The organism is Paraburkholderia kururiensis JCM 10599 = LMG 19447, from assembly GCF_003986935.1.
Taxonomy (GTDB): domain Bacteria; phylum Pseudomonadota; class Gammaproteobacteria; order Burkholderiales; family Burkholderiaceae; genus Paraburkholderia; species Paraburkholderia kururiensis.
Genome location: NZ_RJZE01000002.1, coordinates 287011 through 344681, shown reverse-complemented (window position 1 = coordinate 344681; position 57671 = coordinate 287011). Strand labels below are relative to the sequence as shown.

Sequence of the window (57671 nt, the reverse complement as noted above, 5' to 3'; positions counted from 1 at the left end):
AGGCGGGCCACTTCGAGCTCGGTCAGATAGCAGATCTTTTTCTTCTTCACAGCGGTTCTCCTGTTCGATCCAGAAAAGAAAAGCTTGCGGATGCGACTGGCCCGGAGCCCGACCGGCCGGCTCCATAAGCTTGAGGGAGGGCTGGTTCAGATCGGGCGCCGGGCGGTGGAGAGCGGCGCGGTGGCAAGACCGGCAAGGCACGCTCGCGCGAACGTACGGCGAGCGCGTGTGCTCGCCACGCCCGTTCGGCGGTGGCGACGCATGAGACTCGGCATTCGGGTGCGGGGCGCGGGCATGGGAGAAACAGGCGTTAGCGCAAGCGCGTGTCGCGCGAGGCATTGAGCAGATGGAACGAATTCATCATAGCACCGCGTCCGTATACCGGCTCGTGGCTGCAATCGGCATTGCGTTTGCGTCGGCACAAAAAATTTCGCTGGCGCTGTCATAAGTGGCTCACACCGCCGACCAACGTGCAATTTCCTCGATCGGAGCCGGTGATGCAGACCAGATACGGATGGATGAGCACGCGGTGCATACGGGCGTTGGCGCTCTCGCTCGTATGGGCGGTGAGCGGCGCGGCGCAGGCTGCGTCGGTCTGCACGGCGCGCAGCCCGGCGCATCGTGTCGCGCTCGTCGAGCTCTACAGCAGCGAAGGTTGCAGCAGTTGCCCGCCCGCGGACCATTGGCTGAGCCAGTGGAAAGACGGCGGCACGGCGAGCGGGGTGGTGCCGCTCGCGCTGCACGTCGATTACTGGAACAGCCTCGGGTGGACCGATCGCTTTTCGCGGCACAGTTTTACGGAACGCCAACAAGGTCTCGCCGAGCGCGCCGGCGGTCATCTCGTCTACACGCCCGAAGTGTTCGTTTCGGGACGCGAGTTGCGCAACTGGTCGCATGCCGCGAGTTTCGATGCACGCGTCGCGCAGGTGCGCTCTGAACCGGCCGCAGCCGACATCACGATTGCGCTCGAACCGGCTGGTGCTGATTCGGCTTCCTCAGTAATGGGCGTAATGGGCGCGGCAGCGTCGACGCAACCGACGCATGTCGTGGTCGATGCGCAATTCACGGCTCACGGCGCACGCGAGCGTGGTCCGCTCGAAGCCTACGTCGCCGTCTACGAGAACGCGCTCACGACGCAGGTGCGTGCCGGCGAGAACAGCGGTGCGACCCTGCATCACGATCGTGTGGTGCGCCAATGGATCGGCCCTGTCGTGCTGGATGCGGGACATGCGCACATCGAGCGCGAGATCGCCTTGCCGGCCGATGCCCAGGACGCGCTCAAAGCCTCGCGTGGGTCGTTCGGCGTCGTCGCCTTCGTCGAAAATGCGGCGAGCGGTGACGTCCTCCAGGCAGCCGACCTGCCTGCGTGCCACTGACCGGATTTTTCCTGGAGATCGATATGGCCACCCCTGAAACGAGCGCTCGCGATGTGCATCGCGACGCGCCCACCGAGAAACGAACGCATCCTTCCGGCGGCGTCATTCATCCGCTTTGGCTGCGTCTCACGCACTGGCTCAACGCGCTGGCCGCGCTCGTGATGATGTTTTCCGGCTGGCGCATCTATAACGCGTCGCCGGTGTTCGCGGGCTTCAGTTTTCCGAATGCCGTCACGCTCGGCGGCTGGTTGGGCGGTGCGCTGCTGTGGCACTTCGCGGCGATGTGGCTGCTTGTTTTCAATGGACTCGTCTATCTCGCGCTGAACCTCGCCACAGGCCGTTTCGCACGAAAGTACCTGCCGCTCACGCCGCGCGCCGTGCTGCGCGACCTGGTGGGTGCGCTCACCGGCAAGCTTTCGCACGCCGACCTGAGCTACTACAACGCCGTACAGAAGGCCGCGTATGTGTTCGTGATAGCCGATCTGATCGTGCTCGTGCTGTCCGGGCTCGCCGTCTGGAAATCGGTGCAGTTCCCGCTGCTGCGTGACTTGATGGGCGGCTACGACAATGCACGCGTCGTGCATTTCGTTGCGATGTCGTTGATGGCTGCATTCGTCGCCGTGCATCTCGTGATGGTGGCGCTCGTTCCGCGCTCGCTCGTTGCGATGCTGCGCGGACGTTAAGGAGAAACGTCATGAGCATGGAAAGCAAAAAAACGGTAGCGAGGCTCGACCGCGAGTCGATCCTCATCGACGCGCGCCGCGAACTCGCCATGCCGGCACGACGCGCGTTCGGCAAGCAGTTGATGAGCCTTGGCGGCCTCGTGATGCTGACCGGCTGCAACGTCACGGACGAAGATTCGGTGAATCGCTTTCTGCGCGCAGTCTCGCGTCTGAATGACCGCGCGCAGGCCGCGATCTTCGATCCGAACCAGCTCGCTCCCACTTACACCGAAGCGCAGATCACGCGGCCGTTTCCGTTCAACGCCTACTACGGCATCGACGAAGTGCCTCACGTCGACGCGTCCGCCTACCGTCTCACGGTGAGCGGCCTCGCTACCGGCCAGCGCGTGTGGACGCTGCCCGAACTCTACGCGCTGCCGCACGTCGAGCAGATTACGCGGCACATCTGCGTGGAGGGCTGGAGCGCGATCGGACGCTGGGGCGGCACGCCGTTTCGCGAGTTCTTGCGGCGCGCAGGCGCGGACACCACGGCGAAGTACGTCGGCTTCAAGTGCGCCGACGACTACTACGAAAGCATCGATATGCCGACGGCGCTGCATCCCCAGACTCTGCTCACGTTCGACTACGACGGCGAGCGTCTACCTGCCAAATACGGATTCCCGATGAAATTGAGAATGCCGACCAAGCTCGGCTACAAGAATCCCAAGCACATCGTGGAAATCTTTGTCACCAACACGTTCCCTGGCGGCTACTGGGTCGATCAGGGCTACAACTGGTTCGGAGGCTCCTGACGCGCGCGGGCGGCCACACCTGATCGGTCAAAGGCGGCCCCGGACGGCAGATGCTTCAGAAGACCCGGCAACGCATGGTGCGTGGCCGGATAGACACACCTCATCACAACCCATGGAGTGATCAACATGAAGACGCTGAAGAAAATGACGATGGCAGTCCTGACGATTTCGCTGATGACGGCGGGTGGTGTGGCATTCGCCCAGGAAGCGAGCGGCGCGATGTCTCACGACGCCATGTCCCACGACACCATGTCTCATGACTCGATGTCGAAAGACAACATGAAGCACGACAAGATGGCAAAGAGCGACAAGATGAAAAAGGGTGACGCGATGAAGCACGAAGCGTCGGGCGCGATGAGCAACTAACGAAGGGAAGGGGTACACCTGTCCCATTGACTGGGATAACGCGTTGTTATGCAAAAGCCGGGTTTACCCGGCTTTTTAATTTGCTCTGAAAAACCGGTAAGACATTGCCGATGCGGCAGTGGAAATGATGCGCTTCAGGTGCAATTTTTTACCGGGTTAAGGTATTTGAATAAGGTGTAATTTCTGAAATAGTGGTTTGTAATTAACTAGAAAGGTGATGTTAATGTTTTCCGCCGGAACCGTGCCAGTTAAGGCTGTAGCGGCGGCTTTCATGCACGCCACATTAATTGTGACAACGGGGCGTCCAGCCTTTCGAGGGATTACTCTAAAAACAGTATGTTCTCATCAAAAAAAGTTTGACCACCTATTTTGAAGTGACTATCTTTGCACCCCATCCAGTCCGGCGCGCAACTTTCGGTAAGGTTCTGGATCGTAGCGAGCCCTCCCGCAATCGCTGTCGGCCGCTATAGCTTCCTTCTCGCGCGTCGGGCTTCATTGCAGTCGATTAGTACCACTATCTAGTACAGAAGGTGCGGTGCTTACGGAAATGTGCGGTTCACGCAGGGAGGTGTGAAGGTGGTCTCGAAAGTCGAAGGGCAGTTTCCGGTTGCGGCGGGCCGGCTGGCAGGGCAGGGGCGCCCACGCCAGTTCGGTCGCAAGCAGCAAAGTCCCGCGCGCCGCTTCGGCGGTATCGCAGCTGTCATCCTTCTGCACGTCTTGCTTGTCTACGCGCTCCTCAACGGCCTTGCGACCAAGGTCGTGCATGTCATCCAGCATCCCATCGAAACAAAAATCATCGAGCCGGTCAAGCCGCCGCCTCCGCCGCCGCTGCCCGTCGTGCAGTTGCCGCCGCCGAAGTTCGCGCCGCCTCCGCCGCCATTCGTGCCGCCGCCCGAAGTGCCTGTGCAGGCGCCGCCTCAGCCCACCATCACCCATCAGGCCACGCCGGTGCAGTCCGCGCCGGCCGTTGCTCCGCCAGCCCCGCCCGCGCCCGTGGCGCCCGCCAAGCCGGTGAGTCATGAGATTGGCGTGGTGTGTCCGAACTCGGATCAGGTGCGTGCTTCCATGACGTACCCGAAGGAGGCGCAGGAAAACAACATCACGGGTGACGTCCTGATCGAATTCGTTGTGGACCCCGAAGGGCACATCACGAACGAGCGTGTCGCGCAGTCCGCAGATCCGGTACTCGATCGCGCTGCGTTCAACACGGTGAGGCGCTTCAACTGCATTTCTCAAGGCCAGGCTGTCCGTGTACAGGTTCCGTTCTCGTTCAACTTGAACTGAACACGCCGCACGTGCGGTACCGGTAGCGATTGATTAACGACACAGGTTGTACAGGTTCAACGGACAAAGTGGAGTAGATATGAACAAGCGTACTCTCGCCGCTCTGGCGGCAGGCATCGTGATCGCAGCAGGCGCGGTGGATACCTTCGTGGCGCCGCAGGCAGCGTGGGCTCAGGCGAGCGATGCGACGGCGACGGCAACGGCACAGGCTGCGCCTCAAACGGCGGCGCCCGCTGCCGATCAGCCGGCGCCGCCGCCCGCACCGGCCAGCACCGAAGCGCTCGAGAATCCCTATGGTCTCGGTGCACTCTGGAAAAACGGCGACTTCGTTGCGCGCTTCGTGCTCGGTCTGCTCGTGGTGATGTCGATGGGTAGCTGGTACATCATGATCACCAAATTCTTCGAACAGTTCCGCGCCAACCGCCGCGCCAAGGTGGCCGACGAGCAACTGTGGAGCGCGCCGTCGCTGGCAGAAGGCGCGAAGCAACTCGAGGAATCGTCGCCGTTCCGCTTCATCGCCGAAACCGCGATCGAAGCCGGCGAACATCACGACGAAGCGTTGCTCGAAGCAGTGGATCGCAATACATGGATCGATGCATCGGTCGAGCGCGCCATTACCAATGTGTCGAACCGCCTGCAGGACGGTCTCGCGTTTCTCGGCACGGTGGGCTCCACGGCGCCGTTTGTGGGTCTCTTCGGCACGGTGTGGGGCATCTATCACGCACTGACCGCCATCGGTATTGCCGGCCAGGCTTCTATCGACAAGGTGGCGGGCCCCGTGGGCGAAGCGCTCATCATGACGGCCATCGGTCTCGCGGTTGCCGTGCCCGCGGTGCTCGGCTACAACTTCCTCGTTCGTCGCAACAAGTCAGTGATGGAACGCGTGCGTGCCTTCGGCGCGCAACTCCATACCGTGGTGCTGGCAGGCGGCAAGCGCCAGGTGCGTGTGGCAAGCAAGGCGCAGCTCGTCGAACAGGCGGGGTAATCAACCATGGCCATGACCGTTGGAGACGCAGAGAGCGACGAAGTCATCTCCAATATCAACACCACGCCGCTCGTGGACGTGATGCTGGTACTCCTGATCATCTTTCTGATCACGATTCCGGTCGTCACGCACACGGTGCCCCTGCAATTGCCGAAGGAGCGTATCCAGCCGCTGCAAACGCAGCCGAAGAGTATCGAGATCGCGGTGAACCGCGATGGCGATTTCTTCTGGAACGAAACGCACGTGGACGCGCAGACGCTGCTGGATCGCCTGAAGACCGTGTCCGTGCAGACGCCGCAGCCCGAAGTGCACGTGCGCGGCGATCAGAGCACGCGCTACGAGTTCATCGGCCGCGTGATTACGGCGTGCGAGCGCGCGGGTATCGCGAAGGTTTCATTTATCACTGAGCCGCCTGCGCGCGGCGGCTAGGAGTCGACGATGGGGATGAACGTACCTTCGGGCGGTGGCAGCGAACCGGAAGTGATGGTCGACATCAACACCACACCGCTCATCGACGTGATGCTGGTGTTGCTGATCATGCTGATCATCACCATTCCGATCCAGATGCACGCCGTGAAGATGGATCTGCCGGTCGGCAATCCGCCGCCTCCGCCAAAGCAGCCCGAAGTCGTGCAGATCGATATCGATTTCGACGGCACGACGACGTGGAACGGCACGCTGGTGCCCGACCGCGCGGCGCTCGAAGCACGGCTCGCACAGGTGGCCGCCGAGCCGGACCAGGCCGAGATTCATCTGCGACCGAACCGGCTCGTGCCGTACAAGGACGTGGCCGCCGTGATGGCTGCGGCACAGCGCGTGGGTGCGACGAAGATCGGGTTGATCGGCAACGAGCAATACATGCAGTAGGTGTGCCGGGTCGCAACCGAAAAGCACATCTAAGCAACTCGCAATCGAAAGGAAGGCAGGGCACCGATGATTCATCAATGGTTCAGGGTGGCGCTCGTGCGCCGGGCTGTAGTCGCGGCCGTCTTCGGTGGTGTGTGCACAATCGCGGCACTGCCGTCGGCACAGGCTGCGGACACATTGCGTCCTGACGTGGCGAAGCCGCTCAATGCCGCGCAGGACCTGTACCGCGCACACAAGTACAAGGACGCGCTGGCGAAGATCGCCCAGGCAGCCGCTGTGCCGGACAAAACGCCCTACGAGAACTACATGGTCCTCGAGATGCGGGGCGCTGCGGCGATGGCCGCAGGCGACGATGCGACGGCGGCGCAGGCCTACGAGTCGCTGCTCGGCTCCGGCCGGCTCAGCGCCGAAGACGAACAGCGCACCACAGCCGCGCTCGCCGGCATCTACTTCCAGCAGAAGAACTACGCACGCGCCATCGCCACGGCGCAGCGCTACCAGAAGGCAGGTGGTGCGGACCCGCAGATGCGCACACTGCTCGTGCAATCCTGGTACCTCTCGGGCGACTGCGCAAACGTGGTCACGTCGCTCAAGTCGAGCGTCGATGCACAGACGCGCGCAGGACACACGCCTGACGAAGCCCAGCTGCAACTGCTCGGCACTTGCGCACAACGCGTGAAAGACGACACGTCGTACCGTGCCGCGCTCGAAAAGCTCGTCGCGTATTACCCGAAGCAGTCCTACTGGGACGACCTGTTTCATGCCATACGCGCGAAACCCGGCTATTCGTCGCGCCTCGATATCGACACCTACCGGCTGCGTCGCGCCACCGGTGCGCTCAACACTGCCGAAGACTACATGGAGATGACGCAGCTCGCGATCGTGGCGGGAACGACTGCCGAAGGCAAACAGGTAATCGACCAGGGTTTCACATCAGGGGTGCTGGGTCGCGGGCCGGATGCCGAACGCGAAAAACGCCTGCAGGCGCTTGCTGCGAAGCGCGCGCAAGGGCCGGCTGATAGCGCCAATCCCGTGGCACCTGTAGATGCCGGTTTCAACCTCGTGTTCGCGGGTCAGGCAAAGCAGGGCATCGACCAGATGGAAGACGCCATCAAGAAGGGTGGTCTCGATCATCCGGATCAGGCGCAGCTTCATCTGGGCGAGGCGTATTACATCGCCGGCGAGAAGGCGCGTGCGGTGCAGGCATTCCGGGCAGTGAAGGGCACGGACGGCTCCGCGGACCTCGCACGGTTGTGGCTGCTCGTGGCCGCCAGGTGATCGCAGCAAGCGGGATGCTTGCGTTGCCGTATGCAATGACGGAGGTGACTGCGGTCACTGCAGTGACCGCAGTGACGAAGGGGAGGTGAAGGCGTCGGGAATCGATTGCTGCATACGCAAGTCTGGATCGGCACGAGCCTCGATGAGGGGATTGTTCGTGGTTTTAAACGCGGCTCATGTTCGCTTTTAAAGCCTCAGCAAACCATGCATTGCGGCACGCCGATAAACGAAAGCCCTTAGCCTTCAAAACATGATTTGCTTTTATCAAACAAATTTTGACTACGGGATTGTGTCTTGCTATGGTTTCGCCACTCGATAACAAGGCACGCGCCGCAGTACATGCTGTGGCGATAGGCAGCAAGATTCGCGCGCTGCGTCACCGGCTCAGATACACGCTGGCGGAAACAGCGGAAGCGGCGGGCATTTCGAAGCCGTTTCTCTCGCAGGTCGAACGAGGGCATGCTACGCCGTCCATCACATCGCTGGTCGGCATTGCGGAAGCGCTGGGTGTGAACGTGCAGTACTTTGTCGAGACACCGAACGAAGCACGGTCGGTATGTCGCGGCGAAGAGTTGAAGTTCTTCGGGTTCGCCGATTCCGCGAATCTTTTTGGACGCCTGACGAATCTGTCGGACGACCGCAAGCTGGAGGCCATCCTGGTCAGGATGCCGGCGGGACAGCAGCCTTCCGAAGTAACCACGCATGCGGGAGAAGAGTTCCTGTATGTGATCCGCGGACAGCTCTCTCTCACGCTGGAAGGTACGACATTCGGATTGCAGGCCGGTGACAGCGCGCACTACGCGTCCACGGTGCCGCATGGGTGGACGAATACGGCAGCTGAAGAAACGGTGCTGGTCTGGGTGGGTACACCCAAATTGTTCTAGTCGTACGCAATAACCCGTCGTTCCGTACGAGTTTTATTGCACTCGTGACTTAGGATTACTGAATTGTAAGCGTTGATTGCCGTGCTCACGTCATACGTAGAGCGCGTGGCCGGGTATTACCTGTTTTCGGCTTTGGCGCATTGGGACCACGCACATGGCAATAGCGCGATGAGAGGTGATGGACCGGCTTTGAAGCGCGAAGTTCTTTGCAGTACTTGTTTTGGGATGTCTGGATGAAGACGGGTGACCGGGCCTGCGAAGCTTGAATTCGGCGAGCCAAGAGGACGGATAGACCGGTTTGGGATAACAACTTGACCTTACTGACAGGGTAAAGAAGGGGAATATGAAGCTAACTGTTCTAGGATCGGCCATCCGAAAGATACTATGGGCCGAAATGGCGTTGACGGCGGTGCTCGGCACGTCTGCCTTCGCCCAAACTCCGCCGGCCACCACGGGGTCGTCCACCGGTTCATCCACTGCGGTGCCCACCGCCGATACGCAACCCGCAGCCGCCGCGCCTGCTGCTGCATCGGGTGCAGCAACGGCTGAAGCACCGGCCGTCAAGAAGCTGCAGAAGTTCGAGGTGACAGGCTCGCTGATCCGCTCGGCGGACAAGCAAAGCAACCTCGAAGTGCAGACCATCACTGCGAAAGACATCCAGCAGAGCGGCTACACCACCGTAGCCGACTTCCTGCGTGGCACCGCGGCGAACTCGGCAAGCAGCTGGTCGCAGAGCACGATGAACAGCGCGGCGCCGGGCGGCGCGGGCATCGCGCTGCGGGGTCTCAGCGAAAAGTACACGCTGGTGCTCGTCGACGGTCAACGCGTGGCGAACTACGCGCAGGCGGTCAACTTCACCGACACGTTCTTCGACGTCAACTCGATTCCGGTCAACATCGTCGACCACATCGACGTCGTGAAAACGGGCGCGGTTTCCGTGTATGGCTCGGACGCCATCGCGGGCGTGGTCAACATCGTCACGAAGAAGAACTTCCAGGGACTGCAGATCGACGGCCAGCTCGGCAAGGCGCAGCATCCCGGCGACGGGCAGGGCAGCTTCAGCGTGTTGGGTGGCTTCGGCGACCTCAATTCCGATCGCTTCAACGTGACGGCGGCCGCAAGCTACTACCGCGATAGCGGTTCGACGCTTGCCGATCGCGACATGACGAAGAACCAGGACTTCACGCAATACCCCGGCGGTCTTGCCGCACCGCTCGGCCCCAACCAGCAGTCGTACTGGGGTCCTGCCGGTTCCACTACCGCACTTTCGCCGTGCCCCCCGGGCAGCAGCGCGGCGAATACGGGCGGCGCATCGTGTACCTACAACACGGCTGCCGGCACCTCGCTGATTCCGGCGATTACGCGCCTCAACGCGAAGGTGCGCGCCACCTTCAAGATCGACGACACAACAGAAGCCTATGCAGGCTTCTGGGCAAGCCGCGACGAAACGGTTCAATTGGCAGGCCCGGCGGCACTCTCGAGCACGTCGAACTTCTTCACGCCCTCCACGGGCAGCGTGTCGCAGCTTTCGCGCACGGTGCCGGCCTCGAACCCGTTTAATCCGTTCGGTGTGCCGACGCCGATCAACCTGACGTTCCCGAACAACGTCGGCGCAGTGGATACGGTTTCGACGTACTGGATGGCGTCCACGGGCGTGAAGGGCTCGTTCGACACGGCGAAGTTCGGCTCGTGGGACTGGTCTCTCGATTACGGCCACTCGCAGAGCACGGTCGACTCCACATACACGAACCGCCTCAATGTGGCCGGCGTCGAGAACATGCTCGCCAACGGCACGTACAACTTCTCGAATCCGGCTGCGACGCCGAACGGCCTGAACGGCGTATTCAGCGACGACAACCAGCAGGCCATTTCGAAGCTCGATAGCGTCACGGCGAAGACGTCGACCACGAACCTGTTCACGCTGCCCACCGGCAACGTCGGATTCGGCGTGGGTACGGAATTCCGTCACGAGTCGTCGCTCATCAATCCGCAGACGCTCGCCGGGCAGGGCATCACCGCGCCGGCGAACGTGCAGACCGTGGACGCTTCGCGCAACGTGGCGGCAGCGTTCTATCAGATCGACATTCCGATCCTGCACAACCTCACGTTCACGCACGCGGGCCGCTATGACCACTACAGCGACTTCGGCGGTGCGTTCTCGCCCAGCTTCGCGCTGCGCTTCCAGCCGGTGCGCATGCTGACGACCTACGCGTCGTACAGCCGCGGCTTCCGCGCACCGACGGCGGTGGAAAACTCGCAGGCCGTTTATCTGGGCCACCAGAACCTCGTGGACCCGAACGACCCGAGCGGCGTGCCCACCAAGCACTTCACGACGGAGCAGACCACCGGCAACCCGAATCTGCAGCCTGAGCACACGAAGAACTACAACATCGGCTTCGAGCTTTCGCCGGATGCGACCACCGACATCGGCGCCGCGTTCTACAAGGTGCACATCGACAGCGTGATCGGCACCGCCGATCCGAACGCCGTGCTCGACCAGAACGATCCGTCGAAGGTCATTCGCAATCCTGACGGTACGGTCCGCTACATCGTGCAGCCGTTCGTGAACCTGGGCTCGCTCGACACCGACGGCTTCGACATGAACTTCCGCAAGGCGGTTCGCACGTCGCTGGGTACCTTCACGCTGGCCGGCGACTGGGCCTACGTGTGGCACTTCAAGCTCAACACGCCGGGTGCTCCGACGCAGGACTTCGCGGGCAACAACCTGGCGCTGCTGCAGCCGTTCGGCGCGAGCAACCCACGCTGGAAGGGCAACACGAGCCTGAGCTGGGACTACCACATGTTCACCACGACGCTCACGTGGCAATACACGGGCCCGTACACGAACGCAGTGGCGGCGGAGTTCGGCGATGGCGGCACGCTTTCGGTGGCGTCGTACAGCCAGTTCAACCTGATGGCGACGTACCGCGGCATCAAGCACTGGACGATCTACGGCGGCATCACGAACCTGTTCGACCGCAAGCCGCCGTTCGACGTGGAATGGCAAGCCGTGCCGGACATCACGGGCTACGATCAGTCGCTGTACACGAACCTCGGCCGCTTCTTCCAGGTGGGCGCGACGTACCGCTTCTGATGCTCTGACGGCATCTGCCGATGGACACGCTGCTTCCCGCCCGAGGAAAAATGGGTGGGAAGCAGCGGATCGAGTGACCCATGACGAAACTCCCGATGTATCGCGTACTTCGCACGATGCTGCGCACGATGTTCCTCCGGCCAGGCGCTGTCGCACTCGGCGCGCTCCTCGTCGCACACGGGCTGCCTGCCGAAGCCAGCCCGTTCCTTGCTCAGTTTGGCAATCCGAAATACCCGCCCGACTTCACGCACTTCGACTACGCCGACCCGAACGCGCCGTCGAACGGCACGCTGAATTTCCAGAACTACAACGATCTGCAAAGCTACGACTCGCTCAATCCGTTCCTCGTCACGGGCGCGGCCGCCCCGGACATCCAGAACCTGATGTTCGACACGCTGATGCAGCGCAGCTGGGACGAACTTGCCTCCGAATACCCGCTCATTGCTGACGACGTGGAAGTGGCGGCGGACGGGCGTTCGGCCACCTTCCACATCAACCCCGCGGCACGCTTTTCGAATGGCGACCCCATCACCGCAGCGGACGTGAAGTATTCGCTCGACACCCTGAAAAGCCCGCAGGCTTCGCCGCTCTTTTCATCGCAGTTCGCTGAGATCAAACGCGCAAGCGTCGTGGACCGCCTGACCGTACGGTTCGACTTCGCCGATGCGTCGAGCGCGGCGCCGCTCATCGCGGGCGACCTGCCCATCTTCTCGCCGAAGTGGGGCATGCGTGCCGACGGCACGCGCCCCCCGTTCGATCAGATCTCGAACGTCCCGCCCATTGCGAGCGGCGCGTATCTGATCGAGCAGCGCCGCAACGACAAGCAGATCACCTACCGCCGCAACCCGCACTACTGGGCCGCGAATCTGCCCACGCGGCGCGGCATGTACCGCTTCGAGCGCATCAACTTCCGGCTCTATCTCGACCAGTACACCAAGCTCGAAGCGTTCAAGGCCGGCAACGACGACACCGACGTCGAATACAGCGCCACGCAATGGGCGCGCAAATACGTCGGCAAGAATTTCAAGTCGGGGCTGCTCGCGAAGGGCCTCTTCCCCGATGGCCCGCCGCAGATGCAAGGCTTCCTCATCAACACGCGCAAGCCGCAGTTTCAGGACGTGCGCGTGCGCGCGGCGCTCACGCTCGCGTTCGACTACGACTGGATGAACCGCCTGATGTTCTACGGCCAGTATGTGCGCACGAACAGCTTCTTCGAAGACACGCCGTTCGGTGCCACGGGCATGCCGGGGCCAAAGGAACTCGCGTTGCTCGAACCCTTCCGCAAGGACCTGCCACCCGCCGTGTTCGGGCCGATGGTGCGCCAACCCAGCACGCTGCCACCGGGTTCGCTGCGCGCCAACCTGCGCCGCGCGCGCGAACTGCTCGCCGAAGCGGGCTGGCACTACAAGGACGGCGCGCTGCGCGATGCGAACGGCACGCCGATGACGATCGAGATTATGGACAATCAGCCCGGCATGGACCGGCTCATCATTCCGTACACCCAGGCGTTGCAGACGCTCGGCATCAACGCATATCTGCACGAGATCGACGCGGCGCTTTATCAACGCCGGCTCGACAACTTCGAGTACGACATGACCACGTTCATCTATCCGCCGGTCACGATTCCGGGCGTCGAACTGCTGCGCCGTTTCGGCAGCAAGGCCGCAGGCGAGGTCGGATCGGAGAACTACCCCGGCATCCGTTCGCCCGCCGTCGACGCCCTCGTGCACGCAGCGGTCAGCGCCACGACGCTCGACGATCTGGAAACAGCCACGCGCGCGCTGGACCGCGTGCTCATCAACGAGTACTACCTCGTGCCGCAGTACTACATGCCGAACGCGCGCATCGGCTACAAGACGACGCTGGGCTTTCCTGCCGTGGTGCCGAAGTCGTATCAGTACGAGGACTGGGTGATCGACTACTGGTACTGCAAGCCGCAAGGCGCGGCCCAACCCGGCACCACGGCCGCAGCGCATTGAGGACCACCATGCTCGCCTACATCATTCGACGTCTGTTGCTTATGGTGCCCACGCTGATCGGCGTAGTGACGCTCACGTTCGTCGTGACGCAGTTCGTGCCGGGCGGCCCCGTCGAGCAGGTCGTGAACCAGTTGCGTCACGGCGCGCATCACGGTGAAGGCGGCAGCGGGGGCGGCGGCTATCACGGCAGCCAGGGCGTGAGCCCGGAGCAGATCGAACAGATCCGCAAGCAGTTCGGTTTCGACAAGCCGCCGCTCACGCGCTACCTCATGATGCTGAAGAGCTATGCGACGTTCGACCTCGGGCAGTCGTATTTCCAGCATCAAAGCGTGTGGAGCGTGATCCGCTCGAAGTTGCCCGTCTCCATCACGCTGGGGCTTTGGACCGTGATTCTGACCTACGCGGTGTCGGTGCCGCTCGGCATTGCGAAGGCCGTGCGCAACGGGTCGCGCTTCGATACCGTGACCAGTGTGCTGGTGCTGGTGGGCTACGCGATCCCGGGCTTCGTGCTGGGCGTGCTGCTGCTCATGCTGTTCGGCGGTGGTACGTTCTGGCAGGTCTTTCCCATGCGCGGCATTACTTCGGATAACTTCGAAAGCCTTTCCGCGTTCGGCAAGCTGCTCGACTATCTCTGGCATATCGTGTTGCCCGTCACCGCGGCCGTGGTGGGCAACTTCGCGATCGTCACCATTCTCACGAAGAACACGTTCCTTGAAGAGATCGGGCGACAGTACGTGCTCACGGCACGGGCGAAGGGCGCGCCCGAACGCGACGTGCTCTGGAAGCACGTGCTGCGCAACGCCGCCATTCCGCTGCTCACGGGCCTGCCCGCCGCGTTCGTGGGCGCCTTCCTGAACGGCAACCTGCTGATCGAGACGCTCTTTTCGCTCGACGGCATGGGCCAGCTTTCGTACGACTCCGTGATTCGCCGCGACTACCCGGTGGTGCTGGGCTCGCTCTTTCTCTTCACGCTGATCGGTCTCATCACCAAACTCATTGCTGACGCCTGCTATGTCATCGTCGACCCCCGCATCCAGTTCGAACGGATGGACCGCTGAGGCGGACGCGGCCTTGCCGGCCGCGTCGCTTTCGCCGCCTCCGCACATGCCGCAGTCACCCTCGCCGTGGCGGCGCACGTGGCTGCGCTTCCGTAGCCAGCGGCTCGGCTACTGGAGCCTCGTGATCTTCGTCACGCTGTTCGCCATCAGCCTCGTGGGCGAGTTGATCGCCAACGACCGGCCGCTCGTGGTGCGCTACGAAGGGCACTACTACTTTCCGATCGTGAAGGATTACCCGGAAACGCAGTTCGGCGGCGACTTTCCCGCGCGCGCGAACTACCTCGACCCGTACATCCGCTCGCGCATTACGTCGAACGGCAATTTCGCGATTTATCCGCCCAACCACAACCACTACGACACGATCGACTACTTCGCAGTGCGCCCGTTTCCGGCGCCGCCGTCGTCATCGAACTGGCTCGGCACCGACCAGTTCGGCCGCGACGTGCTCTCGCGCCTGCTATACGGCTTTCGCGTCTCGGTACTGATGGCGCTCGCGCTCACTGCGTCGGGCATCTTCTTCGGCGTACTGACGGGCGCGCTTCAGGGCTTCTACGGCGGTCGCACCGATCTGATCGGTCAGCGCCTGATCGAGATCTGGAGTTCCATGCCCGACCTCTATCTGCTCATCATCTTCGCGTCCATCTTCCAGCCCACGCTGTGGCTGCTTTTCATCCTGCTTTCGCTGTTCGGCTGGCTCGTGCTTTCCGACTACGTGCGCGCCGAATTCCTGCGCAACCGCTCGCTCGATTACGTGAAGGCCGCGCGCACCATGGGCCTCTCGAACCGCGAGATCATCTGGCGTCACATCCTGCCCAACAGCCTCACGCCCGTCATCACGTTCCTGCCGTTTCGCATGAGCGCCGCCATTCTCTCGCTCACGAGCCTCGATTTTCTGGGCCTGGGCGTGCCGCCGCCCACACCGAGCCTGGGCGAGCTGCTTCAGGAGGGCAAGAACAACCTCGACGCATGGTGGATTTCCATTTCGGCATTTGCGGCGCTCGTCGTCACGCTGCTGCTGCTCACCTTCATGGGCGACGCGCTGCGTAATGCACTGGACACCCGCGCGCGCGGCTCGGCATTCGGAGGCGCAAAGTGACGCAGATGCCAACCTTGCCCCGCCAGCTGCTCGAAATCGAAAACCTCTCCGTCGCTTTCGGCGAGCGCACCGTGGTGCGCGACCTCAACCTTTCCATTGCGCGCGGCGAACGCGTGGCGCTGGTGGGCGAATCGGGGTCGGGCAAGAGCGTGACGGCGCTTTCCATCCTGCGGCTCGTGCAGCATGCGATGTACACCGGGCGCATTCTGCTCGATGGCGAAGACCTGCTGCGCAAGACGGAACAGCAGATGCGCGGCCTGCGCGGCGCCGACGTCGCGATGGTCTTCCAGGAGCCGATGACGGCGCTCAATCCGCTCTTCACCATCGGCAAGCAGATTGCCGAGAGCTTGCGGCTGCACGAAGGTCTGCGCCCGAACGCGGCGCGCGCGCGCGGCATCGAGTTGCTTCGGCGCACAGGTATTCCAGAGCCCGAACGACGCATCGACAGCTTTCCGCATCAGCTTTCCGGCGGCCAGCGCCAGCGCGCGATGATCGCGATGGCGCTGGCGTGCCGTCCGCGTCTGCTGCTCGCCGACGAGCCCACCACGGCGCTCGACGTCACCGTGCGCCAGCAGATCGTCGATCTCCTGATCGGCCTGCAGGAACAGGAAGCAGCCGAACGCGGCATGGCCGTGCTGCTCATCACGCACGACCTCAATCTCGTGCGCCGCTTCGCGCAGCGCGTGGCGGTGATGGAGAAGGGCGTGCTCGTGGAAACCAACACCACCGATGCGCTGTTCGCGAATCCGCAGCATCCCTACACGAAGCGGCTGCTCGACAGCGAACCGCGCCGGCAGGTCGGGGCGGTGCCTCACGACGCAGCGGCCGTGCTCGACGTGAAGCAACTGGCGGTGGACTACCGCACGCACGCGAAGGGCTGGCGTTCGCTCTTCGGCAGCGCGTCGTTTCGTGCGCTGCACGAGGTGGATCTGACCCTGCGCCGCGGCGAGACGCTGGGCGTGGTGGGCGAATCGGGTTCCGGTAAATCGACGCTTGCGTCCACCGTGCTCGGTTTGCAGCGCGCGGCGTCGGGCCAGATTCTGATCGACGGCAAACCGTGGTCGAGCCTGCGCACGCCGCAGGCGCGCCGTGCGCTCAGTGCGCAGATGCAGGTCGTGTTTCAGGACCCGTTCGGTTCGCTCTCGCCGCGCATGACGGTCGAGCAGATCGTGGGCGAGGGCTTGCGCGTGCATCGTCGGGAAATTGCACCGCAGGATCGCCGCGCGCGCGTGACCGCATTGCTCGAAGAAGTCGGGTTGCCCGCCGACGCGCTGCTGCGTTATCCGCACGAATTCTCGGGCGGCCAGCGCCAGCGCATCGCGATTGCCCGCGCGCTCGCGGTCGAGCCCGAACTGCTCGTGCTCGACGAACCCACCAGCGCGCTCGACGTATCGGTGCAGCAGCAGGTATTGAATCTGCTCACGCGCCTGCAAAAGAAATACGGGCTCAGCTATCTCTTCATCACGCACGATCTCGCGGTCATGCGCGCGATGGCGCATCGCGTCATCGTGATGAAGGCTGGACGAATCGTGGAAGCGGGCGATACGCTTGAGGTCCTGCGCGCTCCCGCGCATCCCTACACCCGGTCGCTGCTCGCCGCCTCCATGCAGGCGCCGCCGGCAGATATTCGCGAGGAACTGGCATGACGGAAGAAAGCTGGACGCACGCGGCGAAGTCGCTTTCGAGCAAGGCGGACTTCTGGTCGTTGCGCGTGGTGGACGAGCGCACGGAAACCCACGCGGTGCGCAACGATGTCGTGCAACCGCTGCGCATGTCGCGCGACCGCGGCGCGATGCTCACGGCGTGGTCCGGCGCGGGCGCGGGCTACGCGGCCACGGCGGACCTCTCGGCGGCGGGCTTGCAGGCCGCGCTCGATAGCGCGCTCGCCCGCGCACGCGCGGCACAGGCCTTCGCGCTTGTCGATCAACGCAGCGTGCCCCGGCCCTCGGCGAGCGGCAGCTACGCGTCGCCGAACGTTCAGGCACCGCTGCCGGGCCGCCGCGAATGGATCGAGCGGCTGGCGCGCGAGTGCGCCGCCGCGCAGATCGACAGCCGCATCGTGGAGCGCACCGCGAGCGTCGAAATCACGCAGACCGAGCAGGTCTATCTGACGAGCGACGGCGTGCGCATCGAACAGCACTTTCGCTTCGTCATGCCGCACTTGAGCGTAGCGGCACATGCGAACGGTGACACGCAGATGCGTTCGCTCGGTGGTCACCACAGCGGGCTCGCGCAGGGCGGCCTGGAGGTACTGGCGCGGCGCGGTTTCGACGGCGCGGGCGTGCGCGTGGCCGACGAAGCGCTGCAACTGCTCGCCGCGCCGAACTGCCCGTCGGGCACGCGCGACCTGCTGCTCATGCCCGACCAGATGATGCTGCAGATTCACGAGTCGATCGGCCATCCGCTGGAGCTGGACCGCATTCTGGGCGACGAGCGCAATTTCGCGGGCTGGAGCTTCGTGAAGCCGGAGATGTTCGGTACCTATCAATACGGCTCGGAACTGCTCAACGTCACGTTCGACCCGCAGCCGCCAGAAGAAGCCGCGTCCTACGCATTCGACGACGACGGCAGCGAGGCGAGCCGCCAGTATCTGATCCGCAACGGCGTGCTGGAGCGGCCGCTGGGCGGTGCACTTTCGCAGCAGCGCGCCCATCTGCCGGGTGTGGCGAACTCGCGGGCGTCGAGCTGGAACCGGCCGCCTATCGATCGCATGGCGAACCTCAACATCGAGCCCGGCACGAGTTCGCTTGCCGAGATGATTGCGGGTATCGAGCACGGCATTCTGATGTCGTCGAACACGTCCTGGTCCATCGACGATCATCGCAACAAGTTCCAGTTCGGCTGCGAGTTCGGGCAACTGATCGAAAACGGCCGGCTCACGCAGGTCGTGAAGCAGCCGAATTACCGCGGTATTTCCGCGAGCTTCTGGCGCAGCCTCGTGGCCGTGGGCGACGAATCGACGTGGGAGGTCTACGGCACGCCGTATTGCGGCAAGGGCGAACCGGCGCAGATCATTCGCGTGGGGCACGCGTCGCCCGCATGCGTGTTCCGCAACGTCGACGTATTCGGAGGCGTCTGATGGCCGAGACTTATTTCTCTAGCGACGTTGCGGCGCTCGGCTGGCAGCGGCACTTCGCGTTGCTCGCGGACGAGATCGGCCGCATGCGCCGCACCGGCGAAACCACGCTCGTCTGGTTCTCGGGTGAACACTCCGAATTCATCCGCTTCAATGCGGGCAAGGTGCGGCAGATCGGCAGCGTGTCGCAGGGCACGCTGACGCTGCGGCTGATCGACGGCATGCGCCAGGCCTATGCGAGCTTCACGGCGAGCGGCGACGCCGCCGCGGACTTGCGCGAAGCCGCGGCCACCGTCGCGATGTTGCGCGAGAGCCTGCGCGATGCCTCCGACGACCCGCACGTGCTCTTCGACACCACGCCATGGACCCAGGAGACGAAGCGCAGCGGCTCGCTGCCCGAACCCGACGCACTCGTGCGTCTCGTGGAGCAGTGCGCACGTCAACTCGATTTCGTCGGCTTCTACGCGGGTGGTACCGTGGCGCGCGGCTTTGCGTCGTCGGCGGGCAGCCGCGGCTGGTACGAGGTGGAGAACTTCGACTTCAGCTGGTCGCTGTACGGCCCGGGCGGCCGCGCGATCAAGACCGTCTACTCGGGCGAGTCGTGGGACGACGCCGTGTTCGCACGCAAGATGGAAGAGGCGGCGCAACGGCTGCCCGTGCTCGCCGAGGCGCCGCGCGTGCTCGCGCCGGGGCGCTATCGCGCCTACCTTGCGCCCGCGGCGTTGGGCGAACTGCTCGGCACCACGGGGTGGAACGGCTTTTCGGCGCGTCAGCAGCAGACGGCGCAAAGCGCGCTGTATCGGTTGCATCGCGGCGAAGTCGCGTTCGATGCACGCGTCACGATGACCGAAGACCTGAGCCTCGGCATCACGCCCGCCTTCAACGCGGACGGCTATTTGCGCGAGAGCGTGCCGCTCGTCACCGGTGGCCGCAGCGTAGGGCAGTTGACGAACGCGCGCAGCGCCCGCGAATACGGGCTCGTGCCGAACGGGGCGCACGAGGGCGAGGTGCCCACCTCGCTTTCGATGCAAGGCGGCGACCTGGCGGCGGCCGACGTACTCACGGCGCTCGATACGGGCCTCTACATCGGCAACCTCTGGTACGTGAATTTCTCGGACCGCCTGAACGGCCGGCTCACGGGCATGACGCGCTTCGCGACGTTCTGGGTGGAAGGCGGGCGCATCGTGGCGCCGGTGGAGGCGATGCGCTTCGACGACAGCCTGTACCGGCTGCTGGGCAGCGAACTGGAGCGGCTCGACGCCGAGCCGCAACTGCTGCTCTCGGACCACACCTACGGCGAACGCGAGACGGGCGGCATGAAGCTGCCGGGCGTGCTGGCGAAGTCGTTCGAGCTGACGCTTTGAATGGAAGATGGATCGCACGTTGCCTCGGGCAGGCGAACGGGGCACGTATGAAAAAAGGACGGAGACGACAGGTGCACACAACACGTGAGCCTCGCACATGAAGACCACGACGCGCGCGTTGCCCGAAGGGCTCACGCTGCGGCCGTTGAGCGAGGCGGATGCGCCGCAATTCCACGCGCTGCATGCCAACCCCACTGTGTTTCATCACGGCAGCATTCGCCTTGCCGTCGACACGGTGGAATCCACGCGAGAGTGGATCGCGACCTTCACGCCGCCCTCGGTCGCGATCGTCGCCGTGGTGGGCGATACGCTCGTGGGCTGCGCCGAACTGTATGCCGGCCGGCTGCGCCGCGCGCACTCGGCGTCCCTCGGCATCAGCGTTCATCCTGCCTGGCACCGGCGCGGCATCGGCTCGCGTCTCATGGCCGAACTGCTCGACGTCGCCGACAACTGGCTGGGCCTGCGGCGCGTCGAACTCCAGCTTTACGCCGACAACGCGCCGGCGCTCGGCCTCTATCGGGCACATGGTTTCGAGATCGAGGCGCGCTATCGCGGCCATGTGCTGCGCGACGGCGTGCTCGTCGATACGCTCCTCATGGCGCGGCTGCGCGACGCCATGCCTTTCATGGACGCCGCCCCGCGCGCGGCGGAAATCGGATGAGCCAGCCGATGGAAGAACGCGAGGAAGAACGCGATACGCTCATGCCGGACACCCTGGACAGCGCGCACGTGCCGCGAGGCCGCATCGTCGTGCGCGCCACGCAGTCCACCGACCTCGACGCCCTCGCGGCGCTCTTCAATCTGCCCGGCGTGCGTCGCGGCACGCTGGCCATGCCCTTTCTCGCCACCCGAACGCTTGTCGAGCGCGAAGCGAAGCGCACGCGCGGGAGCGTTCAGGCGGTGAGCTTCTGCGCCACGCTCGACTCGCGCGTGATCGGCACGGTGGACGTCATTCCGCAGCCGCCCAGGCGCGCGCATTGCGCCGAAATCGGCATCGCCGTGCACGACGCGCACGCGGGCTGCGGCGTGGGCACCGCGCTGCTGGCGGCGGCTATTACTTGCGCCGACCAGTCGCTCGGGCTGCGCCGCCTCGAACTCAGGGTGTTCGTGGACAACGCCGCAGCCATCGCGCTGTACCGCAAGTTCGGCTTCGTGGAGGAAGGGCGCTCGCGCGGCTATGCGATGCGCGACGGCGTGCTGGCCGATGCGCTGCACATGGCGCGCTATGCCGAAGCGCCGCCGTTCGCTTCGCCCGTCGCTTCGCCTGTCGCTTCGCCCCCACTGAACTGAGCCAGGAGCCATCGCCTTTGCCATCGTTCTTTATCGATCGTCCCGTCTTCGCCTGGATCGTCGCGCTCGCGTTCATCGTGGCGGGCGTGCTCGTGGTGCCGCTGCTGCCGGTCGCGCAGTATCCGCGGCTCGCACCGCCGCGCATCGTGATCGGCGCGACGTATCCGGGCGCGTCGGCGGAAGTGATCGACAGCAACGTGGCGAGCGTGATCGAAGAAGGGCTGGACGGCATCGACGGCCTGCTGCACTACGAGACCACGAGCGACGCGCTCGGCAATCTCGAAATCGACGTCACGTTCGCGCCCGGGTCGAACCCCGACATCGCGATGGTCAACGTGCAGAACCGGCTCAAGCAGGTGGAGCCGCGTCTGCCGCAGCAGGTCGTGCAGCAGGGCATCGTGGTGGACAAGGCGGCCAACACGTTCCTCATGCTCGTCACGCTCACGTCGACAGACGGCACCCGCAATTCGGCCGAGCTCGGCAACTACATGAGCCGCTACGTGCTGCGCGAACTGAAGCGCGCGCCCGGCGTGGGCTCGGCCGAACTATGGGATTCCGACGAGGCCATGCGCATCTGGCTCGACCCCATGAAGCTGCGCGAGTACGACCTCTCGCCCGCCGACGTGACCGCGGCCATTCGCGCGCAGAACGCGGCGGTAACGGCAGGTGCGATCGGCGATGCGCCTGCGGTGACCGGACAGACGCTGACGGCATCGGTCTCGGTAAAGGGCCAGTTGCAGACGCCCGCGGACTTCGCGGCCATCGTGCTCAAGGCGCTGCCGGGCGGCGCGACGGTGCGCCTTGGCGACGTGGCGCGCGTCGAGATGGGGCGCGACAGCTACACGTTCTGGTCGCGTCTCGATGGACACGCCGCGGCCACGGTCGGCATCCAGCTTGCGCCCACGGGCAATGCGCTCGAAACGTCGAATGCGATTCGCGCGAAGCTCGAGCAGATTTCGAAGACGCTGCCGCCGGGCGTGGCCGTGGCCATTCCCTTCGATACGGCGCACTTCGTGAAGATCGCCATCAGCGAGGTGATCATCACGCTGACCGAAGCCGTGGTGCTCGTGTTCTGCGTGATGTGGCTCTTCCTGCGCGACCTGCGCTACACGCTCGTGCCCACCGTGGTGATTCCGGTCGCGCTGATGGGCGCGTTCCTCGCCATGTACGCGTTCGGCCTCTCGATCAACGTCTTCACGCTGTTCGGGCTGGTGCTCGCGATCGGCATTCTGGTGGACGACGCGATCGTGGTGGTGGAGAACATCGACCGCATCATGCACGAGGAAGGGTTGCCGCCACGCGAGGCCACGCGGCGCGCGATGGCGCAGATCGGCGGCGCGATCGTGGGCGTGACGGCCGTGCTCACGGCCGTGTTTGTGCCGATGGCGTTCTTCCCGGGCAGCGTGGGCGGCATCTATCGGCAGTTCGCGATTGCGATGATCGCGGCTATTCTCGTGTCGGCGTTTATGGCGCTGTCGCTCACGCCCGCGCTGTGCGCGAATCTGCTGAAGGCGCCCGAGCCGCGCAAGGCCGGCGCGCGTGAAACCGGCATCACGGCACGCTTTGCCGCGGGCGTGGAGCGCGCCTCGGACCGCTATCGCAGGCTCGTCGTGCGCCTGCTGCGGCGTGCGGGGCCGGTCTTCGCGGTGCAGGTGGCGCTCGCCGTGGTGTGCGCGCTGCTTTATACGCGCATGCCGGGCGGCTTCCTGCCCACCGAAGACAGCGGCCAGCTTCAGGTCATGGTGCAGATGCCTGAAGGCGCGACCCAGGCGCGCACGCTCGCCACGCTCGAACGCGTGGAGGCGGTGCTGCGCCGCGAGCGCGCCGTGGGACACGTGACGAGCGTGGTGGGCTGGAGCTTCCAGGGCAGCGGCCAGAACGTGGGCATGGCGTTCGTGGAACTCACGGACTGGGCGAAGCGCAGCGTGGACGCGCAGACGCTGCGCGACACGCTCAACGCGCAGTTTGCGACGTTCCCCGAGGGCAGCGTGGTGGCGCAGTTGCCGCCTTCGGTGCCGGGGCTCGGTCATGCCGAGGGCTTCTCGTTCCATCTGGAAGACCGCGGCGGCGTGGGCATGGACGCGCTCGAAGCGGGCCGCGAGCGGCTGCTCGAGATGGCGCGCCACAGCCCGGTGCTCGCCGACGTCCACTCCGACACGCTGCCCGACGCCTCGCGCATCGTGCTCGAAATCGACCGTGCGAAGGCCTACGCGATGGGCGTGCCGTTCGACGCCATTGCGGACGTGCTGGGCAACACGTTCGGCATGACCTATATCGACGACTTTCCCGCCAACGGCCGCATGCAGCGCGTGATGGTGGGCGCGCAGGCGTCGGCGCGCATGCGCGATCAGGACCTGTTGAGCCTTTCGGTGCGCAATGCGTCGGGGCAGATGGTGCCGTTCTCGGCGTTCGCCGCGCTTCACTGGACGCGCGGCCCCACCATGCTCACGCGCTACAACGGCTACCCCGAACTCGACGTGTCGGGCCATGCGGCGCCGGGCTACAGCTCGGGCGCGGCGATGGCCGAGATGGAACGCCTCGCGGCTACGCTGCCCACCGGCATTGCCTGGGACTGGGCCGAAGCGGCGCAGGCCGAAACCGAGGCCGCGCGGCAGACGCCGCTCCTGATCGGCCTTTCGCTCGTCGCGGTGTTCATGGCGCTCGCGGCGCTCTACGAAAGCTGGACCGTGCCGCTCGCGGTGCTGATGGTCGTGCCGCTGGGCGTAACGGGCGCGATCTGCGCGATGCTCGTGCGCGGGCTGCCCGACGACGTCTACTTCAAGATCGGCATGGTCACGGTGATCGGACTCTCGGGCAAGAACGCGATCCTGATCGTGCAGTTCGCGCGCGAACTCTGCGCGCGCGGCGTGCCGCTGGGCCGCGCCATCGTCGATGCCTGCGCGATGCGTTTCCGGCCCATCCTGATGACCTCGGCGGCGTTCCTGCTCGGCGTGGTGCCGCTCGTCATTTCGAGCGGCGCGGGCGCGGAGAGCCGGCATTCCATCGGCACGGGCGTGTTCGGCGGGATCATCGGCGCCACGTTGCTCGGGCTCGTGTTCACGCCGGTGGCGTTCTGCGTGGTGATGCAGATGACGCGGATGAGACGTGCACGCCGCGCAGGGCGTGCGGGCCGTTCAGATCGTGCGGCTGCGTCCACCGAAAGGGCAGCGGGCCTTGCTCGGTATGCGGAGACCGCAACGCAGCCGCATGCGGAGTCGTACGATGCGCCAAGAGGCAGACCGAGGGACGACCTCAGAGACGACCCGAGAGACGCTCTTCGAGACGAACTCAGAGGCGACCTCGGAGACGGCGAGGCCGAGCCTTCGTAAATGACCCCGCGATAGCCAGGCGGGCCCGAATTCGCGCGCTTGCACGTTACATTTCAATAACGGCCGTGCGCCGCGCTTATTGCATAATGCGCGAGTGCGCGGCGGCCCGCGCTTGCGCGGCTGCTGCGTAGCCTGGGTGCTTCGCCTGGGTGCATCGCTTGGGTGCATCACCTGGTTCGTAGCGCGCCAGCGGGTCCGTTTCCTTGCGCACCCGGCGCCGCGCCGGTTTCCTTCCACACGTCCGACAAGCACTTCCCGTTCTACCGCCATGCCGTTCAGCCCAGCCTGCCGTGCGCCATTCGCCGCCGCGCGTGTTCATTGCGCGATCTTTTCAGTGCAGGCGTTGGCGCCGCTGCGCCGGCTGGCTCGACCGGCCCGGCTGACGCAAGCCGCCCCGGTCCTGCGGGCGAATTGACCATGTCCTTTCGCCTGCCCACGCGCCTGCCCACCGGTTTTTCCTCGCGCTTCGCGCTTCGTCTGCCCGCCACGCGCGGCGGACGCGTCGCGCTCGCGCTGATGGTCGTCTATATCGTCTGGGGTTCGACCTACCTTGCCGTGCACGTCGCGCTCGGTTCGTTTCCGCCGTTGCTGATGTCGGGCTTGCGCAATCTGTTCGCGGGCATCGGACTCTTCGTGTTCGCGATGCGGCGCAACCCCGCGCTGCCCGATCTCGTCGAGGTCCGCAACGCCGGGATGGTCGGCACCATGCTCGTGGGGTTTTCGAGCGGCCTGCTGGCCTTCGGCATGCGCACCGTGGGCACCGGCACCGCGGCCGTGATGGTGGCGACCGTGCCGCTCTTCGCCACGGTGATCGCGGCCATCGCGGGGCGGGCCATCGCGAAGGGCGAATGGATTGCCGTGGGGCTCGGGCTCGTGGGCATTGCGATTCTGAGCAGCGGCAGCGAGACCTCGGGCACCGCGGGCGGCAGCCTCGCCATTCTGTGCGGCGCGCTCTTCTGGGCCGGCGGCGCGCATCTGGCAAGCCGCCTCAAGCTACCCTCGGATCTCTTTCTCTCCACCGCCTTGCAGATCGGCCTGGGCGGCGCGATGTCCACCATCGTCGCGCTCGTGACGGGCGAGCGGATGCTTGAGATCCACTTTCTTCCGATCCTCGCGTTCGTCTATCTCATGCTGGTGGGCACGATGACCGCTTATGTCGCGTACGGTTACCTGATCCGGCACACGAGCCCCATCGTGGCGAGCAGCTGCATGTACGTGAATCCCATCGTGGCGGTGGCGCTGGGCGCCGTGCTGCTGGGCGAACCGGTCACGCGGTCCACCATCGTCGCGACGGTGGTGATTCTCGTGAGCGTCGGGATGTCGTTCGTGTTCGACCGCAAGCGCGCGCAGCAGTAGGGCGCTTCGAAGGCGGCCCTCCAGGGGCAAGCCCCCGAGATAAACCTCCGAGGCAAACCTCCGAGGCAAACCTCCGAGGCAAACCTCAAAGCCGCGCCGCAAGCTCCGCGCCTTCGCGAATTGCGCGCTTCGCATCGAGTTCCGCGGCGAGCGCAGCGCCGCCGATCAGGTGATAGCGCGTGCCGTCCTGAGCGGCCGTAGCGGGGTAGAGTTCGCGCAGCGACTCCTGGCCCGCGCAGATCACCACCGTGTCCACCTCGAGCCACTGCTCCTCGCCGCCGCGCGCAATCTTGAGTCCTTGCGCACCGATCTCGAGATACGCGACCCCGCCCAGCATCTGCACGCCGTTGCGCGCGAGCACCGCGCGGTGCACCCAGCCCGACGTTTTGCCGAGACCCGCGCCGGGCTTGCCCGTCTTGCGCTGAAGCAGCCACAGTTCGCGCGGCGGGTCGGCGCGGCGCGGCGGCTTGAGCCCGCCGCGTTCGCGTACCTCGGCGTCCACGCCCCATTCGTCGAACCAGTCGTCGCGCGGCTGCGGCAGCGGCTCGCCCGCGCGATGCAGCAGGAACGCGGCCACGTCGAAGCCGATGCCGCCCGCGCCGATCAACGCGGCACGGCGCCCCACCGGCGCGCCGTTCAACACGTCCAGGTAGGAGAGCACGTGGGGCGCGTCGATGCCCGGAATCTGCGGACGGCGCGGCACGATGCCGGTCGCGACAATCACGTCGTCGAAGCCGGCCGCCGCGAGCGCCGGCGCATTCACGCGCGTGCCGAGCCGCACCTCGACGCCGTGCCGCGCAAGCTGGTTTTCGAAATAGCGGATCGTTTCCCTGAACTCTTCCTTGCCCGGAATGCGCATGGCCAGATTGAACTGTCCGCCGATCATGGGCTGTGCCTCGAACAGCGTCACGCGATGGCCGCGCGACGCCGCCACCGTGGCCGCCGACAGACCGGCCGGCCCGGCGCCCACCACGGCAACTGCACGCGCGCGCTCGCCCGAGCCAAGCGGCCGATAAACGAGTTCGGTCTCGCGGCCCGCGCGTGGATTCACGAGGCAGGTGGCGCGTTCGTTACGGAACGTGTGATCGAGGCAGGCCTGATTGCAGGCGATGCAGGTGTTGATCTCGGCGGCGCGGTCGGCCGCGGCTTTGGCGACGAACTCGGGGTCGGCGAGCAGCGGACGCGCGAGCGAGACGAGATCGCCCGTGCCCTCGGCGATCAGGCGTTCGGCAAGCTCGGGCGTGTTGATGCGGTTCGACACCACCACGGGCACGGAGACGGCCGCCTTGAGCTTCGCCGCGAGCGGCGCGAACGCCGCGCGCGGCACCGAGGTCACGATGGTCGGCACACGCGCCTCGTGCCAGCCGATGCCGGTGTTGAAGAGCGTGACGCCCGCCGCTTCCAGCGCTTTCGCCACGCGTACCGTTTCGTCCCAGGTGTTGCCGCCGTCCACGAGATCGAGCACGGAAAGCCGGTACATCACGATGAAGCGCGGCCCGCACGCGGCGCGCACGGCGGCCACGATCTCGCAGGCAAGACGCATGCGGTTTTCGATGCTGCCGCCGTAATGGTCGGTGCGTCGGTTCGTACGCGGACAGAGAAACTGGTTCAGCAGATAGCCCTCGCTGCCCATGATCTCCACGCCGTCGTAGCCCGCGCGCTGCGCGAGCCGGGCGCAGCGCGCGTAGGCGCGCACCGTGCGCGCGATGCCGGCAACGCTCAGCGCGCGCGGCTTGAACGGCGAAATGGGCGACTTCACCGCCGAGGCCGACACGACGAGCGGTTGATATCCATAGCGTCCCGCGTGAAGAATCTGCAGCGCGATCTTGCCGCCTTCCTCATGGACGGCGCGCGTGAGCTGGCGGTGGTTGTGCAGGTCGAGCGAGGAATTGAGCGTGCCGCCGAACGGCAGCAGCCAGCCTTCGCGATTGGGCGAGATGCCGCCCGTCACGATGAGCCCTACGCCGCCGCGCGCACGTTCGCGAAAGTAGGCGGCGAGTTTCGGGTAATGCCAGAAGCGGTCTTCCATGCCGGTATGCATGGAGCCCATCACGACGCGATTTCTGAGCGTGGTGAAGCCGAGGTCGAGTTCGCTGAGCAGATGCGGGTAGGGCGAGGGCATGCGGGTCACGCGCAAAGGGGAGGACGCGCATGACGATACACGCCGCTGGCGGGGGCGCCGTCGAAGGAAGGTTCTAACGGGAGGTGCGGGGACTCGTCAGGCCGGGGACGGCAGCCGGCCGCAAGCCGGCCGCCTCGATTGGCCATGAGCTTCGACGAAGCGCTGAAATGCAGCGCTTCGGGCCCGCGAGCGGAGCAACGAGCGGGTAAGCGAGCAGACCCAGCGAGCAGACCCACGAGCGGGTAATACGCCGACCGCAAACGGCGCAGCAAGGCCGCCGCAAGCGGGCCGCCACGCAAGCATGCCAGCGCGGCGAGGCCTGCTGCGGCCCGCGGCCGTGCTGCTACTCGTGCTGTTCCGCTGAATTGGTAATGGCGTGCCCGCCCTTGGAGATGTCCTGTCCGGCGCCCGCCACGGTGTTGCAGGCGGCGAGTGCCGTCGAGCAGGCGAGCACGAGCCAGGCGATGAGTCGAGTCGTCATACCGGTTTTCTCCCTTTCTGTTTGAAACCTTCAGCGCAGCCGCAAACGGTATGCCCGCGTGCACGCCGCAGCGCAGCAGCGTGCCGGGAACGCTGGTTGCTGCGGTGGCTTCGGTGTTCGCGACGCCGCGCCTGCTTGCGCTTTCGCTCGGCGCAAACGCAGGCGCGCAAAGACCGGACACCGGAAAGAGAAACGGCCGAAGAGAACTTCAACGCGACATCACTGCGCGCATGGGCGCATGGACGTTGTGGCCCGCGGCACCGCGCGACGAGGCAACGAGGCAACGAGGCAACGACACGCGGACCCGCCCGCCCCAGCAAGCCGCCGACGCGCGCAGCCAACCGGAGGAAAAGGTCATGCTTCATTACGCCATCGTGTTCTTCGTGATCGCCATCATCGCCGCCGTGTTCGGCTTTACCGGCATCGCGGCCGGCGCAGCGGAGATCGCGAAGATACTTTTTTACATCTTCCTTGTCGTCTTTGTCGTCACGCTGCTGCTGGGCGTGGTCAGGCATTGACGCGGCAAAACCCACTCAACCCTAACCGTAACGAGGAGCGGCCAGAATGTCGAAATCCACAGACCCGTTCGTGCTCGACCTGAAGAAGATCCGCGAGCAGGCGCGCCAGCACATGGACGAGGGGCCCGTCACATCGAGCTACACCGCGAATCGCGAAGTCGTGCTGAAGCTGCTCAACGACGCGCTCGCCACCGAGCTTGTCTGCACGCTGCGCTACAAGCGTCACTACTTCATGGCGAAGGGCATTCATTCCGAAGCGGTGGCAGAGGAATTCGCGCAGCACGCGTCGGAAGAGCAGGAGCACGCGGACCGGCTTGCGGAGCGCATCGTGCAGCTAGGCGGCGCGCCCGACTTCGCACCGGACGGGCTCGCCACGCGCGCGCATTCGGAGTACAAGCCGGGCACGGACCTCACGGACATGATTCGCGAGAACCTGGTGGCCGAGCGCATCGCGATCGACACCTATCGCGAGATCATTCGCTATCTGGGCGACAGCGATACGACGACGCGGCGCATCTTCGAGGAGATTCTCGCGGTGGAAGAAGAGCACGCCGACGACATGGCCGACCTGCTCGACCAGCGCGGTTGAGGGTTCGCGGCGGCGGTCGGCAGCGGCGCGGTGGCAACGGCGGTCGGCAGTGGCGGATGGCGGCGCGGTGGTCGGTGGTCGGTGGTCGGCACGAGGCCAGGGCCACGCGCGCCGCCGCGTTTGCGTACGCGCTACGGCATGGCGTGCGCGCATGCGTGGCTCGCTACGCCGAGCGCGCCTGCGAGCCTATGCATGCTGCTGCGCATACGGCAGCCCTACCGTCACGACGCCGCAAGCGCCTTCTCATGGCGCGCCGCATGCGCCCACGCAGCGAGCCCCGCAAACACGAGGCCGGCGATGCATACGCCGGTCCAGCCCGAGAGGCGCCACGCGGTCGTGCCCACCACCGAGCCGATGGCGCCGCCAATGAAGTACGTCACCATGTAGACCGTGTTCACGCGGCTGCGCGCCTCGGGCTTGAGCGCATAGATGCGCGACTGGTTCGAGATCTGCGCGGCCTGCACACCGACGTCGAGCACGATCACGCCCACCACGAGCCCCGCGATGCTCGCGCCCGAAAACGCGAAGATCACGAACGACAGCGCAACGAGCCCAATGGCGAGCGTGATGATGGCGCGCGGCCCGCGCTTGTCCGCGAACTTGCCCGCGCGGGGCGCCGCGAGCGCGCCCGCCGCCCCCACGATGCCGAAGAGGCCCGCGGCCTGCGGCCCGAGATGAAACGGCGGCCCCGCAAGCAGCAGCGTGAGTACGGGCCAGAACAGGCTGAACGCCGCGAACAGCGCCGCGCCCGTGAGCGAAGCCTGTCGCAGGCCCGGCAGCTCGACTGCGAGATGCCACATCGAGGCGAGCAGCTTGCCGTAGCCGAGCGTGGAGGTGGGTTGGCTGCGCGGCAGCCGCATCATGATGACGGCGGCAAGCACGACGAGCGCGACGATCGATGCGCCGAACACCGCGCGCCAGCCGAAGTATTCGGCGATGAAGCCGGCCGCCGTGCGCGCAAGCAGAATGCCGAGCAAAAGCCCGCTCATCACCGTGCCCACGGCATGGCCGCGTGCGGCGGGAGGCGCGATCTCCGCGGCGAACGGCACCGCCTGCTGCGCGATGGTGGCGAGTATGCCGATGGCGAGGCTTGCGCCCGCCAGCACGGCGAGCGTCGAGGCCGTAGCCGCCACGAGCAGCGCGACGCAGATGCCGGCGATCTGCAGCAGGATCAGCCGCCTGCGGTCGAACCGGTCGCCTAGCGGCGCGAGCAGCAGCATGCCCGCCGCGTAGCCCAGTTGCGTGGCCGACGGTACCGCGCCGATCCACGAGGCGTCCTGCGGGAACGACTGGCGGAAGTCGTCGAGCAACGGCTGGTTGAAATAGATGTTCGCGACCGCCACGCCGGCAATGGTGGCCAGCAGGAACAGCAGCGCGGGAAGCGAACGCCCGGCGGCGGGCGAATCGGTAGCGGGTGTGGACATGGCAGCGAAGGGTGGAGCGAGCGGGGTGGCGAGCGTGATGGCTACGCGCGACAGCAAAGCGTCGCGACGAGCCGGTCCGGCGCCCGCGTTCGGTCAACGGCCATCCTTTCGGGTGGCAGCGGCGTATCGGGTAGAACGAGGGGCCTGAACTACGGGGATGAACCCCGGGCCTGAACCACGCGCCCGACGGCACGACGTTGAACGCACTGCAGCAAACGGACAACGTCGAGCGGCCGATCATACCGGAGCACCGCCGATCGTGCAGGCGCGCCCGCACCCCGTGCCGGCCGCGTTTTCGGGGCGTTTCTTCCAGCCCGCTTTTTTCCGGCGCGTTCGGGCGCGTTCCGGGGCACCCCGGGGCGCGCATTGCGCCCCATCGGCTTGTCGCGTGGCGGCCGAACCCCTCAGTCGATCAACTTCCCCGACGGCTCGAAGAACGGATACGGCCCTTCGGCTTCGTCCACGTACGCGTGATGCGTGACGAGGCCCGCCGCCGCGTCGTAGCGGTGCAGCGCGTAGGCGGGTGGCTCGAGCACGAAGGCCGAGGGCGCGTCGTCGCGCAGATCGAGCGCAACCTGATGCGCGGGCGACGGCACGGCGCACGCAATCGTGCCGCCGAAGCGCACGAACATGGGCCGATGCACGTGGCCGCACAGCACGCGCTCCACGTTCGGGTAGCGGGCGAGCAGGGCGGCGAGCCGCGCCGACGCGTCGGGCGCGAGGCGCAGGCGGTCCATATGGCTCACGCCGCAGGCGAACGGCGGGTGATGGAGCGCAACCACCACGGGCTTTGCCGCGGCTGCGGCGAGTTCGCGTTCCAGCCACGCGAGCCGCGCGTCGCAGAGCGTGCCGGGGCTCTGGCCGGGCAGCATCGAATCGAGCGCGATCACGCGCAGCGGGCCGACGTCCACGGTGTACTGCACGAATTCGCCGCCTGTTGCGAGTTCGGGCCGATCCGCGAACACCTCGCGCAGCGCCGCGCGGTCGTCGTGGTTGCCGACAAGCAGATACCACGGCAGTTCGAGCGTATCGAGCAGCGAGCGCAGATGCCGGTATTCCTCGGTCGTGCCGAGATCGACAAGGTCGCCGGTCACGAGCACCGCGTCGGGCCGCGGCACGAGCGCATTGAGGCGGGCAATGCAGCGCGCGAGGCTCGCGGCGGTATCCACGCGGCGATACGCGAGCGCGCCGGGCCGCTTGATGTGCAGGTCGCTGATCTGGGCGAGCAGCATGGTGATTTCTCCCGGTGGGTGCAGCGGTTGATCGGGTGGTATTGGAGCCTTCGAGCGAGCGCTTTGAGGTAACCGCGCAGGTGGCCGTTCTCAGGCGAGCGCGATCAGCGCATGGTCCGCCAGCGAAAGACCGACCGGCGTGCCGCGCGCCAGTTCGATGCGGCCGGCCACGTCCACCACGAGCGCGTCGGGCGCGGCGCCCGCTACCGTGAGGCGCGTGCGCTCGCCCAGAAACGCTGCGTGCTCGATGGTGCCGCGCAGATGCGCGTGGGCCGGGTCGGCGAGGTACGCGTCTTCGGGCCGGAAGAACAGCTCGCCTGTCTGGGCCGACGGCGCACCGCCGCCTGCAACGTGCGCCGCGAGTGCGCCGGGCACCGGCACGGCGCCGCCGCTCGTCGCGAACTGGCCGTCGCGCCATACGCCGGCAAGGCGGTTGAGCGTGCCGACGAACTGCGCGACCGTGCGGTTCGCGGGCCGATAGTAGATGTCGCGCGGCGTGCCGATCTGCTCGATGCGCCCCGCGCTCATCACGACGATGCGGTCGCCCAGTTCCATTGCTTCGGCCTGGTCGTGCGTCACGTAGACGGTCGTGATGCCGAGGCGGCGCAGCAGCGCGTTCATCTCGCTGCGCAAGGCGTCGCGCAGGCGGGCGTCGAGCGCGGTGAGCGGTTCGTCGAGCAGCAGCACGCGCGGCTGCATGGCGAGCGCGCGGGCCAGTGCCACGCGCTGACGCTGGCCGCCCGAAAGCTGGCTGATGGGCTTCTCGGCGTGCGCTTCGAGCCGCATCATCGCGAGCAGTTCGTCCACGCGTTCGCGCGTCGCTGCCGCCGGCACGCGCTGAATGCGCAGCCCGTAGCCGATGTTGCCGCGCACCGTGAGGTTGGGAAACAGCGCGTAGCTCTGGAACACCATGCCCACCTTGCGCTTTTCGATGGGCAGCGCCGTGACGTCCTCGTCGCCGAATGCGACGGTGCCGCCCGCGTCCGGCGTTTCGAGACCGGCAATCATGCGCAGCGTCGTGGTTTTGCCGCAGCCCGACGGGCCGAGCAGTACGAGCGTTTCGCCTGCGCCGATGGCGAGGTCGAGCGGCTCGAGCACGCGCGTGCCGCGAAAGGTCTTCGCGCAGCGCGTGAGCGTGATCGGGATGGAGTCCAGTTTCATTGCGGGGTTCCTTGGGCAACGGGTGCGGCTGGTGCGGCTTGTGCGGGTTCAGCGGTGTCGTCGTCGGCGTCGCCCGGTGTGGCTGCGTTGCGCTTGCTGGTCCGAACGTTGCGCACGTGCCGCATGCCGGTTGCGTCCACACCGAGCCACTGCATCGCGACGAGCAGCGGCATGGTCATGATGAAAAAGAGAATCGTGTAGGCGCTGCCCACCTCGATACGCAGCGACGCGTAAGTGTCCGCAAGACCCACGGGCAGCGTTTTCGTCTCTGGCGTGTGCAGCATCCACGTGAGATTGAATTCGCCGATGGAGAGCGTGAGCACGGCAAGCGCGCCCGCCACGATGCCCGGCCGCGCGTTGGGCAGCACGATCGTGAAGAAGCGCTGGAAGAAGCTGGCGCCAAGGCTCGCCGCGCCTTCTTCGAGCGTGCGCAGGTCCGACGCGGCGCACACGGCGGCAACGGCGCGCACCATGAACGGCAGCGTGAACACCACGTGCCCCACCACGATGAAAGCCACGCTCATGCGAAACATCGTGAAGCCGCCATACACGACGAGCAACGCGAGCGCGGACGCGAGCCCCGGCAGCGCGATGGGCAGCACGAGCAGTTCCTCGACCACGCGCGAGAACCGCGTGCGGCTGCGCGCGAGCGCGTAGCCGGCGGGCACGCCCGTGACGAGCGTGACGGCGAGCGTGGCCGCGGCCACTTCGAGCGAGAGAAACACGGACGCGTGATATTGCGTCCACACCTCGACGAGCCAGCGCAGCGTGAGACCGCTCGCCACGCCCTGAAAGTAGTTCACGGTGAGGCCCGCAAGAACGGACATCACGATGGGCACGATCAGGAAGGCGCAGAGCAGCAGCGTGACGGCCCACTGTCCGCAGACGAGCCACGCGCGCGACGACGGCAGGCGTGCGGCGCGGCGGCGCGTGGAAGGCGGCGTCGTGGGCGCGGGCGGTGTGGCTGGCGAGGTCGGTCTGGCGGGCGAATGTGCCGAAGCCGTCGAAAGAGAAGAAGGCATGGAGGACATGGCGGAAGCGAGCGGGTTCGTCGGCATGGCGGCGAGGCCTTGGGGCAACTCTGAGGCGCTCATGCGGTGGCCGCCACGGCGGAGCCCGTCGCGCTGCGCGCGCAGGCCAGCACCGCCCACGTGACGAGGCCGAGCACGATGGAAAGCCCCGCAGCCGTCACCATGTTCGCGTTGAGCGTGAACTCGGTATAGATAGTCATGGGCAGTACGTCGATGTCGGTGGCGAGCGTGAACGCCGTGCCGAATGCGCCCATCGCGGTCGCGAAGCACACAGCGCCTGCTGCGATTAAACCCGGCGAAAGCGCGGGCAGCACGACGTCACGCATGATCTGCCACGGTGAGGCGCCGAGCGATCGCGCGGCTTCTTCGAGCGAAGCGTCGAGCTTGGTTGCCGAGGCCATCACGGTCACGATCACGCGCGGAATCGAGAAATACAGGTAGCCGACGAAGAGCCCGGCCATCGAATAGGCGAACACCCAGCGCTCGCCCGTGAGCTTGAGCGCGAGTGCGCCGATCAGCCCCTGACGGCCCGCCAGCATGATCACCATGAAGCCCACGACGACGCCGGGAAACGCGAGCGGGAACGTGAGCAGCGCGACGAGCGTGCGCTTGCCTGCGAATTCGCGGCGCGCGAGCAGCAGCCCGGCAATGACGGAGAGTACGAGCGTCGCTGCTGTTACCGCGGCCGAGAGCACGATCGTCGCTGCGAGGCTCTTCATGTAGCGCGCGTTCGTGAGCAGCGCTGCGTACGTCGAAAAGAAGTGATGGTCCGCGCTGACCTGCACGAGCGCCACCATCGGCAGCAGCCAGAACGCGATGAACACCGCGAGCGCGGGGGCAATGAGCGCGATGCGCCAGCGTAGCGGGAACGTAATGTCGTGCATGCGGTTGCCGTTGAATGCGTGTGTTGAACTTGATGTGACGTGGTGTGACCTGGGGTGACTTCGGCGGCTTCGGGTAGCGACCGGCCCCGCAGCGTCTCGCGCATCGCGTGATGCGCGTGCCGTTGTGAGGCCGGTCGAGACCGGGGCGAGACCGGGTTGCGACCGGACCACGACCAGGCGGCGATCAATGCATGATCTGCAGATAGCGTTCGCCGAAGCTCTGCTGCTTCTCGGCCATCTTCGCGAAGTCGACGGGCTTCGCGCGGGCATAGTCGCTTGCGGGCAGGAACTTCGCGGCCGTTTCCGCCGACATTGCGCTCGCGCGCACAGGACGCAGATACGCGTTGGCCCAGAGCTTCTGGCCTTCGTCGGAGAGCACGAAATCCAGCACCTTCCTGCCGTTCGCCTCATGCGGCGCACCCTTCACGAGACTCATCACATAGGGCACGGCGATCGTGCCTTCGCGCGGAATCACGAACTCCACGTTGGCGTGGTCCTTGTATTTCGCGCGATACGCGTCGAAGTCGTAGTCGAGCAGAATCGGAATCTCGCCCGAGAGCACGCGCGCGTAAGCGGTCTGCTTCGGCACGATGGGCGCATTGGCCTTGAGCTTGCGGAACCAGTCGAGGCCGGGCTCGAAGTTGTCGAGCGTGCCGCCCAACGCCTGGTTCACGGCCACCGCGCCTGCGTAGCCCACGAACGCGCTCGACGGATCGAGGTAGCCGATCATGCCTTTGTATTCAGGCTTGAGCAGGTCGGCCCACGAGCGCGGCACGGGCTTGCCTTCCAGTGCGTCCTTGTTGACGAAGAAGCCGAGCGTGCCCGAGTGGATGGCGAACCAGTAGCCCTGCGGGTCTTTGAGGCCGGTGGGAATGTCGTCCCAATGCGCGGGACGGTACGGCTGGATCACGCCCTTGTCCTTCGCCTGGAAAGCCGAGGAGACGCCGAGATAGACCACGTCCGCGACGGGGCTCTTCTGCTCGGCCATCAATTGCGCGATGGCCTGGCCGGAGTTCTTGTTGTCGAACGGCACGCGAATGCCGGTCTTTTCCTGAATGGCCTTGATCTGGCTGGCCCAGTCGGCCCACTCGGGCGGGCAGTTGTAGCAGATCGCGGTTTCTTCGGCATGCGCCGCTTGCGGCGCGACGAGCGCGAAGGCCGAGGCGAACGTGGCCGCGGCGGCGAAGAGCAGGGCCGCGCCTTTTCGGGCGGCGCGGCCAAGCGGATGAGCGGAAGCGAAACGACGGGTCACTGCGGGTCTCCTTCGAAACGTGGTGCGAGAGGACGAGGGTGAAGCGATTAATCGATTGTTTAGGGATACGTCGAAGTTGTTGCGCGCTTGCTCGCGGGCTTCGCAGTACGCATGCTCCGTGAGCGGCGCGCCGGTTCGGCGACGTGTCGCGCGGTGCGTTGCGTGATGTTTCGCGGTGCGCTCTGTCGCGTGGGCAGCGCCATCGTCGGCGGCGCATCCAGCGTCGTGCGCGCCGCGCCGAATGCCGTCAGTTCAGCGCTTGCGCAGGCCGTTTGCGCGGTTCGGCGTCGCTGCTTGCAATGGCCGCGATCGTCGCGCCTTCGCGCAAGGTGTGCGGCAGCGTCAGCGTGAGCGACGCGTCGGTATAGGTGTCGTCGAGGCGCGCAATCAGGCGCTGCCATGCGGCGCAGCCAATCTCGCGGTTCGGCGTGCAGATGCTCGCGAGCGGCGGCGAGAGCAGTTCGCCCATTGCGAGGCCGTCGAAGCCCAGAATCGACATATCGTCCGGCACCTCGAAACGCGCGCGGCGCAGGCCGCGCATCACCACCATCGCGAGCAGGTCGTTGCTGCAGAAGAGGGCAGTGGGGCGCGCCGCGCCGTTGGCCGGGCTCGTCAGATGCGCGAGCACCGAGGGCGCGAGTTCATCGGCGTTGAAATCGATTTCTAGCGCGGGCGTCGGCGTGAGTCCCGCTTGCTCCATGGCTTGCGCGTAGCCCGTGTAGCGCAGCCGTGCGCGGTCCGAAGCCGCGAGCGTGCCGGCCAACATCAGGATGCGGCGGTGCCCGTGCGCGATCAGCATGCGCACGCCGTCGTACGCGGCGAGACGGTTGTCCACCGAGACCGAGGGCCGGCGCACCGTGTCGTTATGCATGAGCACGTAGCGCGGACCGTTGCGGTCGAGTTCGTCGAGCAGCGGGTGCGTGTCCGCGTCGGCTACTGTGAGGATGAGGCCGTCTACGCGCTGCGCGCGCAGGGTCTCGATGGCGTGACGCTCGCGGTCCGCGTCGTATTGCGTGGTCATGAGCATGAGCCGGTAGCCTTGTGCAGAGGCCAGTTCGTCGATGCCTTGCAGGCATTCGGCGAATACCGGGTTCGCGAGCGTGGGCAGCACGACGCCCACGAGCCGCGTGCGCTCGCCGCGCAACTGGCGCCCGAGCGGGCTGGGCCGGAAGTTGAGCGCCGCAATCGCCTCGCGCACCTTTTCGAGCGTGACGGGGTTCACCGTGTGCGGCGCGTTGATGGCGCGCGAGACGGTAGCGATGGAAAAGCCCGCGTGCGCGGCGACGTCCTTGATGGTGGGGTTCATGCTGTTCGCCGATGGATGTAAACGTTTTCGACGAGCGCATTATCAGCAGCGTGTGTGACGGCGCGATGACGGTTTTGGGCCGTCGTTCGAGCCAATGGTAGAATCGCGTCCGCCCTGCCGGGGTGATGAAATTGGTAAACATAGCGGACTTAAAAAATTGAGTGCCCGGCCGGAAACGGCCGGTGTAGAACCCCTCAAATTCGGCGAACCCCCTGGCGCGAACGTACGCACATCGCATGCAACATCGCGTGTGCGCCGCCGAGGCAACGCCGAGCCAAGCCCGCCCGCGTAGCAACAACGCGAGGTGTGGAAGGTGTAGAGACTAGACGGGGGGCGCCTAAGGCCGTGCGCCGGTCAGCCCTTGCGGGCGACGGCGCGCGAGCGATGGCGAAGGCATAGTCCAGCGCACGAACGTTGGCGGAAAGCGCGAAGCTTTTCGCCGACGGCGTCGAAAGGCGTGGTGTGAAGAAAATCCGCCGCTTAACGGCTTGCCGGTTCGAGTCCGGTCCCCGGCACCAGAATATCTTCCGACAAGTTCCGCACAAGTCCACGGACTCGCTGCGGCACAAGGCCTTCCGGCCTTTTCTGTTTCGACACGTTGCGGGTTGGTGGATGTGTGTGCGTTGGCAATGGGCGGTGTTTTGGGTGGTATCAACCTGGATCTCTGTCATCTCGATCGGGAGATACCACCATGCCGCTCACTGACTGAACGCGCGCAAGACCCACGTGCCAATTGGTCAGCACGATAAGACTTCGGCACGGTTCAATCGTGGCGGCGGCGCAAGTCCTTTCTATCAGGACGGTGACTGCTGAGAGATCTGCAACCACGACATCCAGAGTTCGGCTGGCCGACAACTCAGGCCGGTGTTCCGGTTGCAGTGTCGGGCGCGGCTTGTGGCACTGCAGCGTCAATGGACTTGGCAGACTTCACGGTTCTTGCCACGCGAGCTTTTCGAACGACCGGTGATTTAGCGCTCGCGCTCTTCTTCGAAGCCGTTTTGCGCGCCGGCGCTGTCGCCTTCCTCGTAGCAACCTTCCTGGCCGGTGCTTTCTTCGCTGCCGTCTTCTTCGTTACCGTTCTGCTGGCGGGCGTGGCCTTTTCGGCTTTCGCTTTTCGCGGGGTCGCGGGCGCTTCGACCTTTTCGATCAAAAACTTCGTGCGGTCCCTGGCGTTCGCCATCCACGCCGGCGCACGACCACGTCCGCTCCAGGTGGCTCCGGTCTTCGGGTCTTGATACATCGCGGGCTGGGGGCCGCGTACATAGTTTCCGGCTTTCGCTACTTTCTTCGTCGTAGGCGCCGCCCCTGTGGGAGTGCCTGAAATCAAGAATTTGTTGCGGTCTTTCGCAGCGGCAATCCAGGCCGGTGCCCGCCCGTGACCGGTCCACGTTGCACCGGTTTTGGGGTCGCGGTACTTCGGCGCGCCTGCGGCGTGCTTCGAAATGTTTGCCTGTTTCGTTGCCTGTTTTCCAGGCTTGTGACCGCGCCGCTTGCCGACATGTGCCTCGATCTCGGCAGTGGTTATGCCGTGCTTCGTCATGAGTTCACGGATTTTGTCGAGAACGACCGTAGATTGCTTTGCAACCAGTTCCTGTGCTTGTGCCTGCAATTGCGCGATTCGTGCCTGGATGCTTTCGAGCGTGGCCATTAGACCTCCTTATCCATGTTCAAGTATGGGACTATGCCATATTGCGTGGCATTCCCACCAGAACGACCACTTTGGTTTTGGTGCGCATTATCGTTTTGGCAGTGTTCTGGCAATGTTGCCCTATACGAATACAGCCCATACGGTTAGTGATGTGAAGATCAATGTGTACAAAGCCGGTGCGCGGTGGGGGTGAGCGGTGCGACTCAGTGCCACTTGTCGAAACAGACGTATCTGTATGGCCAGGCGATTTATCGGCGCATTGTTTATCCTCGCGGGCGCGATCATGGGCCTACGCGCCTCAATGAACTCATTCCCGGTTGGAGCGAACGGGGCGGACCGCTGAAGGGGCCCGTCATATCCTCCTTTCTGAAACTGACTCGTGGGCCGTGCCGAAGCGAATGAGGCGGCGAAGCGCGTGAAACTGGCCTCCGGTGTGCTCGGACTCGACATGTCGACAATCCTGCCGGTCATCGACACAGCCCGTGCGCCACTACGGCAGTGAATGTAGAGGTTGCGCACTTTATCGGCGGGCCATTCGTCCGACCGGCACCGTGGGTGGACCGACAAGAGACAAGGCGCCGGACTTTCGTTCTCTGCGTGCCGTGTCCGTCTTGTTCCACCATTTCTTGGGACAGATCTCCGACGTGTCGCAGGCATCGCCCTGAATTCAGGATGGCTGATCAAGTCCTTCGTCCGGATAGGTCTCTTCCTGATCCCGCATAAATGCCTGGAATTTTTGGCCGTTAGTGAGGCAACGAGCCGCGCATGCCTACCCAGAGCTTTGGCGCGCTCAACTTCTTCGTCCTCCTGCTCAACGCCTCCGTCATCATGATCAAGAACATAAGTATTCGCGTACGTCTCGCGCTGGCAATGAGTTTTCTCGGTGCATTGCTCGTTGTCGGTGGCCTCATGGGTGTTGTCGGTGTGTCCATGAGCAACAACGATATGAGCGATCTGTATTCCAGCCGGCTCGCCTCTTCGGAGGCGCTGGGGCAGGCCAACGTAGCGCTTTCGAGAACCCGTCTCTGGCTGTATCGCATTGCGCTCGATCCCACGGGGCCGGACGTGGCCCAGCAAACGCAGATGTCCCGCGATCTGCTCGCGGCATCGAAGAAAGCGTGGGACGTGTATCGCGCGCTGCCGCCTTCCAGCGCTGACGAAGCGCAGCGCGCGGCCGATGCGAACACGAAGTTCGATGCTCTCGTCGAGAACGGCCTTGAGCCGATGTTCAGCGCGATTGCCACGGGCGATCCCGCGAAGATCGTCGACGTCTGGCGCCAGATGCCGCCGTCGCTCTTCATCGATGTGTCAGACAGCATGGATGCGCTCGATCGCATCCAGGTGAATGCGGCGCGAGCCACGTTTGATGCCGCGCAGGCGCGCTTTCACGGGTTCGTCGAAGTCGCCGTTGCAGGCATTCTGATCGCGCTCGCCGCGGCGGCGCTCGCATGGTGGTCGCTGCAGAGGTCGATCAGCACGCCGCTTGCGCAGGCACTCGGTCATTTCAGCGCGATTGCGAACGGCGATCTGACGACGCACGTGGAGGTCCATTCACGCGACGAGATGGGGCAGTTGATGAGCGGCCTGCAGGCGATGCAGGCGAAGCTCGTTCAAACGATCGGCGTGGTGCGCAACGGTGTACGGTCCATCGGCACCGCCACGCATGAGATCTCGGCCGGCAACGTGGATCTGTCGCGACGGACTGAAGATCAAGCCGCGTCGCTGGAAGAAACCGCTGCGTCAATGGAGGAACTCACTTCGACGGTTCGCCAGAACGCGGACAACGCGAAGCAGGCCAATCAGGTGGTATGCAGTACGGCCTTGCTGACGGAGCGGGGCAACGAGGCGACGCTCGAAGCGGTGCAAACGATGCGCGGCCTGTCCGAGTCGTCCGGCAAGATGTCCGAAATCATCGGCGTGATAGAAGGCATCGCGTTTCAGACCAACATCCTGTCGCTGAACGCCGCGGTGGAAGCGGCACGCGCAGGCGAACAGGGACGCGGGTTTGCGGTGGTGGCGAGCGAAGTGCGCTCGCTGGCTCAACGCAGCGCGGCCGCCTCGAGAGAGATCAAGGACCTGATTACGGATTCGCTCGATCGCGTGGAAACCGGCGCGAGGCAGGTCCATCGCGCAACGGAAACGATGACGGAGATTCTGGCTTCGGTTCGAAGCGTGAGCGACCTGATGGGCGAGATTGCGGCGGCGTCGCACGAGCAGTCGAAGGGTATCGAACAGGTCAATCAGGCGGTGGCGCAAATGGACCGGGCCACCCAGCAGAACGCGGCGCTTGTTGAAGAGGCGTCAGCGGCGGCGCGGTCGCTGGAAGAGCAGGCGGGGCAGTTGGACGCCGCCATCGCGGTATTTCGTGTCGATCGTGCGTAGACGCTCGAAGCAAGCGTAGCGGCCGGATTCTGGTCTACGATGGCGATTGATCTGCACTGCGAGGCGACGGGAGGTCATGGTGAGCGAACCGAACCTGAGCGATATCTATCGCGATTACCTCGATTGCCTGAATCGTCGGGATTGGGCATCGCTTGGCCGGTTCGTGGCCGACGACGTCATTCACAACGGTCGGCGCATCGGCTTGTCCGGCTATCGCGACATGCTGGAACGGGATGTGCATGAGATCCCGGACCTTCGTTTTGTCGTCGAACTCCTGGTGACGCAGCCGCCTGTCGTCGCGAGTCGTCTGGCGTTCGACTGCAGACCCCGGCATCGTTTCCTCGGGTTACCCATCGACGGCAGGCGCATCTCTTTCGCAGAGAACGTGTTTTATACGTTCCGTGACGGGAAGATCGCGCAGGTATGGTCGGTGATCGACAAGACGGCCATCGAGACGCAACTGTAATTGCGGGCGCGGTGGGCGGCATTTCCCCAAACCTTTCAGACAGCCTGCGAGCGCAGCGGCGGCATAACCTCCTCCCGAAAATCCCGTAAGACTCGCGGGCAACAATTTCTCGTACCATACCTGGATCGAAACGGTGTAACGCTCCAGCAAGGTACGACTATGTCCAATTGCCCCAACACCCCTCATGAGTTCGAGGACGGCGTGGCGGTCAGCGTTGCCATCGTCGGGCGGGACGAGCGCGGCGAGCTTGTTGTCACGGCATGCAATGACCCTTTCTTGCAGATGATTGGCGCAGCGCTGCCGGACACGCAGACATTTCCTGTGCCATTCGATTCGCTGAGTACCGACGGCAAGTGGCAAGCGTTGCGCGAGACGCTGGAAACCTGCCTGAGGTCCGACGCAGCGCCGCAAAAGCAGGCGTGCGAGTTTCACGACGTCCACGACGGCGCCCTGCGTTGGCGCCTCTCGTTCAAACCATTTGCACATTCTCATGGCGGCGCAGCGGCGCGCGAAATACTCGTCACGGGCGTGAGGGCCGCGCCGACCTCGCCGCTCGCACGCGAAATGGAGGCCAGCGCTTCGCGTTACCGGGCAGTAGTCGATTCGGCTTACGACGCGATTGTCGCGATCGACCAGCAGCACAGCATCACGCTCTTCAATCGCGCGGCAGAGAACCTGTTCGGCTATACGGCGGCCGAGGTGCTCGGGCAACCCATCGAAATGCTGTTGCCCGAAAGGTTTCGCGCGGGCCACTCGCAACGCGTACGGCAGTTTGCGAACACCGTGCAGATGAGCGAGCGGCAGGTCACGCCCCCGCGCATGGACGGCAGCAACAGTGTGTACGGACGGCATCGGAATGGCTCCGTCATTCCGGTCGAAATCGCGATCTCCAAGATCGATGTGAACGGCGTAACCGAGTTCACGGCAGTCGTGCGCGACATCACGGATCGTGCCCAACTCATGGAACAACTGAAGAAGCAGGCGGGTACCGATGCATTGACGGGCCTGCCGAACCGCCGCGAGTTTCTGGATTTCGTCGATAAGGCGCTCGGCGCCGACGACGTTCTGTCAGCGTTCATTCTCGACATCGACTTCTTCAAGAAGATCAACGACAGCTATGGTCACGATGCCGGCGACGAGGTCCTGCGCGTGCTCGCGAAAGTGGGGCTTTCGGTGATGCAGGATTCCAATGTATTCGCGCGCTGGGGCGGCGAGGAATTCGTCGCGGCGCTGCCGGGCGCGGATGCGAACGTCGCGCATAAGGTGGCGGAACAACTGCGTCTGCGTATCGAGCAGCACGATTTCGAGCATGCGTGGCGTCTCGAGGCGATTCCGTTTACCGTGAGCATCGGCGTCGTCACGCGCGAAGCAGGCGAGCGCGACGTCGATGCGCTGATGAAACGCGCGGACCGGGCACTCTACCGCGCCAAGCAATTGGGCCGTAATCGCGTCGAGGTGGGTTAGGCGTACTTCCCGGGCCCGGTGGCGGCATGCGCCTGTGTTCGCGAGAGGCCAACATTGAAAGGAGACATGCGATGTCGATTCAAAAGATCACGCCGTTTCTCTGGTACTCATCCGAAGCCGAAGAGGCCGCCGCTTTCTACGCGGGTATTTTTCCGGACTCGCGCGTGAATCGCGTCACGTCGGTGCAGGGCACCGCGTCCACCAAGGTGGTCGAGTTCGTTCTCTTCGGGCAGCCCTTCATCGCCATGAGCCACGAACGGCGCGAGGCTTTCAATCACGCGATATCGTTGATGATCAGTTGCGGCGATCAAGCGGAGCTGGACCGCTACTGGGGCGCGCTTATGGACGGCGGCACGGCCGACGGCTGCGGCTGGCTGAGGGACCGCTTCGGCGTATCGTGGCAGATCGTTCCGGACGACCTTATCGCGATGATCGCGGATCCGGATCCGGTCAAGGCGGGGCGGGTCGCCGCAACCATGATGCAGATGACGAAGTTCGACGTCGCGGCGCTGAAGGCGGCGTATGCGGGGACGCAGTCATAGAAGGCTCGCGCCCGGCATCTGTGCGCAACCCGCGTGCGGCGCCGCGGATTCATCAGCAGGAAACGGGCCGACGCCGGCAGGGCAGCGCGAAAGAAATAGCATTTGCGTACCAGAAGCGACCGGGCGTGCGCAACACAAGATAAGCACACGGGTATTATGGTCGGCACAAACGCCACGTCGACGCACACTTCCACTCTCGGAAAACGCCGAGAGGCTTTCCATGATTCCGATGCCGACCGTCCGCATTGATTGCTGGGCAGACTATGTGTGCCCTTTCTGTTATTTGCAGATGAGTGTGCTCGACCGGTTCATCGAAGAGTCGCGCGTGCCGTTCGTGCTCGAATGGCACGCGTTCGAACTGCGCCCCGAGCCCATTGCGCTGATCGAACCCGACGGCGAGTACATCACCAACATCTGGCTCAATGCGGTTTATCCGCTCGCGGCCGAACGTAACGTGAAAGTTCAGTTGCCGCCCGTTGCGCCGCGCAGCCGTCTTGCGTTCGAAACGGCTTTCTTCAGTCGCACGGTGGGACGCTTCAACGCCGTGCATCGTGCGCTGTTCAAGGCCTATTTCGAGCATGGCCGCGATATCGGCCGTGCGGACGTGCTGCTCGATATTGCCGCCGAATGTGGTGTCGATCGCGCGGCGCTGGCTGCATCGCTCGCCGCGCAGCGCTTCAAGACGGCGATCGAGGACGACGAAGCCAGGGCGGGCCGCCTCGGCGTAACCGGACTGCCGTTCGTGATGCTTTCGCACACCAGCGACGAGGCACGAACACGGCCACCGGTCGTGGTGCGCGGCGTCGCGCCCGTGGAACACCTGACCGCCGCGCTGGACCGGCTGCTTGCCGACATGCCGTCGGCAGACCTTCGGTTGTTGGCGAGAAAGAAGAGGGCTGCGTCATGATGGGGCGATCCGCTGCGGTCTTCGTCGCGCCATCGTTCGTCACGGTTCAGGTGCGTGCGGTCCAGGTGAGTGCCGGCGGCGACGGACCCGACGACAGAGGACAGAACGCCGCGTCTGCGCTCTTCTTCGACCTCGCTACGCGCACCGTTCGTGCCTACGTGCTCGACGACTGCGGCCACACGCACCCGACAGGCGCCCTGCGACGCGTTCGCGGCGGCCTGTCCCCTGCGCATCTACAGCTTGCCAAGACCATGCTGTCGGTGCGCGATCACGACAGCGTCACGCTCGCGGCGCTCGGCGAAGCGTGCGGGCTCTCGCCTAGTCACTTTGCGCGGGAGTTCAAGCAGTCGACAGGCTTGCCGCCGCATCGGTGGGCGCTCAAAAACAAGGTCGCGCTCGCAAAGGACCTGCTGCGGCAAGGCGGCCTTGCGTTGCCGGCCATTGCGCTCGCATGCGGCTTTGTGGACCAGTCCCATCTGGGGCGATGGTTCAAGCGCTTGACGGGCATCAGTCCGCGGGCCTGGCAGCGCCTCCATCTCGATAGCGTCGCGACACCGGCGCGCGCGGTCGCGCCTGGCGGGCAAGTGCTCTGAAGGTGGACAGGTCGGTTGCCATTCGGGCGTGAAGCCGTCTGCCGAAAACTCCGGCTTAGAGGCCGGAAACGCGGGTCGCACAAGGTGAAAGCCCGCGCGCGCCGGCCACAGGAAATAGCATCATTCCCGTACCAAACCGCGCCGAAACCCGCTTCTGCACCGACCTCGCAACCGCTAGCATAGTGACCAGCCCATCCGGGTTTCGAGTCAGTCGTACAGCCTGCGTTGTGTAGCCTGTTATCCAGCCGCGTATCCAGCTTGGCATCCAGCCTGGTTTGGCACGCCGCCCGCGCCGCGCGCCGGCGTCACGCGTCCATCCTGCTTCCTGAAAAATCCGCTTTGCGAGGTCACTGTGAACGTTCGTGCCTTTTCGACGATGAGCCCCGAGGACCTACGGGACATTCGCGCGCTGTTCCTGCGACAGGCGGCGGCTGAAACGGCCCACGACATCGAGGTCATGGACTCGATCCTCGCGCGCCCGCCTGCCGGCCAGTCCGACCCCGTGAACTTCGTCGCGCGCGCCTACACCTTCTGGGGGCGCGAGGCTGTTCTTGATCACTTCCGCGCGGTTTTCGCCGGCACGTGGCAATTCGAACCGGACGAGGAGGCCATGCGCGTGATTCCGCTCGGGCCGGACACAGCCCACCTCTACGCCCCCACGCGCATCACGGCCGGCGCCTCAGGCCAACCAGCGGCCACGTTCCAGTTTCTCGTCAACGAAATCGCGATCCGCACAGCAGACGGCTGGCGCATCTCGGCGATTGTTCCCGTGCCGACGAAGTAGCTGGAACCCGTCGTTTCTCTTGCCGTCGCCGCGCACCATGCGGCGACGTGGTCTTTCCCGAACGAGGCTGCTGACCCGCTGCTGCATCGGGTCAGCGGCTCGTTTCACCCGATGAAGCAAGGAGGCGTGACCGTGGTCCAACGTCTAAACGTGGAATTCGAAGCAGAAGGCGGCATCACGCTGCGGGCGTGGCTGTTCGTGCCCGCGGGCAATGGCACGCGCTTGCCTGCCATCTCCATGGCCCACGGGTATGCGGGCACGCGAGAGCACGGCATAGAGCGCTTTGCGCGTGCGTTCGCGCAAGCGGGTTTCATCGTGCTGCTTCACGACCATCGCGGCTTTGGCGCGAGCGAAGGCGAGCCGCGGCAAGACATCGACCCGTGGCGGCAGATTGGCGACTGGCGTCGCGCGCTGTCGTTTCTGGAATCGTACGAGGGCGTGGATGCGGCGCGCATCGGTCTGTGGGGCACGAGTTACGCCGGCGGCCATGCCATCGTGTTGGGCGCGACGGATCGGCGCTTACGCTGCGTGGTGGCGCAGGTGCCCACCATCAGCGGCTACGAGCAGGGGCTGCGGCGCGTGGCACCGGAATTCGTTGCGTCGATGGAGGAGACCTTTGCGAACGACGAGCGCGGCGAGGCCCGCGGCGAGGCGCCCATGCGCCAGGCCGTCGTGAGCGACGATCCGGCCGTGCCCGCGGCGTACCGCACGCAGGACGCGCTCGCGTTCTACCAGCAGCCCGTTCCCGACGGCACCTGGGACAATTCCGTAACCGTGCGCTCCACGCGTGCCGCTCGCATGTACGAGCCGGGCGTGTGGGTTTCGCGCGTCTCGCCGACGCCGCTGCTGATGGTCGTCGCCTCGCACGACACCATCACCGCCACCGATCTGGCGCTCGCCGCGTACGAGAAAGCATTGCAGCCCAAGCGGCTTGCGATGATTCCGGGCGGACACTTCGACGCGTACCAGCAGTATTTCCCCGAAGCGAGCCGTGCGGCTGTCGAATGGTTCCGCGAGCATCTCTCATCACCACAGGGTTGAACATGGCTCATCTCTTGCTCGACATCTCGAACCAGGTCGCGACGATCCGCCTCGACAATCCGCCGCAGAACCGTCTTGCCGAGCAGATGATCGGCGAACTGGACGATGCGTTGACGACCATCGGCCAGAGCGACGCGCGTGCCGTGCTGCTTCGCGCAGCAGGCCCCGACTTCAGCTTCGGTGGCGACATTCTTCCGTGGGAGGGCATGTCCCGCGCCGCGTTGCGCTCGCTCTTCGAGCGCTACATGAACGCGTTCAATCGCTTCGAGCGACTGCCGTTGCCTGTCGTCGCCGCCGTGCAGGGGCTCTGCTTCGGCGGCGGTCTGGAACTCGCGTTACGCGCGGATGTGGTCTTCGCCGCGGAGTCCGCACGCCTGGGTCATCCCGAACAGACCTTGGGCATCGCCACGATGCTGGGCGGCATCTATCGCGTTGCGGAGCGAGCGGGGCGCTTTCGCGCCGCGCAATGGGCGTTCACGTCGGAGCCGGTACCGGCTGCCACGATGGAGCGCTTCGGGGTGGTGAATTGCGTGGTGCCCGATGCGCAACTGCTGGAGCAAGCCGAGGCTTTCGCGTTGAAGATGGCTCGAGGCCCGACACGCGCGCACGCTGCCCACAAGGCGTTGCTTCGTACGTGGGCCGTGGGCGGTATCGATGCCGCAGATGAGGCGCTCTTCGATATCGCGATGCCGCTCTTCGACACGGAGGACGCGACGGCAGGGCTCGCATCCGCGATCAAGGCCGCGCGCGCCGGCCAACCCCGGCCCGCCATGGAATACAAAGGCCGCTAGTTCGTTATTGCACACACCGCAACCCACCAGGAAGGAAGACGCACGATGACGATGAACAGACGTAGCTTCTCGGCGGCACTCATTGCAGGCGCCGCCGCCTCGCTCATATCCTCGCGCGGCATGGCCGCCATGCCGGCTCCTGCGAAGGCGCGCAATGTCGTGCTCGTGCATGGGCTCTTTGCTGACGGGTCGTGCTGGTCGGACGTGATCCCGCGATTGCAGGCCGCGGGTCTCAATGTCACCTCCGTTCAAAACCCGCTGACCACGCTGCCCGAAGCCGTTGCCTCGGCCCAGCGCGTGCTGGACCGGCAGGATGGTCCCACGGTGCTGGTCGGGCATTCGTTCTCGGGCATGATCGTGACGCAAGCCGGCGTGCATCCCAACGTCTCGGCGCTTGTCTACGTGGCCGCGCGTGCGCCGGATGCGGGCGAGGACTACACGGCGCTGGCCCGGACCTATCCGACGCCGCCGGCCTCCGCTGGAATCGTCTTCGACGGCGACGAAGGGCGCCTGACCGAGGCAGCCTTCCTGCGCGACTTCGCGGGCGACCTGCCTGAAGCGAAGGCCAAGCTGCTCTTTGCAGTGCAGGAGCCGTTCCACAAGGCATTGCTCACCGGCAAGACGACGCAGGCGGCGTGGCGGTCGAAACCGAGCTTCTACGCGGTTTCCACGGAAGACCGCACGATCAATCCCGACCTCGAACGCTTCATGGCCAAGCGCATGGGCGCTAAAACCATCGAATTGAAGTCGAGCCATCTCTCGCTGATCTCCCATCCTGAGGAGATCTCGCAGCTCATTCTCGAAGCGGCGGGGCAGCGCGGTTGAGATGGTTCTGCGCGAAGCGGTGGGCCCATTGTTGGGGGCCACCGCTTCGGTCAGCCTTTTTTCAAGGCCGCGCGAACGAACGACACGAACTGCGAGGTCACGGGGTTGTGCGCTCCGCTGGCCCATACCAGCCCCACGCGCCACGTTGCATGCTTGCCGCGCAGCGGCACAACGGTGGCGTCCCGCAACAGGTGCTCGGCCCGCGACGGAATGAACGCGACACCCACGCCCGCAGCGACCGACGCGAGAACGGACTGCACATCGTCGGCCTGCTGCGTGACGTTCGGCACGAACCGATGTTCGCGACACCAGTTTTCGATTTGCGCTGCGAGCCCGGGGCCGCGTGTGCGCCGCAAGGCCACGAAGCCCATTTCGTTCAGCTTCCCGAAGTCGGACGGAAGACGCACGCGCGCAAGGCTGGGCGGCAACGCCAGCGCGAGCCGCTCGTCGACGACGTTCAGGGAAGAAAGGCCCTCGGTACGGGAGAGGCGCATGAAGCCCACGTCCAGCTTGCCCGCCTGAATGCGGCCGATTTGCTCGTCGGAGGACAGGTCGCTCAGCGCGACCGCGATACCCGGACGCCGCTGGCGAAAGTCCGCGATGATCTGCGGCGCAAGCGTCAGCACGGACAGGCAGATGCCCACCCGCAAGTGTCCGCGCGTGCCGCTGCTGGCTTCGCGCGCACGCCCGAGTATTTCATCGGCGTCGTAGACGAGTGCCTTCGCGTCGGGCAGGAAGCCCTCGCCGAAGCGCGTCAACGCAGCGCCGTGCCGCCCGCGTTCGAAGAGCTTTCCGCCCACGCTCGCTTCCAGCGCGTTCACCTGCTTGCTCAAGGCAGGCTGGCTCATATGCAGGGCGTCGGCCGCGCGTCCGAAATGCCGTAGCTCGGCGACCGTCAAAAACGCTCTCAGTAGCTTGAGTTCCATTCCGGCACGTTATCGTATCGATCGAATCATTCATTTTACTGATCGATGCGTGGCGTGTTCAATACGGACATGCCCTTTTACGAGCGACGCCTCATGGCTTCCAAAGAGATCTGCGACTGCCTGCACGAGGCAGCGCGAACCGACGCAGCCGGCAACGACTCGGCGTCTCAGGCCGAACCGTTGCCGGGCGCTTCTTCCAGTCGCAACGCGCGCGTGCGTCGGCCACGCTTCGACATGACGCCCCCGGAAGACGCGACGTCCGGGCAGGGTGGGGCGATAGCAGTAAGTTTCGCCGTTGTCTCGCGCAAACGCTGGCCGCTATGACGGCGAAGCACCCTCACGCGGCCATGCGTGCCTCGGCGATACGCTGCGGCGCTTCCGGACGCGCATACAGACGTTCCAGGTAGGCCTGCAACTGCGGGAACGTATCGATCAGATGCAGTTCGTTGGCCCAGTCGATCAGATACGCGGTCACGCAGTCGGCCACCGAGAGCGCGTTGCCGACGATGAATTGGCGCCCATCGAGATGCCTGTCGAGAATCGCGGCCATCGTCTTGAAGTCTTCGCGCGCGAGTTCGATATCGGCGGGGGAACGTTTCTCGGGCGGATAAAGCAAGGTGTGACGCGTGATTCGCCAGAGCGGCTGCTCGAGTTCGGTCACTGCAAACAGCGTCCAGCGATACGCCTGTGCGCGCTCGCGCAGGTCGTCGGGCATCAGCCCTTTCTCGGGATACTTGTCCGCGAGATACAGAACGATTGCTGCGGATTCCGGAATGATCTGGTCGCCGTCGATCAGAACCGGTACCTTTCCCGCAGGATTGATGCGCAGGAATTCGGGCCGCTTGTGCTCGCCTTCGCGCAGATTCACCGACACGAATTCAAAGTCGGCATCGACTTCCTTGAGGCCCCAAAGCGCGCGCTGCGAGCGCGTTCCAGCAAATCCGTAAAGTCTCATCATCTTCCTCCAAAAAACCGCCGTCGCTCGTGAACAAGCGGCTGTATCGATGTTTTTACATACCGCGAGACAGCGCCTTTCACATGTGAGGGATAGGTAGAACGGGCATCACGTCGATCGACTCACCCGGGAAAACGGTGAAATGCGGATGGCCCTCGAACATTCTGGCCGCCTCGTCATGCGAAGTACTCCGTACGACTGTAAACGCGGCGAGCGCGTTGGTCACATCCTTGATGCCCTGTTCGCTCACGTTCTTTGTTTTGCCAAGTGGACCACCCATCTCGACAATGGCTGCCTTGTGCTTGTCGACCCACGCGCCCCATGCGGCGATGCCTTCCCGTTCCCTGGCGCGCCGTTCTTCTTCGGAAAGCGCCAGCCATGTCTTCATGCGCGGATTGTCCTTGCTGCCGAGGAAAACGGCGAGAAACAACGTTTGATCGCTCATGCCTCCTCCTTCTGTTGACGGGCGCAACGGGATGTTGCGGCCCGGCGTTGACAATATAGGTTGATATCAACATAATTGCAACATGGCACACGCGAAAAAGCTTCCGAAGTCTCTTCCTTTCGAAACCACGCTGATGGTGCGCGACTGCTGCCTGTGTCTGCACATGCAGCGGGCAGCACGCAATCTTGCGCGCCTGTTCGACGAGGCGTTGCGCCCGTTCGATCTCACGAACGGGCAGTTCTCGCTTCTGATGTCGCTCAATCGGCCTCAGCCGCCGGCAATGAAAGACGTGGCGTCGCTGCTGGCAATGGATCGCACTACGCTAACGGCTGCGCTCAAGCCGCTGGAGCGGCGCGAACTGGTCGTCATCGAGCAGGACGCGCAGGACAGGCGCAGCCGTCGGCTTCGCTTGACGCCGGCGGGCGAGCAATTGCTCGCCCGCGCGTTCCCGGTGTGGCAGCAGACGCACACCGAAATCGAGAAGCCGTTCGCGCAAGGCGAGGTGGACAGGCTGCGCAATCACCTGCGGTCGCTTTCGTAACGGCAAGCGACGAAGAGGACGTTCACTGCGCCGCGAGCGCCGTTGCGATGGCATCGGCTCCGGCGGGCAGGCGCATCGGCGCGGCGGGATCGGTCACGGCGGTCCACACGGCTGCGGCGACGTCCTCGGCATACGTGACCGGCGTGCTCGTGTCGCGTATCGAGGCGAAGACGCCTTGCGTGAACGCGGCGTACGGCTCGGGCACATCTTCGCTCATCAGGCGGCGGGCGTTGTTGCCGAAGCTCGTGCTGGGCGAGCGTCCGGGCAGCACGAGCCGCACGCGCACATCGAAGGGCGCCAGCTCCAGCGCGAGCGATTCGGTGAACGCATTCACGGCCGCCTTGCTGCCCGTGTAGACCGAGAGCAGCGGCAACGGCTTCAGCGTCACGGTCGACGTCACGTTCACCACCACACCCGCACGCCGCTGCCGGAACTGTGGCAGCACGGCCTGCGTCATCGCAATGGTGCCGAGCGTGTTGGTCTCGTAGACGGTGCGGGCGTGGTTCAGATCGATTCCTTCCAGCGGTCCCGCCATGCCGACGCCGGCGTTGTTGACGAGCGCGTCGATCGGCCCGGCCGCTTCGATGCAACGCCGGATGCTCTCGATATCGGTTACGTCGAGCGGCAGCACGCGAAGCCGCTCCGACGCCGGCAGCAAGTCCTCTCGCGGCGTGCGCATCGTTGCGATAACGCGCCAGCCCTTGTCGAGGAAAAGCCGCGCGGTCTCAAGTCCGAAACCGGACGAGCAGCCGGTGATAAGAACGGTGGAAACAGGGGACATCGGGAACTCCATCGGTTGGCAATGCCTGTACGATAGCGGCCCGATTTCGGACGAACTATACTTCGAGATCCATTTCTTTGTTGAGATCGTCCAGAATGGTCGACCCCCTCGCCGAAGTCGTGTCGTTGTTGCAGCCAGGCGCGCCGTTCTCGAAACTCGTCGTGGCCTCCGCCACGTGGGCTGTGCGCCGCAGCGAGACCGGTCGTCCGTTTTATCTCGCCGTGCTCGAAGGCGGCTGCCGTCTGACCATAGACGGAGCGACAGGCAGCGAAACGATCACGCTCAACGAAGGCGACTTCGCCTTGCTTCCCGCCGCGCGCCGCTTCGCGACATCCAGCCTTAATGGGCCGCCGCCTGACGAAGGTGACGCCGTTGCTTCGCCCATCACGCCGATTCCCGGCGGCGCGCGCGTGGGCAATCCCGATGAGCCCGTCAACGTGCGCATGCTCGTGGGCCACTGCGTGTTCGGCTCGCCGGACTCTGCGCTGCTGGTTTCGCTTCTGCCGCAATGGGTGCACGTGCGCGGGGCGTCGCGCCTTTCCACGCTGGTTCAACTGGTGGGTGACGAATCGCGCGCAGACCGCCCGGCGCGCGAAATCGTGATGGCCCGGTTGCTCGAAGTGCTGCTGATCGAGGCGCTGCGCTCGACCGCGAGCACGGCGGCGTCACCTGGCCTCGTGCGCGGACTTGCCGATGCAAAGCTCGCGCTCGCGCTACGGCGCATGCACGAAGATCCCGCGCAGCCTTGGACCATCGCTCAACTGGCGCGCGAGGCCGCGATGTCGCGCTCGGCGTTCTTCGAACGCTTCAGCCGCGCGGTGGGTGTGGCGCCCATGGAATACCTGCTCACGTGGCGCATGGCGCTCGCGAAGCGGCTGCTGCGGCAACGGGACCGGTCGATTGCGGAGATCGCCGCCCATGTGGGCTATGGATCGGTGAGTGCCTTCGGCGTGGCGTTCACGCGGCACGTCGGCATGCCGCCCGGCCGCTATGCGCGAAGCGAGGTGGACGACGTGCCGGCCTGAGGCGGGCGCACGCGACGGTTATCGGGACGACCACGCCAGCAGCCGGATGCCGGCCACTCCGAACACGACCGCGAGGCATCCTTCCAGCACGCGGCGCGTCCTCACGTAAGCCGCTCTGGCCGTCGCGGTGGAAAACACGAGCGCATACGTGCTGAACACCACCATGCCGATCACCGCGCAGCCCGGCACCACGGCGTCGTGGGCAGGCCCCACGTGATTCGACGAGAGCGCGACGATCGACACCCAGACGAGAATCGCCTTCGGGTTCGTGAGATGCAGCAGCGCGCCTTTCGTGTAGAGCCGCTTCAGCGGCTCGGCCTGCGCGTCGCGCGGCGTGGCAGCGGGCTGTGCGGCGAGCGCAGTGCGCGCCGACTTGAAGGCGAGCCAGAGCAGATACACGCCGCCGAAAACCTTCACTGCGACGATGAATTGCGACCACGCAATCAGCGCGGCCGAGATGCCGGCTGTGGCCACCGTCGCCCAGAACATCGATCCGGAAATCACGCCCAGTGCGAAGGCGAGGGCGGCTTTGCGGCCATGATGCGCGGCAATGGACATGATCGCGAGATTGCTGGGCCCGGGGCTCGCGACGCCGACGAAATACGCCGTATAGGCGAGCAGCAGGTTGGCCGAAAAGAGCGTGTTGCCTGACATGGGGATCGGATCTCTTCGAATGAACAGCGTGATGCGACGTGGCCTGATATCGACGACGAACTACGCGATGCCCGCGCGCGGCGTCATCGGGATTTCCCGGCCGCCACTGCCAGCATGGCCTCGCCCAACTCTGTGTGGCCGCCTGCCTTGAGCGCCTCGCCCGCACCACGGACATCTTCCGCTTCCTTGTTCTGGCCGATCTTGCTCTTGCCCACGAGGCGCGTGATATCGATCTGCAGCCCGACAATCGACTTCAGCATGGTGTCGATATAGTCCGCCGGCGCATCGCCCATCTTCCAGGGCGCCGGTTGCGCCGCCTCGTGCGTGCGCGTGAGCCGGCCGACGAGTCCGCGCAGGAACCGTTCGTCGTCGAGCACCGTTATGCGTCCGTACGCGTGGACGACCCTGTAGTTCCACGTCGGCACCTGCTTGTGATGCACCTGCTTGCTCGGGTACCAGTTGGGCGAGATGTAGGCGTCGCCCGCGTGGAACATGACGAGCACCTCGTCGCCGTTCGCCACGTCCTGCCAGACCGGATTCGCTCTCGCCACGTGTGCGCGCAGCACGCCGAGCGGACCTTCGGCGGCAGCCAGCTCGAAGGGCAGGTGATTGGCGTCCAGCCCGCCTTTGCCGTGCGTAACGAGCGTGCCGAACGGATGTTGCGCGATGCGCGCATGCAGAACCTCGGTGCGAGGTTCGTCGAAATGGGCGGGTACGTACATGGCTCTTCCACGGATTGGGCTGCGGGATCGCAGGCGGCAATCCCGAGGCAATTCCGATTGTGGCGGCAAACCGGTTCGTCTCACAGAGCCAGTTTTGCCCGTTTCGACAGGGCCAGCCGCGCGCCTGCCCGCGGCACGTCCCTTGCTGCTTCGCGGCGCTTGCGGCGTATTCACTTTCAAACCTTTTACTTTCCGATTCATTGACTACAATCGTCGGACAGCCATAACAACGGGCATTGCCACCGATGCTGAGAAGAACCGCTGTTGCCATCCTGCTGTGCGTTTTCCCTTGGGGCTTCGTCTTCGGGCAGGGGACGTCTGCCGAGCGTGCGCCCGACACCCTGCAGGCGCGCGTGCTCGCGTGTGCGGCCTGTCATGGCAAAGAGGGCGAGGGTACCGATAACGATTACTTCCCGCGGCTTGCCGGCAAGCCGGCCGGCTATCTCTACAATCAGCTGACAGCGTTTCGCGATGGCCGCCGGCAATATCCGCCGATGAACTATCTGCTGGCGTATCTGCCCGACGCATATCTCAAAACCATCGCCGATTACTTCGCGCGCCAGCGTCCGCCATACCCGCCTGCTTCGACGCCGGCCGTGAGCCCGCAGCTACTGCGGCGCGGCCAGCAACTCGTGAAAGAGGGCGACCGCACGCGCAACATTCCGGCCTGCGCCGCCTGTCACGGCGCCGCGCTCACGGGCATGGACCCGGCCATTCCCGGCCTGCTCGGTCTGCATGCGCAATACATCAGCGCCCAGCTTGGCGCATGGCGCTACGGCACACGTAGCTCGATTGCGCCGGACTGCATGCACGACGTCGCCTCGCGTCTCGGCAACGACGACATCACGGCGGTTGCTGCCTGGCTCGCCGCATCGCCCGGGCCGGCGAATCCGGCGCCCGCGCCTGCGCGAAGCCTGAAGCTGCCCATCGCCTGCGGAAGCGAACCCCAATGACGGAGCCCACGGTGCGCATCCTGTTCTTTCCGTCCCCCCGGGTCTTGGGGTCCTTCCGGTCCTTTCCGGTTCGCCGCGTGGCGAAGACGCTGGCCGTTCGCCTCGGCGCCGCGCTCGCGCTGGGTGTCTGCGTGGGTTTCGGTGTGATAGCCAGCACGCCGCTCGCATTGGCGCAGGGCGGCTCCAGCCAGGCCGATGTCATCAAGCGCGGCGAATATCTGGCCCGTGCGGGCGACTGCATCGCCTGCCATACGAAGCCGAGCGACAAGCTCTTCGCGGGCGGCCGCGCCATGCCCACGCCGTTCGGCACGCTCTATTCGCCGAACATCACGCCCGACGACGAAACCGGCATCGGCCAATGGAGCGCCGACGAGTTCTATTCGATGATGCACACCGGCCGTTCGCGCGACGGCTCGCTGCTCTATCCCGCGATGCCCTACGCGGCCTATACGAAGGTCACGCGCGAAGACAGCGACGCGATCTTCGCGTATCTCAAGTCCGTGCCGCCCGTGAAGCAGCCGAACCGTCCGCACGAGATGCGCTTTCCCTACAACAACCGGCAATTGCTGCTCGGCTGGCGCACGCTGTATTTCCGCGAGGGCGAGTACAAGGCCGATCCTGCGAAGTCGGTGGAATGGAATCGAGGCGCGTATCTCGTGCAGGGCCTCGGGCACTGTTCCATGTGCCATACGGCGATCAACGCGCTGGGCGGCAGTTCGGAGTCGAAGGCCTTCGAAGGCGGGCTGATTCCCATGCAGGACTGGTACGCGCCGTCGCTCACGTCGAACCGCGAAGCGGGCCTCGGCGAATGGAGCATCGACGAGATCGCGGACCTGCTGCAAAAGGGCGTGTCGCGGCGCGGCGCTGTGTACGGTCCGATGGCCGAAGTGGTGTACGACAGCCTGCAATACCTTTCCGACGACGACGTGCGCGCCATGGCTGTCTATCTGAAGTCGCTGCCGCAGCACGGCGGCGAGGGCGCGGCTGCGGCAACTTCGGCGATGTCGCGCGACGAGCGCGATCTGCTCTTCAAGCTCGGCAGCAAGATCTACGACGCGCAGTGCGCCACC

General features: G+C 65.1%; 54 protein-coding genes (2 of these 54 only partly in view). 37 read left to right on the top strand and 17 right to left on the bottom strand.

The window, feature by feature from the left end; translation table 11 throughout:
* On the bottom strand, positions 1–50 hold the 5' end (the start) of the coding sequence (locus tag PKKP23_RS03665; RefSeq protein ID WP_126875818.1) for a GreA/GreB family elongation factor. The gene continues 361 nt to the left of window position 1, outside the view; 50 of the gene's 411 nt are visible here — the first part of the coding sequence; the start codon lies at positions 48–50; its stop codon lies off the left edge, out of view.
* A gap of 447 nt (positions 51–497) precedes the next feature.
* Between PKKP23_RS03665 and PKKP23_RS03660 the strand changes: the two genes are divergently transcribed.
* The 21 genes from PKKP23_RS03660 to PKKP23_RS03560 all read left to right on the top strand — a co-directional run bounded on the left by PKKP23_RS03660 (position 498) and on the right by PKKP23_RS03560 (position 26156).
* Complete coding sequence (locus tag PKKP23_RS03660) at positions 498–1376, top strand: DUF1223 domain-containing protein (RefSeq protein ID WP_126875817.1); 879 nt, start codon at positions 498–500, stop codon at positions 1374–1376.
* 23 nt (positions 1377–1399) lie between these two features.
* Entirely contained in the window at positions 1400–2059 is a 660-nt protein-coding gene (locus PKKP23_RS03655; protein ID WP_240658714.1) for a cytochrome b/b6 domain-containing protein, read from the top strand.
* 11 nt (positions 2060–2070) lie between these two features.
* On the top strand, positions 2071–2850 hold the full coding sequence (locus tag PKKP23_RS03650; RefSeq protein WP_126875816.1) for a molybdopterin-dependent oxidoreductase: 780 nt from the start codon (positions 2071–2073) through the stop codon (positions 2848–2850).
* Between the two features lie 144 nt (positions 2851–2994).
* Positions 2995–3216: a pentapeptide MXKDX repeat protein gene (locus PKKP23_RS03645; protein WP_126875882.1), complete on the top strand. Its 222-nt coding sequence runs from the start codon at positions 2995–2997 to the stop codon at positions 3214–3216.
* Between the two features lie 576 nt (positions 3217–3792).
* Positions 3793–4500 carry an energy transducer TonB gene (locus tag PKKP23_RS03640; protein WP_026122060.1) on the top strand — a complete coding sequence of 236 codons (708 nt, stop codon included), beginning with the start codon at positions 3793–3795 and terminating at the stop codon, positions 4498–4500.
* A gap of 79 nt (positions 4501–4579) precedes the next feature.
* Positions 4580–5485: a MotA/TolQ/ExbB proton channel family protein gene (locus PKKP23_RS03635; RefSeq protein WP_126875815.1), complete on the top strand. Its 906-nt coding sequence runs from the start codon at positions 4580–4582 to the stop codon at positions 5483–5485.
* Positions 5486–5491: 6 nt separating this feature from the next.
* On the top strand, positions 5492–5914 hold the full coding sequence (locus PKKP23_RS03630) for an ExbD/TolR family protein (RefSeq protein WP_017777874.1): 423 nt from the start codon (positions 5492–5494) through the stop codon (positions 5912–5914).
* Positions 5915–5923: 9 nt separating this feature from the next.
* Complete coding sequence (locus tag PKKP23_RS03625) at positions 5924–6352, top strand: ExbD/TolR family protein (protein ID WP_026122061.1); 429 nt, start codon at positions 5924–5926, stop codon at positions 6350–6352.
* 66 nt (positions 6353–6418) lie between these two features.
* Positions 6419–7630, top strand: a complete 1212-nt coding sequence (locus PKKP23_RS03620) for a tetratricopeptide repeat protein (RefSeq protein ID WP_017777876.1) — start codon at positions 6419–6421, stop codon at positions 7628–7630.
* A gap of 299 nt (positions 7631–7929) precedes the next feature.
* Positions 7930–8514, top strand: coding sequence for a helix-turn-helix domain-containing protein (locus PKKP23_RS03615; protein ID WP_033351945.1), 585 nt, complete (start codon positions 7930–7932; stop codon positions 8512–8514).
* A gap of 343 nt (positions 8515–8857) precedes the next feature.
* Positions 8858–11608: a TonB-dependent receptor plug domain-containing protein gene (locus PKKP23_RS03610; protein ID WP_126875814.1), complete on the top strand. Its 2751-nt coding sequence runs from the start codon at positions 8858–8860 to the stop codon at positions 11606–11608.
* Between the two features lie 80 nt (positions 11609–11688).
* Positions 11689–13587 carry an extracellular solute-binding protein gene (locus PKKP23_RS03605; RefSeq protein WP_126875813.1) on the top strand — a complete coding sequence of 633 codons (1899 nt, stop codon included), beginning with the start codon at positions 11689–11691 and terminating at the stop codon, positions 13585–13587.
* 8 nt (positions 13588–13595) lie between these two features.
* Positions 13596–14645: a microcin C ABC transporter permease YejB gene (locus PKKP23_RS03600; RefSeq protein ID WP_017777880.1), complete on the top strand. Its 1050-nt coding sequence runs from the start codon at positions 13596–13598 to the stop codon at positions 14643–14645.
* Complete coding sequence (locus PKKP23_RS03595) at positions 14599–15741, top strand: ABC transporter permease (protein WP_126875812.1); 1143 nt, start codon at positions 14599–14601, stop codon at positions 15739–15741. Before PKKP23_RS03600 ends, PKKP23_RS03595 begins: the two co-directional genes overlap by 47 nt.
* A 5-nt stretch (positions 15742–15746) precedes the next feature.
* On the top strand, positions 15747–17387 hold the full coding sequence (locus PKKP23_RS03590; protein ID WP_126875811.1) for an ABC transporter ATP-binding protein: 1641 nt from the start codon (positions 15747–15749) through the stop codon (positions 17385–17387).
* Positions 17384–18820, top strand: a complete 1437-nt coding sequence (locus PKKP23_RS03585; RefSeq protein WP_126875810.1) for a TldD/PmbA family protein — start codon at positions 17384–17386, stop codon at positions 18818–18820. Before PKKP23_RS03590 ends, PKKP23_RS03585 begins: the two co-directional genes overlap by 4 nt.
* Positions 18820–20181, top strand: a complete 1362-nt coding sequence (locus PKKP23_RS03580; RefSeq protein ID WP_126875809.1) for a TldD/PmbA family protein — start codon at positions 18820–18822, stop codon at positions 20179–20181. The genes PKKP23_RS03585 and PKKP23_RS03580 overlap by 1 nt, the downstream gene beginning before the upstream one ends.
* Before the next feature lie 97 nt (positions 20182–20278).
* The gene (locus tag PKKP23_RS03575) at positions 20279–20842 is read left to right on the top strand and encodes a GNAT family N-acetyltransferase (RefSeq protein WP_126875808.1); all 564 of its coding nucleotides are present in this window, start codon (positions 20279–20281) and stop codon (positions 20840–20842) included.
* Entirely contained in the window at positions 20839–21471 is a 633-nt protein-coding gene (locus PKKP23_RS03570; protein WP_420873183.1) for a GNAT family N-acetyltransferase, read from the top strand. Before PKKP23_RS03575 ends, PKKP23_RS03570 begins: the two co-directional genes overlap by 4 nt.
* Before the next feature lie 17 nt (positions 21472–21488).
* Positions 21489–24800 (top strand): multidrug efflux RND transporter permease subunit, encoded by a 3312-nt coding sequence (locus PKKP23_RS03565; RefSeq protein ID WP_126875807.1) that lies wholly within the window; start codon positions 21489–21491, stop codon positions 24798–24800.
* A 417-nt stretch (positions 24801–25217) separates the two neighbouring features.
* Positions 25218–26156 (top strand): EamA family transporter, encoded by a 939-nt coding sequence (locus tag PKKP23_RS03560; RefSeq protein ID WP_126875806.1) that lies wholly within the window; start codon positions 25218–25220, stop codon positions 26154–26156.
* Positions 26157–26241: 85 nt separating this feature from the next.
* Here PKKP23_RS03560 and PKKP23_RS03555 read toward each other — a convergent pair whose 3' ends face one another.
* Positions 26242–28278, bottom strand: coding sequence for an NADPH-dependent 2,4-dienoyl-CoA reductase (locus PKKP23_RS03555; protein ID WP_126875805.1), 2037 nt, complete (start codon positions 28276–28278; stop codon positions 26242–26244).
* Positions 28279–28621: 343 nt separating this feature from the next.
* Positions 28622–28759, bottom strand: a complete 138-nt coding sequence (locus PKKP23_RS03550; protein ID WP_017777893.1) for an entericidin A/B family lipoprotein — start codon at positions 28757–28759, stop codon at positions 28622–28624.
* A gap of 356 nt (positions 28760–29115) precedes the next feature.
* On the opposite strand from PKKP23_RS03550, the gene PKKP23_RS03545 reads away from it, so the two are divergent.
* Both PKKP23_RS03545 and PKKP23_RS03540 read left to right on the top strand, forming a co-directional pair.
* Complete coding sequence (locus PKKP23_RS03545) at positions 29116–29277, top strand: DUF1328 domain-containing protein (RefSeq protein ID WP_017777894.1); 162 nt, start codon at positions 29116–29118, stop codon at positions 29275–29277.
* A 46-nt stretch (positions 29278–29323) separates the two neighbouring features.
* Entirely contained in the window at positions 29324–29866 is a 543-nt protein-coding gene (locus tag PKKP23_RS03540; RefSeq protein WP_126875804.1) for a ferritin-like domain-containing protein, read from the top strand.
* Positions 29867–30087: 221 nt separating this feature from the next.
* On the opposite strand, the gene PKKP23_RS03535 is transcribed toward PKKP23_RS03540, so the two are convergent.
* The 8 genes from PKKP23_RS03535 to PKKP23_RS03495 form a co-directional block, all read right to left on the bottom strand.
* Complete coding sequence (locus PKKP23_RS03535) at positions 30088–31290, bottom strand: MFS transporter (RefSeq protein WP_033352091.1); 1203 nt, start codon at positions 31288–31290, stop codon at positions 30088–30090.
* 404 nt (positions 31291–31694) lie between these two features.
* Positions 31695–32522 (bottom strand): phosphodiesterase, encoded by an 828-nt coding sequence (locus tag PKKP23_RS03530; protein WP_017777897.1) that lies wholly within the window; start codon positions 32520–32522, stop codon positions 31695–31697.
* 90 nt (positions 32523–32612) lie between these two features.
* Complete coding sequence (locus tag PKKP23_RS03525; RefSeq protein WP_126875803.1) at positions 32613–33683, bottom strand: ABC transporter ATP-binding protein; 1071 nt, start codon at positions 33681–33683, stop codon at positions 32613–32615.
* A complete protein-coding gene (locus PKKP23_RS03520; protein WP_459994361.1) occupies positions 33680–34714 on the bottom strand; it encodes an ABC transporter permease in 1035 nt (344 codons plus the stop codon). The genes PKKP23_RS03525 and PKKP23_RS03520 overlap by 4 nt, the downstream gene beginning before the upstream one ends.
* 59 nt (positions 34715–34773) lie before the next feature.
* Positions 34774–35598, bottom strand: a complete 825-nt coding sequence (locus PKKP23_RS03515) for an ABC transporter permease (RefSeq protein WP_017777900.1) — start codon at positions 35596–35598, stop codon at positions 34774–34776.
* Between the two features lie 184 nt (positions 35599–35782).
* A complete protein-coding gene (locus PKKP23_RS03510) occupies positions 35783–36790 on the bottom strand; it encodes an ABC transporter substrate-binding protein (RefSeq protein WP_240658725.1) in 1008 nt (335 codons plus the stop codon).
* A gap of 307 nt (positions 36791–37097) precedes the next feature.
* Complete coding sequence (locus PKKP23_RS03505; RefSeq protein ID WP_126875800.1) at positions 37098–38156, bottom strand: LacI family DNA-binding transcriptional regulator; 1059 nt, start codon at positions 38154–38156, stop codon at positions 37098–37100.
* 856 nt (positions 38157–39012) lie between these two features.
* The gene (locus tag PKKP23_RS03495) at positions 39013–39804 is read right to left on the bottom strand and encodes an H-NS family nucleoid-associated regulatory protein (protein WP_126875798.1); all 792 of its coding nucleotides are present in this window, start codon (positions 39802–39804) and stop codon (positions 39013–39015) included.
* 765 nt (positions 39805–40569) lie between these two features.
* Between PKKP23_RS03495 and PKKP23_RS03490 the strand changes: the two genes are divergently transcribed.
* From PKKP23_RS03490 to PKKP23_RS03445, 10 genes are all read left to right on the top strand, one after another.
* Complete coding sequence (locus PKKP23_RS03490) at positions 40570–42186, top strand: methyl-accepting chemotaxis protein (RefSeq protein ID WP_126875797.1); 1617 nt, start codon at positions 40570–40572, stop codon at positions 42184–42186.
* A 76-nt stretch (positions 42187–42262) separates the two neighbouring features.
* The gene (locus tag PKKP23_RS03485; RefSeq protein ID WP_420873181.1) at positions 42263–42652 is read left to right on the top strand and encodes an ester cyclase; all 390 of its coding nucleotides are present in this window, start codon (positions 42263–42265) and stop codon (positions 42650–42652) included.
* A 159-nt stretch (positions 42653–42811) separates the two neighbouring features.
* On the top strand, positions 42812–44116 hold the full coding sequence (locus PKKP23_RS03480) for a sensor domain-containing diguanylate cyclase (protein WP_126875796.1): 1305 nt from the start codon (positions 42812–42814) through the stop codon (positions 44114–44116).
* Positions 44117–44187: 71 nt separating this feature from the next.
* A complete protein-coding gene (locus PKKP23_RS03475) occupies positions 44188–44658 on the top strand; it encodes a VOC family protein (protein ID WP_126875879.1) in 471 nt (156 codons plus the stop codon).
* A gap of 220 nt (positions 44659–44878) precedes the next feature.
* Positions 44879–45565 (top strand): DsbA family oxidoreductase, encoded by a 687-nt coding sequence (locus PKKP23_RS03470; RefSeq protein WP_126875878.1) that lies wholly within the window; start codon positions 44879–44881, stop codon positions 45563–45565.
* A complete protein-coding gene (locus tag PKKP23_RS03465; RefSeq protein ID WP_126875795.1) occupies positions 45562–46158 on the top strand; it encodes a helix-turn-helix domain-containing protein in 597 nt (198 codons plus the stop codon). The genes PKKP23_RS03470 and PKKP23_RS03465 overlap by 4 nt, the downstream gene beginning before the upstream one ends.
* A gap of 352 nt (positions 46159–46510) precedes the next feature.
* Positions 46511–46942: a YybH family protein gene (locus tag PKKP23_RS03460; protein WP_126875794.1), complete on the top strand. Its 432-nt coding sequence runs from the start codon at positions 46511–46513 to the stop codon at positions 46940–46942.
* Positions 46943–47074: 132 nt separating this feature from the next.
* The gene (locus tag PKKP23_RS03455; protein ID WP_026122069.1) at positions 47075–47983 is read left to right on the top strand and encodes an alpha/beta hydrolase; all 909 of its coding nucleotides are present in this window, start codon (positions 47075–47077) and stop codon (positions 47981–47983) included.
* Between the two features lie 2 nt (positions 47984–47985).
* Entirely contained in the window at positions 47986–48774 is a 789-nt protein-coding gene (locus PKKP23_RS03450) for an enoyl-CoA hydratase/isomerase family protein (RefSeq protein ID WP_126875793.1), read from the top strand.
* A 45-nt stretch (positions 48775–48819) separates the two neighbouring features.
* Positions 48820–49599, top strand: a complete 780-nt coding sequence (locus PKKP23_RS03445) for an alpha/beta fold hydrolase (RefSeq protein WP_126875792.1) — start codon at positions 48820–48822, stop codon at positions 49597–49599.
* Positions 49600–49649: 50 nt separating this feature from the next.
* Here the strand turns inward: PKKP23_RS03445 and PKKP23_RS03440 are convergent, their stop codons facing one another.
* From PKKP23_RS03440 to PKKP23_RS03430, 3 genes are all read right to left on the bottom strand, one after another.
* Positions 49650–50525, bottom strand: coding sequence for a LysR family transcriptional regulator (locus tag PKKP23_RS03440; protein ID WP_126875791.1), 876 nt, complete (start codon positions 50523–50525; stop codon positions 49650–49652).
* Positions 50526–50862: 337 nt separating this feature from the next.
* A complete protein-coding gene (locus PKKP23_RS03435; protein ID WP_026122071.1) occupies positions 50863–51480 on the bottom strand; it encodes a glutathione S-transferase family protein in 618 nt (205 codons plus the stop codon).
* Between the two features lie 79 nt (positions 51481–51559).
* Complete coding sequence (locus tag PKKP23_RS03430; protein ID WP_017777917.1) at positions 51560–51925, bottom strand: hypothetical protein; 366 nt, start codon at positions 51923–51925, stop codon at positions 51560–51562.
* 82 nt (positions 51926–52007) lie between these two features.
* Here PKKP23_RS03430 and PKKP23_RS03425 point away from each other — a divergent pair, with 82 nt between their 5' ends.
* Positions 52008–52466, top strand: a complete 459-nt coding sequence (locus PKKP23_RS03425; protein WP_017777918.1) for a MarR family winged helix-turn-helix transcriptional regulator — start codon at positions 52008–52010, stop codon at positions 52464–52466.
* 22 nt (positions 52467–52488) lie between these two features.
* On the opposite strand, the gene PKKP23_RS03420 is transcribed toward PKKP23_RS03425, so the two are convergent.
* A complete protein-coding gene (locus tag PKKP23_RS03420; RefSeq protein WP_126875790.1) occupies positions 52489–53247 on the bottom strand; it encodes an SDR family oxidoreductase in 759 nt (252 codons plus the stop codon).
* Positions 53248–53342: 95 nt separating this feature from the next.
* On the opposite strand from PKKP23_RS03420, the gene PKKP23_RS03415 reads away from it, so the two are divergent.
* Positions 53343–54272: an AraC family transcriptional regulator gene (locus PKKP23_RS03415; protein ID WP_126875789.1), complete on the top strand. Its 930-nt coding sequence runs from the start codon at positions 53343–53345 to the stop codon at positions 54270–54272.
* Positions 54273–54290: 18 nt separating this feature from the next.
* Here PKKP23_RS03415 and PKKP23_RS03410 read toward each other — a convergent pair whose 3' ends face one another.
* Together PKKP23_RS03410 and PKKP23_RS03405 are read right to left on the bottom strand one after the other, a co-directional pair.
* Entirely contained in the window at positions 54291–54926 is a 636-nt protein-coding gene (locus tag PKKP23_RS03410) for a LysE family translocator (RefSeq protein WP_126875788.1), read from the bottom strand.
* A gap of 83 nt (positions 54927–55009) precedes the next feature.
* Entirely contained in the window at positions 55010–55648 is a 639-nt protein-coding gene (locus tag PKKP23_RS03405; RefSeq protein ID WP_126875787.1) for an FMN-binding negative transcriptional regulator, read from the bottom strand.
* Positions 55649–55893: 245 nt separating this feature from the next.
* Here PKKP23_RS03405 and PKKP23_RS03400 point away from each other — a divergent pair, with 245 nt between their 5' ends.
* A complete protein-coding gene (locus PKKP23_RS03400; protein ID WP_017777923.1) occupies positions 55894–56601 on the top strand; it encodes a c-type cytochrome in 708 nt (235 codons plus the stop codon).
* A gap of 77 nt (positions 56602–56678) precedes the next feature.
* Positions 56679–57671, top strand: the 5' portion of a protein-coding gene (locus PKKP23_RS03395) for a c-type cytochrome (RefSeq protein WP_126875786.1). It continues 291 nt past the right edge of the window; the window shows 993 of its 1284 coding nt (coding positions 1–993); it begins with the start codon at positions 56679–56681; its stop codon lies off the right edge, out of view.

Bases quoted from the DNA above. Each gene is read 5' to 3' on its own strand.
- PKKP23_RS03475 (WP_126875879.1), top strand. From the start codon at position 44,188: ATGTCGATTCAAAAGATCACGCCGTTTCTCTGGTACTCATCCGAAGCC.
- PKKP23_RS03545 (WP_017777894.1), top strand. From the start codon at position 29,116: ATGCTTCATTACGCCATCGTGTTCTTCGTGATCGCCATCATCGCCGCC.
- PKKP23_RS03630 (WP_017777874.1), top strand. From the start codon at position 5,492: ATGGCCATGACCGTTGGAGACGCAGAGAGCGACGAAGTCATCTCCAAT.
- PKKP23_RS03480 (WP_126875796.1), top strand. From the start codon at position 42,812: ATGTCCAATTGCCCCAACACCCCTCATGAGTTCGAGGACGGCGTGGCG.
- PKKP23_RS03625 (WP_026122061.1), top strand. From the start codon at position 5,924: ATGGGGATGAACGTACCTTCGGGCGGTGGCAGCGAACCGGAAGTGATG.
- PKKP23_RS03660 (WP_126875817.1), top strand. From the start codon at position 498: ATGCAGACCAGATACGGATGGATGAGCACGCGGTGCATACGGGCGTTG.
- PKKP23_RS03420 (WP_126875790.1), bottom strand. From the start codon at position 53,247: ATGTCCCCTGTTTCCACCGTTCTTATCACCGGCTGCTCGTCCGGTTTC.
- PKKP23_RS03580 (WP_126875809.1), top strand. From the start codon at position 18,820: ATGGCCGAGACTTATTTCTCTAGCGACGTTGCGGCGCTCGGCTGGCAG.
- PKKP23_RS03655 (WP_240658714.1), top strand. From the start codon at position 1,400: ATGGCCACCCCTGAAACGAGCGCTCGCGATGTGCATCGCGACGCGCCC.
- PKKP23_RS03590 (WP_126875811.1), top strand. From the start codon at position 15,747: ATGCCAACCTTGCCCCGCCAGCTGCTCGAAATCGAAAACCTCTCCGTC.
- PKKP23_RS03425 (WP_017777918.1), top strand. From the start codon at position 52,008: ATGGCACACGCGAAAAAGCTTCCGAAGTCTCTTCCTTTCGAAACCACG.
- PKKP23_RS03560 (WP_126875806.1), top strand. From the start codon at position 25,218: ATGTCCTTTCGCCTGCCCACGCGCCTGCCCACCGGTTTTTCCTCGCGC.
- PKKP23_RS03400 (WP_017777923.1), top strand. From the start codon at position 55,894: ATGCTGAGAAGAACCGCTGTTGCCATCCTGCTGTGCGTTTTCCCTTGG.
- PKKP23_RS03645 (WP_126875882.1), top strand. From the start codon at position 2,995: ATGACGATGGCAGTCCTGACGATTTCGCTGATGACGGCGGGTGGTGTG.
- PKKP23_RS03495 (WP_126875798.1), bottom strand. From the start codon at position 39,804: ATGGCCACGCTCGAAAGCATCCAGGCACGAATCGCGCAATTGCAGGCA.
- PKKP23_RS03540 (WP_126875804.1), top strand. From the start codon at position 29,324: ATGTCGAAATCCACAGACCCGTTCGTGCTCGACCTGAAGAAGATCCGC.
- PKKP23_RS03555 (WP_126875805.1), bottom strand. From the start codon at position 28,278: ATGCCCTCGCCCTACCCGCATCTGCTCAGCGAACTCGACCTCGGCTTC.
- PKKP23_RS03550 (WP_017777893.1), bottom strand. From the start codon at position 28,759: ATGACGACTCGACTCATCGCCTGGCTCGTGCTCGCCTGCTCGACGGCA.
- PKKP23_RS03485 (WP_420873181.1), top strand. From the start codon at position 42,263: ATGGTGAGCGAACCGAACCTGAGCGATATCTATCGCGATTACCTCGAT.
- PKKP23_RS03525 (WP_126875803.1), bottom strand. From the start codon at position 33,683: ATGAAACTGGACTCCATCCCGATCACGCTCACGCGCTGCGCGAAGACC.
- PKKP23_RS03410 (WP_126875788.1), bottom strand. From the start codon at position 54,926: ATGTCAGGCAACACGCTCTTTTCGGCCAACCTGCTGCTCGCCTATACG.
- PKKP23_RS03405 (WP_126875787.1), bottom strand. From the start codon at position 55,648: ATGTACGTACCCGCCCATTTCGACGAACCTCGCACCGAGGTTCTGCAT.
- PKKP23_RS03600 (WP_017777880.1), top strand. From the start codon at position 13,596: ATGCTCGCCTACATCATTCGACGTCTGTTGCTTATGGTGCCCACGCTG.
- PKKP23_RS03635 (WP_126875815.1), top strand. From the start codon at position 4,580: ATGAACAAGCGTACTCTCGCCGCTCTGGCGGCAGGCATCGTGATCGCA.
- PKKP23_RS03440 (WP_126875791.1), bottom strand. From the start codon at position 50,525: ATGGAACTCAAGCTACTGAGAGCGTTTTTGACGGTCGCCGAGCTACGG.
- PKKP23_RS03520 (WP_459994361.1), bottom strand. From the start codon at position 34,714: ATGTCCTCCATGCCTTCTTCTCTTTCGACGGCTTCGGCACATTCGCCC.
- PKKP23_RS03435 (WP_026122071.1), bottom strand. From the start codon at position 51,480: ATGAGACTTTACGGATTTGCTGGAACGCGCTCGCAGCGCGCGCTTTGG.
- PKKP23_RS03530 (WP_017777897.1), bottom strand. From the start codon at position 32,522: ATGCTGCTCGCCCAGATCAGCGACCTGCACATCAAGCGGCCCGGCGCG.
- PKKP23_RS03620 (WP_017777876.1), top strand. From the start codon at position 6,419: ATGATTCATCAATGGTTCAGGGTGGCGCTCGTGCGCCGGGCTGTAGTC.
- PKKP23_RS03445 (WP_126875792.1), top strand. From the start codon at position 48,820: ATGACGATGAACAGACGTAGCTTCTCGGCGGCACTCATTGCAGGCGCC.
- PKKP23_RS03465 (WP_126875795.1), top strand. From the start codon at position 45,562: ATGATGGGGCGATCCGCTGCGGTCTTCGTCGCGCCATCGTTCGTCACG.
- PKKP23_RS03595 (WP_126875812.1), top strand. From the start codon at position 14,599: ATGTCATCGTCGACCCCCGCATCCAGTTCGAACGGATGGACCGCTGAG.
- PKKP23_RS03415 (WP_126875789.1), top strand. From the start codon at position 53,343: ATGGTCGACCCCCTCGCCGAAGTCGTGTCGTTGTTGCAGCCAGGCGCG.
- PKKP23_RS03450 (WP_126875793.1), top strand. From the start codon at position 47,986: ATGGCTCATCTCTTGCTCGACATCTCGAACCAGGTCGCGACGATCCGC.
- PKKP23_RS03615 (WP_033351945.1), top strand. From the start codon at position 7,930: ATGGTTTCGCCACTCGATAACAAGGCACGCGCCGCAGTACATGCTGTG.
- PKKP23_RS03610 (WP_126875814.1), top strand. From the start codon at position 8,858: ATGAAGCTAACTGTTCTAGGATCGGCCATCCGAAAGATACTATGGGCC.
- PKKP23_RS03470 (WP_126875878.1), top strand. From the start codon at position 44,879: ATGATTCCGATGCCGACCGTCCGCATTGATTGCTGGGCAGACTATGTG.
- PKKP23_RS03535 (WP_033352091.1), bottom strand. From the start codon at position 31,290: ATGTCCACACCCGCTACCGATTCGCCCGCCGCCGGGCGTTCGCTTCCC.
- PKKP23_RS03570 (WP_420873183.1), top strand. From the start codon at position 20,839: ATGAGCCAGCCGATGGAAGAACGCGAGGAAGAACGCGATACGCTCATG.
- PKKP23_RS03575 (WP_126875808.1), top strand. From the start codon at position 20,279: ATGAAGACCACGACGCGCGCGTTGCCCGAAGGGCTCACGCTGCGGCCG.
- PKKP23_RS03505 (WP_126875800.1), bottom strand. From the start codon at position 38,156: ATGAACCCCACCATCAAGGACGTCGCCGCGCACGCGGGCTTTTCCATC.
- PKKP23_RS03515 (WP_017777900.1), bottom strand. From the start codon at position 35,598: ATGCACGACATTACGTTCCCGCTACGCTGGCGCATCGCGCTCATTGCC.
- PKKP23_RS03490 (WP_126875797.1), top strand. From the start codon at position 40,570: ATGCCTACCCAGAGCTTTGGCGCGCTCAACTTCTTCGTCCTCCTGCTC.
- PKKP23_RS03605 (WP_126875813.1), top strand. From the start codon at position 11,689: ATGACGAAACTCCCGATGTATCGCGTACTTCGCACGATGCTGCGCACG.
- PKKP23_RS03430 (WP_017777917.1), bottom strand. From the start codon at position 51,925: ATGAGCGATCAAACGTTGTTTCTCGCCGTTTTCCTCGGCAGCAAGGAC.
- PKKP23_RS03650 (WP_126875816.1), top strand. From the start codon at position 2,071: ATGAGCATGGAAAGCAAAAAAACGGTAGCGAGGCTCGACCGCGAGTCG.
- PKKP23_RS03585 (WP_126875810.1), top strand. From the start codon at position 17,384: ATGACGGAAGAAAGCTGGACGCACGCGGCGAAGTCGCTTTCGAGCAAG.